This window comes from Clostridium sp. CM039 (assembly GCF_055081075.1).
Genome location: NZ_CM143649.1, coordinates 1557127 through 1614797, shown reverse-complemented (window position 1 = coordinate 1614797; position 57671 = coordinate 1557127). Strand labels below are relative to the sequence as shown.

56 protein-coding genes, 1 tRNA gene and 5 pseudogenes (1 of these 62 running past the window's edge) are annotated in these 57671 nt (G+C 31.4%); 44 read left to right on the top strand and 18 right to left on the bottom strand.

Annotated elements, in window-relative coordinates:
* Nucleotides 1-48: 48 nt before the first annotated feature.
* From ACWJJ2_RS07630 to ACWJJ2_RS07610, 5 genes and pseudogenes are all read left to right on the top strand, one after another.
* Nucleotides 49-294, top strand: a pseudogene (locus ACWJJ2_RS07630) (helix-turn-helix domain-containing protein); the annotation flags it as partial.
* A gap of 410 nt (nucleotides 295-704) precedes the next feature.
* Entirely contained in the window at nucleotides 705-905 is a 201-nt protein-coding gene (locus ACWJJ2_RS07625; RefSeq protein ID WP_462954133.1) for a GyrI-like domain-containing protein, read from the top strand.
* Nucleotides 906-1364, top strand: a complete 459-nt coding sequence (locus tag ACWJJ2_RS07620; RefSeq protein ID WP_462954132.1) for a GyrI-like domain-containing protein — start codon at nucleotides 906-908, stop codon at nucleotides 1362-1364.
* Nucleotide 1365: 1 nt separating this feature from the next.
* Nucleotides 1366-2322 carry an ABC transporter ATP-binding protein gene (locus ACWJJ2_RS07615; protein ID WP_220287617.1) on the top strand — a complete coding sequence of 319 codons (957 nt, stop codon included), beginning with the start codon at nucleotides 1366-1368 and terminating at the stop codon, nucleotides 2320-2322.
* Nucleotides 2313-3068, top strand: a complete 756-nt coding sequence (locus tag ACWJJ2_RS07610) for an ABC transporter permease (RefSeq protein ID WP_220287619.1) — start codon at nucleotides 2313-2315, stop codon at nucleotides 3066-3068. The genes ACWJJ2_RS07615 and ACWJJ2_RS07610 overlap by 10 nt, the downstream gene beginning before the upstream one ends.
* 433 nt (nucleotides 3069-3501) lie before the next feature.
* On the opposite strand, the gene ACWJJ2_RS07605 is transcribed toward ACWJJ2_RS07610, so the two are convergent.
* Nucleotides 3502-3705 carry a recombinase family protein gene (locus ACWJJ2_RS07605; RefSeq protein WP_216304650.1) on the bottom strand — a complete coding sequence of 68 codons (204 nt, stop codon included), beginning with the start codon at nucleotides 3703-3705 and terminating at the stop codon, nucleotides 3502-3504.
* A 463-nt stretch (nucleotides 3706-4168) separates the two neighbouring features.
* Here ACWJJ2_RS07605 and ACWJJ2_RS07600 point away from each other — a divergent pair.
* From ACWJJ2_RS07600 to ACWJJ2_RS07590, 3 genes and pseudogenes are all read left to right on the top strand, one after another.
* Nucleotides 4169-5599 (top strand): annotated as a pseudogene (locus ACWJJ2_RS07600) (aldehyde dehydrogenase family protein).
* A gap of 198 nt (nucleotides 5600-5797) precedes the next feature.
* A complete protein-coding gene (gene adc, locus ACWJJ2_RS07595) occupies nucleotides 5798-6541 on the top strand; it encodes an acetoacetate decarboxylase (protein WP_462954131.1) in 744 nt (247 codons plus the stop codon).
* Between the two features lie 876 nt (nucleotides 6542-7417).
* Nucleotides 7418-7798, top strand: a complete 381-nt coding sequence (locus ACWJJ2_RS07590) for a DUF2268 domain-containing putative Zn-dependent protease (RefSeq protein WP_216304449.1) — start codon at nucleotides 7418-7420, stop codon at nucleotides 7796-7798.
* A gap of 206 nt (nucleotides 7799-8004) precedes the next feature.
* Here ACWJJ2_RS07590 and ACWJJ2_RS07585 read toward each other — a convergent pair whose 3' ends face one another.
* From ACWJJ2_RS07585 to ACWJJ2_RS07575, 3 genes are all read right to left on the bottom strand, one after another.
* Nucleotides 8005-8163, bottom strand: a complete 159-nt coding sequence (locus ACWJJ2_RS07585; RefSeq protein WP_216304450.1) for a GNAT family N-acetyltransferase — start codon at nucleotides 8161-8163, stop codon at nucleotides 8005-8007.
* A gap of 98 nt (nucleotides 8164-8261) precedes the next feature.
* Nucleotides 8262-8957 carry an aspartate/glutamate racemase family protein gene (locus ACWJJ2_RS07580; protein ID WP_216304461.1) on the bottom strand — a complete coding sequence of 232 codons (696 nt, stop codon included), beginning with the start codon at nucleotides 8955-8957 and terminating at the stop codon, nucleotides 8262-8264.
* Nucleotides 8958-9232: 275 nt separating this feature from the next.
* A tRNA-Leu gene (locus tag ACWJJ2_RS07575) sits at nucleotides 9233-9314 on the bottom strand.
* Nucleotides 9315-9615: 301 nt separating this feature from the next.
* Between ACWJJ2_RS07575 and ACWJJ2_RS07570 the strand changes: the two genes are divergently transcribed.
* The 3 genes and pseudogenes from ACWJJ2_RS07570 to ACWJJ2_RS07560 all read left to right on the top strand — a co-directional run.
* Nucleotides 9616-10770, top strand: a complete 1155-nt coding sequence (locus ACWJJ2_RS07570) for a DnaD domain-containing protein (RefSeq protein WP_462954130.1) — start codon at nucleotides 9616-9618, stop codon at nucleotides 10768-10770.
* Between the two features lie 268 nt (nucleotides 10771-11038).
* On the top strand, nucleotides 11039-12121 hold the full coding sequence (locus ACWJJ2_RS07565) for an XdhC family protein (protein ID WP_462954129.1): 1083 nt from the start codon (nucleotides 11039-11041) through the stop codon (nucleotides 12119-12121).
* 218 nt (nucleotides 12122-12339) lie between these two features.
* Nucleotides 12340-12639, top strand: a pseudogene (locus ACWJJ2_RS07560) (transposase); the annotation flags it as partial.
* Here the strand turns inward: ACWJJ2_RS07560 and ACWJJ2_RS07555 are convergent.
* Complete coding sequence (locus ACWJJ2_RS07555; protein WP_442781456.1) at nucleotides 12629-13078, bottom strand: HNH endonuclease; 450 nt, start codon at nucleotides 13076-13078, stop codon at nucleotides 12629-12631. The pseudogene ACWJJ2_RS07560 and the gene ACWJJ2_RS07555 sit on opposite strands and share 11 nt — an antisense overlap.
* Nucleotides 13079-13142: 64 nt before the next feature.
* A complete protein-coding gene (locus tag ACWJJ2_RS07550; protein WP_462954128.1) occupies nucleotides 13143-13622 on the bottom strand; it encodes a hypothetical protein in 480 nt (159 codons plus the stop codon).
* Nucleotides 13623-14072: 450 nt separating this feature from the next.
* Between ACWJJ2_RS07550 and ACWJJ2_RS07545 the strand changes: the two genes are divergently transcribed.
* Nucleotides 14073-14582, top strand: coding sequence for an NUDIX hydrolase (locus ACWJJ2_RS07545; RefSeq protein ID WP_462954127.1), 510 nt, complete (start codon nucleotides 14073-14075; stop codon nucleotides 14580-14582).
* 309 nt (nucleotides 14583-14891) lie between these two features.
* Here ACWJJ2_RS07545 and ACWJJ2_RS07540 read toward each other — a convergent pair whose 3' ends face one another.
* The 4 genes from ACWJJ2_RS07540 to istA form a co-directional block, all read right to left on the bottom strand.
* Nucleotides 14892-15440 carry a DUF6144 family protein gene (locus tag ACWJJ2_RS07540; protein ID WP_216304458.1) on the bottom strand — a complete coding sequence of 183 codons (549 nt, stop codon included), beginning with the start codon at nucleotides 15438-15440 and terminating at the stop codon, nucleotides 14892-14894.
* A gap of 362 nt (nucleotides 15441-15802) precedes the next feature.
* Nucleotides 15803-16033: a hypothetical protein gene (locus ACWJJ2_RS07535; RefSeq protein ID WP_366510050.1), complete on the bottom strand. Its 231-nt coding sequence runs from the start codon at nucleotides 16031-16033 to the stop codon at nucleotides 15803-15805.
* Nucleotides 16034-16836: 803 nt separating this feature from the next.
* A complete protein-coding gene (gene istB / locus ACWJJ2_RS07530; RefSeq protein ID WP_258876041.1) occupies nucleotides 16837-17601 on the bottom strand; it encodes an IS21-like element helper ATPase IstB in 765 nt (254 codons plus the stop codon).
* A complete protein-coding gene (gene istA, locus ACWJJ2_RS07525) occupies nucleotides 17598-19193 on the bottom strand; it encodes an IS21 family transposase (RefSeq protein ID WP_462953320.1) in 1596 nt (531 codons plus the stop codon). The genes istB and istA overlap by 4 nt, the downstream gene beginning before the upstream one ends.
* 1085 nt (nucleotides 19194-20278) lie before the next feature.
* On the opposite strand from istA, the gene ACWJJ2_RS07520 reads away from it, so the two are divergent.
* The 10 genes from ACWJJ2_RS07520 (at nucleotide 20279) to ACWJJ2_RS07475 (ending at nucleotide 30264) form a co-directional block, all read left to right on the top strand.
* Entirely contained in the window at nucleotides 20279-20437 is a 159-nt protein-coding gene (locus ACWJJ2_RS07520) for a hypothetical protein (protein ID WP_462953509.1), read from the top strand.
* 203 nt (nucleotides 20438-20640) lie between these two features.
* The gene (gene ltrA, locus ACWJJ2_RS07515) at nucleotides 20641-22458 is read left to right on the top strand and encodes a group II intron reverse transcriptase/maturase (RefSeq protein ID WP_258876409.1); all 1818 of its coding nucleotides are present in this window, start codon (nucleotides 20641-20643) and stop codon (nucleotides 22456-22458) included.
* Between the two features lie 137 nt (nucleotides 22459-22595).
* Nucleotides 22596-23198, top strand: coding sequence for a reverse transcriptase domain-containing protein (locus ACWJJ2_RS07510; RefSeq protein WP_253198319.1), 603 nt, complete (start codon nucleotides 22596-22598; stop codon nucleotides 23196-23198).
* A 551-nt stretch (nucleotides 23199-23749) separates the two neighbouring features.
* Entirely contained in the window at nucleotides 23750-25525 is a 1776-nt protein-coding gene (ltrA, locus tag ACWJJ2_RS07505; protein ID WP_462953321.1) for a group II intron reverse transcriptase/maturase, read from the top strand.
* Nucleotides 25526-25659: 134 nt separating this feature from the next.
* Nucleotides 25660-25965 carry a hypothetical protein gene (locus tag ACWJJ2_RS07500; protein ID WP_462954126.1) on the top strand — a complete coding sequence of 102 codons (306 nt, stop codon included), beginning with the start codon at nucleotides 25660-25662 and terminating at the stop codon, nucleotides 25963-25965.
* A 207-nt stretch (nucleotides 25966-26172) separates the two neighbouring features.
* Nucleotides 26173-26940, top strand: a complete 768-nt coding sequence (locus ACWJJ2_RS07495) for an HNH endonuclease (RefSeq protein WP_366510054.1) — start codon at nucleotides 26173-26175, stop codon at nucleotides 26938-26940.
* Between the two features lie 680 nt (nucleotides 26941-27620).
* The gene (locus ACWJJ2_RS07490) at nucleotides 27621-28433 is read left to right on the top strand and encodes a transposase (protein WP_462954125.1); all 813 of its coding nucleotides are present in this window, start codon (nucleotides 27621-27623) and stop codon (nucleotides 28431-28433) included.
* Nucleotides 28434-28863: 430 nt separating this feature from the next.
* Nucleotides 28864-29394, top strand: a complete 531-nt coding sequence (locus ACWJJ2_RS07485) for a hypothetical protein (RefSeq protein WP_216304632.1) — start codon at nucleotides 28864-28866, stop codon at nucleotides 29392-29394.
* 230 nt (nucleotides 29395-29624) lie between these two features.
* On the top strand, nucleotides 29625-29846 hold the full coding sequence (locus ACWJJ2_RS07480) for a helix-turn-helix transcriptional regulator (RefSeq protein ID WP_216304634.1): 222 nt from the start codon (nucleotides 29625-29627) through the stop codon (nucleotides 29844-29846).
* Entirely contained in the window at nucleotides 29827-30264 is a 438-nt protein-coding gene (locus tag ACWJJ2_RS07475; protein ID WP_462954124.1) for a hypothetical protein, read from the top strand. The genes ACWJJ2_RS07480 and ACWJJ2_RS07475 overlap by 20 nt, the downstream gene beginning before the upstream one ends.
* A gap of 383 nt (nucleotides 30265-30647) precedes the next feature.
* On the opposite strand, the gene ACWJJ2_RS07470 is transcribed toward ACWJJ2_RS07475, so the two are convergent.
* Together ACWJJ2_RS07470 and ACWJJ2_RS07465 are read right to left on the bottom strand one after the other, a co-directional pair.
* Nucleotides 30648-32108 carry an IS1182 family transposase gene (locus ACWJJ2_RS07470; RefSeq protein ID WP_220287894.1) on the bottom strand — a complete coding sequence of 487 codons (1461 nt, stop codon included), beginning with the start codon at nucleotides 32106-32108 and terminating at the stop codon, nucleotides 30648-30650.
* 187 nt (nucleotides 32109-32295) lie between these two features.
* Nucleotides 32296-32430 carry a hypothetical protein gene (locus ACWJJ2_RS07465; RefSeq protein ID WP_258280728.1) on the bottom strand — a complete coding sequence of 45 codons (135 nt, stop codon included), beginning with the start codon at nucleotides 32428-32430 and terminating at the stop codon, nucleotides 32296-32298.
* A gap of 491 nt (nucleotides 32431-32921) precedes the next feature.
* Between ACWJJ2_RS07465 and ACWJJ2_RS07460 the strand changes: the two genes are divergently transcribed.
* Entirely contained in the window at nucleotides 32922-33497 is a 576-nt protein-coding gene (locus tag ACWJJ2_RS07460) for a recombinase family protein (RefSeq protein ID WP_216304602.1), read from the top strand.
* Nucleotides 33498-33815: 318 nt separating this feature from the next.
* Here the strand turns inward: ACWJJ2_RS07460 and ACWJJ2_RS07455 are convergent, their stop codons facing one another.
* From ACWJJ2_RS07455 to ACWJJ2_RS07445, 3 genes are all read right to left on the bottom strand, one after another.
* A complete protein-coding gene (locus ACWJJ2_RS07455) occupies nucleotides 33816-33998 on the bottom strand; it encodes a hypothetical protein (protein ID WP_216304601.1) in 183 nt (60 codons plus the stop codon).
* Between the two features lie 264 nt (nucleotides 33999-34262).
* A complete protein-coding gene (locus tag ACWJJ2_RS07450) occupies nucleotides 34263-34481 on the bottom strand; it encodes a VOC family protein (protein ID WP_216304600.1) in 219 nt (72 codons plus the stop codon).
* 37 nt (nucleotides 34482-34518) lie between these two features.
* Nucleotides 34519-34815, bottom strand: coding sequence for a TfoX/Sxy family protein (locus tag ACWJJ2_RS07445; protein ID WP_462954123.1), 297 nt, complete (start codon nucleotides 34813-34815; stop codon nucleotides 34519-34521).
* Between the two features lie 212 nt (nucleotides 34816-35027).
* Here ACWJJ2_RS07445 and ACWJJ2_RS07440 point away from each other — a divergent pair, with 212 nt between their 5' ends.
* The 20 genes and pseudogenes from ACWJJ2_RS07440 to ACWJJ2_RS07345 all read left to right on the top strand — a co-directional run bounded on the left by ACWJJ2_RS07440 (nucleotide 35028) and on the right by ACWJJ2_RS07345 (nucleotide 53315).
* Nucleotides 35028-35894 carry a phospholipase A2 family protein gene (locus ACWJJ2_RS07440; RefSeq protein ID WP_216304598.1) on the top strand — a complete coding sequence of 289 codons (867 nt, stop codon included), beginning with the start codon at nucleotides 35028-35030 and terminating at the stop codon, nucleotides 35892-35894.
* A gap of 153 nt (nucleotides 35895-36047) precedes the next feature.
* Complete coding sequence (locus ACWJJ2_RS07435; RefSeq protein ID WP_216304597.1) at nucleotides 36048-36359, top strand: hypothetical protein; 312 nt, start codon at nucleotides 36048-36050, stop codon at nucleotides 36357-36359.
* Between the two features lie 392 nt (nucleotides 36360-36751).
* Nucleotides 36752-38194: an IS4 family transposase gene (locus tag ACWJJ2_RS07430; RefSeq protein ID WP_462954122.1), complete on the top strand. Its 1443-nt coding sequence runs from the start codon at nucleotides 36752-36754 to the stop codon at nucleotides 38192-38194.
* Nucleotides 38195-38602: 408 nt separating this feature from the next.
* A complete protein-coding gene (locus ACWJJ2_RS07425) occupies nucleotides 38603-39130 on the top strand; it encodes a helix-turn-helix domain-containing protein (RefSeq protein WP_216304616.1) in 528 nt (175 codons plus the stop codon).
* Complete coding sequence (locus ACWJJ2_RS07420) at nucleotides 39127-39828, top strand: alpha/beta fold hydrolase (RefSeq protein ID WP_462954121.1); 702 nt, start codon at nucleotides 39127-39129, stop codon at nucleotides 39826-39828. Before ACWJJ2_RS07425 ends, ACWJJ2_RS07420 begins: the two co-directional genes overlap by 4 nt.
* A 210-nt stretch (nucleotides 39829-40038) precedes the next feature.
* On the top strand, nucleotides 40039-40344 hold the full coding sequence (locus ACWJJ2_RS07415) for a DUF4158 domain-containing protein (protein WP_220286602.1): 306 nt from the start codon (nucleotides 40039-40041) through the stop codon (nucleotides 40342-40344).
* A gap of 163 nt (nucleotides 40345-40507) precedes the next feature.
* A pseudogene (locus tag ACWJJ2_RS07410) lies at nucleotides 40508-40642 on the top strand (MerR family transcriptional regulator); the annotation flags it as partial.
* Nucleotides 40643-40861: 219 nt separating this feature from the next.
* Nucleotides 40862-41536 (top strand): response regulator transcription factor, encoded by a 675-nt coding sequence (locus tag ACWJJ2_RS07405; RefSeq protein WP_216303539.1) that lies wholly within the window; start codon nucleotides 40862-40864, stop codon nucleotides 41534-41536.
* The gene (locus ACWJJ2_RS07400; RefSeq protein ID WP_462954120.1) at nucleotides 41533-43269 is read left to right on the top strand and encodes a sensor histidine kinase; all 1737 of its coding nucleotides are present in this window, start codon (nucleotides 41533-41535) and stop codon (nucleotides 43267-43269) included. Before ACWJJ2_RS07405 ends, ACWJJ2_RS07400 begins: the two co-directional genes overlap by 4 nt.
* Before the next feature lie 222 nt (nucleotides 43270-43491).
* Nucleotides 43492-44097, top strand: coding sequence for a GDSL-type esterase/lipase family protein (locus tag ACWJJ2_RS07395; protein WP_216303537.1), 606 nt, complete (start codon nucleotides 43492-43494; stop codon nucleotides 44095-44097).
* Nucleotides 44098-44109: 12 nt separating this feature from the next.
* Entirely contained in the window at nucleotides 44110-45516 is a 1407-nt protein-coding gene (locus ACWJJ2_RS07390; RefSeq protein WP_462954119.1) for an MBOAT family O-acyltransferase, read from the top strand.
* Between the two features lie 14 nt (nucleotides 45517-45530).
* Nucleotides 45531-45818, top strand: a complete 288-nt coding sequence (locus tag ACWJJ2_RS07385) for a DHHW family protein (RefSeq protein ID WP_216303535.1) — start codon at nucleotides 45531-45533, stop codon at nucleotides 45816-45818.
* A gap of 149 nt (nucleotides 45819-45967) precedes the next feature.
* Nucleotides 45968-46672: an N-acetylmuramoyl-L-alanine amidase family protein gene (locus ACWJJ2_RS07380; protein ID WP_216303534.1), complete on the top strand. Its 705-nt coding sequence runs from the start codon at nucleotides 45968-45970 to the stop codon at nucleotides 46670-46672.
* A gap of 51 nt (nucleotides 46673-46723) precedes the next feature.
* Nucleotides 46724-47632, top strand: a complete 909-nt coding sequence (locus ACWJJ2_RS07375) for a polysaccharide deacetylase family protein (protein WP_462954118.1) — start codon at nucleotides 46724-46726, stop codon at nucleotides 47630-47632.
* A gap of 28 nt (nucleotides 47633-47660) precedes the next feature.
* A pseudogene (locus ACWJJ2_RS07370) lies at nucleotides 47661-47873 on the top strand (cell wall hydrolase); the annotation flags it as partial.
* Between the two features lie 605 nt (nucleotides 47874-48478).
* Entirely contained in the window at nucleotides 48479-49135 is a 657-nt protein-coding gene (locus ACWJJ2_RS07365; RefSeq protein ID WP_220286605.1) for a response regulator transcription factor, read from the top strand.
* 3 nt (nucleotides 49136-49138) lie between these two features.
* On the top strand, nucleotides 49139-50587 hold the full coding sequence (locus tag ACWJJ2_RS07360) for a HAMP domain-containing sensor histidine kinase (RefSeq protein ID WP_462954117.1): 1449 nt from the start codon (nucleotides 49139-49141) through the stop codon (nucleotides 50585-50587).
* Nucleotides 50577-51332 (top strand): hypothetical protein, encoded by a 756-nt coding sequence (locus tag ACWJJ2_RS07355; RefSeq protein ID WP_220286606.1) that lies wholly within the window; start codon nucleotides 50577-50579, stop codon nucleotides 51330-51332. Before ACWJJ2_RS07360 ends, ACWJJ2_RS07355 begins: the two co-directional genes overlap by 11 nt.
* 294 nt (nucleotides 51333-51626) lie before the next feature.
* Nucleotides 51627-52355, top strand: coding sequence for an N-acetylmuramoyl-L-alanine amidase family protein (locus ACWJJ2_RS07350; RefSeq protein ID WP_304518702.1), 729 nt, complete (start codon nucleotides 51627-51629; stop codon nucleotides 52353-52355).
* 51 nt (nucleotides 52356-52406) lie between these two features.
* The gene (locus tag ACWJJ2_RS07345) at nucleotides 52407-53315 is read left to right on the top strand and encodes a polysaccharide deacetylase family protein (RefSeq protein ID WP_462954116.1); all 909 of its coding nucleotides are present in this window, start codon (nucleotides 52407-52409) and stop codon (nucleotides 53313-53315) included.
* Nucleotides 53316-53626: 311 nt separating this feature from the next.
* Here the strand turns inward: ACWJJ2_RS07345 and ACWJJ2_RS07340 are convergent, their stop codons facing one another.
* From ACWJJ2_RS07340 to ACWJJ2_RS07330, 3 genes are all read right to left on the bottom strand, one after another.
* A complete protein-coding gene (locus ACWJJ2_RS07340; RefSeq protein ID WP_216303526.1) occupies nucleotides 53627-54301 on the bottom strand; it encodes a helix-turn-helix transcriptional regulator in 675 nt (224 codons plus the stop codon).
* A 135-nt stretch (nucleotides 54302-54436) separates the two neighbouring features.
* Nucleotides 54437-55693 carry a dicarboxylate/amino acid:cation symporter gene (locus ACWJJ2_RS07335; RefSeq protein ID WP_216303525.1) on the bottom strand — a complete coding sequence of 419 codons (1257 nt, stop codon included), beginning with the start codon at nucleotides 55691-55693 and terminating at the stop codon, nucleotides 54437-54439.
* Between the two features lie 22 nt (nucleotides 55694-55715).
* The gene (locus tag ACWJJ2_RS07330) at nucleotides 55716-56900 is read right to left on the bottom strand and encodes a MalY/PatB family protein (protein ID WP_220320249.1); all 1185 of its coding nucleotides are present in this window, start codon (nucleotides 56898-56900) and stop codon (nucleotides 55716-55718) included.
* 314 nt (nucleotides 56901-57214) lie between these two features.
* Here ACWJJ2_RS07330 and ACWJJ2_RS07325 point away from each other — a divergent pair, with 314 nt between their 5' ends.
* Nucleotides 57215-57671, top strand: the 5' portion of a protein-coding gene (locus ACWJJ2_RS07325) for a polysaccharide deacetylase family protein (RefSeq protein ID WP_216303523.1). 395 nt of this gene lie beyond the right edge of the window; the window shows 457 of its 852 coding nt (coding positions 1-457); the start codon lies at nucleotides 57215-57217; the stop codon falls past the right edge of the window.

The following is a 57671-nucleotide window of genomic DNA, read 5'->3' as shown; positions in this document are numbered from 1 at the left end:
TTGTGCTAAACTTTTATATAAGAAGAAGGGGTGGTAAAAGTGAAATGGATGAAACAATTAAGTGAAGTAATTGATTATATAGAAAGCAATTTAACTGGTGTTATTTCCTATGATGAAATTGCAAAAATGGCTTGCTGCTCCACTTATTATTTTCAAAGAATATTTTCTTACGTTGCAGACATTCCCTTGTCCGAGTATATACGCCGTAGACGTATGACGGCAGCAGCGCTTGAATTACAAACAAGTGATAGGAAAGTGATGGATATCGGTTTAAAATACGGATATGAATCCCCAACATCCTTTAATCGAGCATTTCAAAGTGTTCATGGTGTCGCTCCAACTGTTGCACGTACAAAGGGAACATTATTAACCGCTTATTCACCTATAAGTTTTTCAATTTCAGTTATAGGAGGTGAGAATATGAACTATAGAATTGAAACAAAAGAAACAATTAGAATTGTTGGGGTTAGGACAGCATTACAAGAGGATATGGACCAAAACCAAAAAAATGTTCCCGTATTTTGGAATAGGATGCTTGAAAGTACGTTATTTTCTGAAATTTGTGGACTTATAGACAAAGATCCACATGGTATTTTTGGTGTCACAGCCTATACAAATCCACAAAATATCTATTACTATATTGCTACTCCTACGGATAAACCTGTACCTGATGTTTTGAGTTTGAGATACCAGCTGCCACATGGGTGGTCTTTGAATGTAACGGTCATTTTAAGGAATCCGTTCAAACTATATTTAAACGATTTCTTACAGAATGGCTTCCAGTTTCAGGATATGAATACGCTGAACTTCCTGATATAGAAGTTTATCCTGTTAGCGATAAAGGCTCAAAAGGCGGTCATGCAGAAGTCTGGATTGCAATTAAGAAAGAGAGAAGTGAAGAATAAATGGATTATCAAATTGAAATTAGAGATATCGAAACTATTAGAGTGGCTTTTATGAAGTATAAGGGAGTTGTCACTGAAGCAAGTAAAGTATTTCCCAATGTGTTTAAGTCTATTCAGGGCAAATCAAATGGTGCACCATTTTTCTGCTACTATGTGGTGGATCGGAAATCAAAAATGGGTGAAATGGAATTATGTGTTCCTACTGTTGAAACACCAAACGGGAATGGTATTACAGTAAAAGAACTTCCGCGGATAAAAGCTGTTTGTGCTACTCATATCGGTTCTTATGAAACTATGAATTACGAATATGAAGCAATTGACCGTTATGCACGGGAAAATAACCTAACATTACAGCCTCCGTTTAGGGAAGTCTATATCAAGGGTCCGGGAATGTTTTTGAAAGGCAATCCCCAAAAGTATATTACAGAAATACTATTCCCGATTAAAGAGGAGGAATAGTATGTCTGCAATTGTAATTGATAAATTGGTTAAACAGTATAAGAACGGCGTCAAGGGCTTAGACGATTTAAGTTTGGAAGTAAACTGCGGAGAAATTTTTTCTTTGCTTGGACCAAATGGTGCAGGAAAGTCTTCGCTTATCAACATACTAACAACACTTTACAAGCCTACATCTGGAACTGTAACCATGTTATGTAAAGATTTATGCAAGGAACCCGCTTGGATTCGTACACAGATTGCCTGTGTTTCACAGCGCGTTTCTATTGATGATCACCTATCTCTTATGGAAAATATGATATTTCAAAGCAGGCTCTACAAGGTGGACAATGTTACAGCAAAAAAAAGGATAAACATCCTTATTGACAGTTTCGGACTGTCGAAGTATTTGAAATACCCGGTTGCTTCCTATTCCGGCGGAGTAAAGCGTCGATTGGATATTGCAATGAATATGGTATCAATGCCTAAAATACTTTTTTTAGACGAACCAACGGTTGGTATGGATGTCGCTTCCAGAAAGGCCATGTGGGAAATCGTTCAAAAAATCCGGGATGATTTTAAAACAACGATTTTTTTGACCACCCATTATCTTGATGAAGCTGATCAACTTAGCGATACAATTTGTATTATGAAAGAAGGCCACGGATTGATACAGGAAACTCCTGGAAATCTGAAGCAATATATAAGACAAAATATACTCCGCATTGGTTTTTATGAGAAGAAAAAAGCGGAAGAATGTGCGGAGATACTTGCTAAAGCACATATACTTCCGTCAATAAACATCCGTAAATACTCGATTTTTGCGGATGCTGGAGATGATCGAAAAACTTTTGAAGATATTAACAAGTGGCTTCTGGAAAAGAGGGTCTCTTTTGAGGCGATAGAAATAGTACAGCCCAGCCTTGAAGATGTGTTCTTGAAGTTAACTGGGTATGGCGAAGAGGTGAGTAAATGGAGATAATAAATATATTATGGCGCAATATAAAGTGGCGATTTCAGAACCCTATTTCAATACTACTTACAATTATACAGCCTCTTATTTGGTTAGTATTATATAGTTCAATCGCGGAACAGTCCATGAAGAATATATCAGGCGGCAACTATACTTCGTTTATGCTACCTGGTATCATGGTGCTTGTTACACTCGCATGCTGTAGTAGCGGCGGTTATATCAATTTTATTATGAAATCCAATGGTAGCTTCTACAGGATATTGATAGCGCCTGTAAAACGAAGCTCCATTGTTCTGGGACAAATACTGGAAGCAGTTTTAGTTTCATTTATTGAAATAGCCATCATGCTTGTTCTATCTATATTTTTGTCAGTACGTATTGCATCTGGATTTATTGGATTGTTTCTGATGATACCTCTTATTTTTCTTACGGCATTTTTTATGTCGGGGTTATCTTATGCTATTAGTATGTGTTTGCCCAATGAAACAATTTATGAAACCATCATGAATCTGATTGTACTTTCCATCTTCTTTACAAGCACAGCATTATTTCCCATGGAAAGTATATCTGGAGGCTTAAAAATTGCGGTAATGATAAATCCTTTCACTCATATTATAAACTGCCTGCGGAGTTTGATTTTGGGAACTTCTATTGATTGGCAAAACTTATTACTTGTGACAGTGATATTTATCTGTCTTTGCTCAATCAGCTTTGTATTGGCATTTTGGAAACTGAAAAAAGAAACTGTTAATTAATTAAAGTGATTTACGTTAGAGTTAATCACTTGTTTTACAAATTTCATATATTTCGTCGCAAGTAATCCTATATCTAATGCTATGGGATTACTTGGCTTTAAGTGTATAGTGATATTCTAAAAGTAACACAATACCAATTGAGTTAATTTCACATTGAGGCTATAGAGTAGATATGAGCATAGGTGTAGCATCAACATTTTCGAATTCATTGGCTGTACCCTAATTAGCAATAACATCTCTTATTCCATAATTATTCAGTATGATTCTTCTTATAAATTTTGTTGTTCTGTTATAGCTTAAATCTTACATTACATATTGAAAGATATATCAATATGTAATTAATTTATCACTTTATTTTAGTTCTATTGAGTTGACAATTTTAAATTAGGTCTACCCAACTTAATTCCCTTCTCATTAGCATTCTTTAGTACCTCTATAACTCTACCATGTATTTTTTTCCTTTCCTTGTTAATACTTTATACTGTTTTCTTTCAAAGTCCTTACCACTTGCTCTATCCTCGAATGTAACTTTATATTCAATGTTATTAGATACAGCATATTGTTCTAGGGCTTCATGTTGCCTGTCTGTGTTTTGTTCCTTGGTGCTAACTCTTATATAAGTATATATATTTTTCATCCTTTACAACTCCCACGAATTATTTACCATGATTTTATTGTAATGGGTACCATAAAACATATCAAACCACATTTGTTTAAATCATTAAAAATCTAGTTGCCTAAAAACTATGAATTTTTAGGAAGAATCATTCTTTACAGATCATATGATAAAAATATCTCACCTTAGTGTAGTTTGGTATCGTTTAAAATGCCTGTCATTACATTTATTGCATTTATATACTATTTTTGGCTTAATTAGTGGTAATATCCTATTTGTACAGAAATAAAACATCTTATTCACTAAAACATGTTTGTTATAAAATGAATAGCACTACGCCAATTTTTTATTGAATATCGATGGTTAGAAATAATTCTATACTATTATTATAATTTCCAGTTATCTTTATCATTTTGTAGTTAGTTGAAATACTGGAAATTCATTAAAAACTAAATACAAAATTAATTATTCGAGGAGGAAAACTATGATGAAAGATGTATTAGTATCACCACAAACAAAAGATTTAAATGTAATAACAAATGTTGAAGGTACCAAATTTAAGCAAGCTAACAATGAGGGTTTATATTTAGGAGTGTTCGAAGACGTTAAAATTGCTATTGCCAAAGCAATATATGCACAAAAGGCGTTGACTATTTCTTATAATAAAGAAGATAGAGAACGACTTATAAGAAGTATAAGAAAGGCTACATTGGAAAATAAAGAGATACTCTCAAGAATGATTTTAGAAGAAACAAAAATGGGACGATATGAAGATAAAATATTAAAACATGAATTGGCAGCTAAATATACTCCGGGTACAGAAGATCTAACTACTACAGCTTGGTCTGGAGACCACGGGCTTACCGTAGTAGAGATGTCTCCATATGGGGTCATAGGTGCGATTACACCCTCCACAAATCCAACGGAAACTGTTATTTGCAATAGTATAGGTATGATAGCTGCCGGAAATTCTGTCGTGTTTAATGGACATCCAGGGGCAAAAAAATGTGTTGCATTTGCTGTAGATATGATAAATAGAGCCATCATCTCTTCTGGTGGTCCAGAAAATTTAGTAACTACTGTAGAAAATCCAACTATGGAATCCTTAGGTGTAATTATGAAACACCCATATATAAAACTTTTATGTGGGACTGGAGGACCAGGATTAATAAAAACACTTTTAAATTCAGGTAAAAAAGCTATAGGTGCAGGTTCCGGAAATCCTCCTGTTATAGTAGATGATACTGCCGATATAAAGAAGGCCGCAAAAAGCATCATAGAAGGTTGTTCTTTTGATAACAATTTACCTTGTATTGCAGAAAAAGAAGTGTTTGTTTTTGAAAATGTAGCAAATGATTTAATAAATAATATGATTCAAAACAATTCTGTACTTCTAAATAAAGAGCAAGTATCAAGGTTATTAGATTTAATACTAATAAAGAAAGATGAGAAAAGTTATAATTGCAACAAAAAACTAGAATATGATATAAATAAAAAATGGGTAGGAAAAGATGCAAAATTATTTTTAGATCAAATAGATGTAGAAGTACCTACTAACGTTAAATGTATAATATGAGAGGTAGATACAAATCATCCTTTTGTAATGACAGAGCTTATGATGCCAATACTTCCAATTGTAAGAGTTAAAGATATTGATGAAGCTATAGAGTGTGCAAAAATAGCGGAACAAAACAAACGACATAGTGCATATATATATTCAAAAAATATTGATAATTTAAATAGATTTGAAAAAGAAATAGATACAACTATTTTTGTAAAGAATGCTAAATCCTTTGCTGGAGTAGGTTTTGGTGCAGAAGGATTTACAACATTCACTATTGCTGGACCTACTGGTGAAGGAATAACCTCTGCAAGAAATTTTACAAAACAAAGGAGATGTGTGCTTGCAAACTAACTTTTTAATGAAGCCGGTGCATTTACAAACCATGGCAGGGAGATACAACCATTGATGAAATTAATTCTGTGACAGAAGCAAATTTAATTATTCCAGATGATATAAAGATTATGGATGTATAAAAATTTATATTTCAAAATATAGTACTTGTAAAAAAATTGTTGATAATAATAAATAAGAAAAGAGAGTGATTATTTTATGTTAGAAAGTGAAATAACTAACCACATTACAACACCACTTACTGCTCCATCATTTCCTAGAGGACCCTATAGATTTCATAACCGTGAATATCTTAATATAGTATACCGTACAAGTGCTGATGCCTTACTAAAAGTTGTACCGGAACCTTTATCTTTAGATTTAGATGAACCTTTAGTTAGAGTTGAAATGATGTATATGCCGGATGTAAGTGGATTAGGTGCTTATACAGAATGTGGCCAGGTTATTCCTGTAAGTTTTAATGGTATAAAAGGTGACTATTTGCATATGATGTATTTAGATAATTATCCAGCTATTGCCGTTGGTAGAGAACTTAGTGCCTACCCTAAAAAACTTGGTTATCCAAAACTATTTGTTGATTCAGATACATTAGTTGGTACATTAGATTACGGAAAATTAAGAGTATTAACTGCTACGATGGGATATAAACACCAATCTTTAGATATAAATGAGGCACGCAATGAAATTTGCCGTCCTAATTTTATGCTAAAAATTATACCTAATTATGATGGAACTCAAAGAGTTTGCGAGCTCATATCTTCACAAATTACGAAGGTTACTATACATGAGGCATGGACTGGTCCTGCAAGATTACAATTATTCGATCATGCTATGGCACCATTTAATGACCTACCTGTAAAAGAAATAGTATCCTGTTCTCATATTCTTACGAACTTGACCCTTCCTACTCCTAAAGTTGTATATGATTATCTAAAAAAATAGTTATAATATATCACTGCATAAAAAGATATCACCAACTGACAGGTGGTATTTTTTTTGCATTTTTAAATAATAGATTATCAAAAGTATTAATTGTTGTTAATGCACAGTATTTGCAATAATGTTATTAACATTTGTTCTATAAATCAATCTTTGGGATATGTGTAGTAATGGAACGAAAATCCCTGTCGTTTCAATTAAATAATTGTTTAGTTCATAAAACGTTTACAGTTAATTTACAGTTAAGCTAACTGTTATTAAACAGTAGATCACGTAGTACTGATCTTGTTAGTATACCTGTTGATTGCTCATAATTCAATCTTTTTAGTTCAGGAGCGGCTTCAAGTTTTTTTCTCCAACTAGTTTTAGCTCGTGCCATTTTGACTAAAATTTTAATATTAGCTTGAGTTCCATTCTTAATTTTATAAGTTATTAATATCTAAACCACCTCGCTCCTCTTTTTTATATTCCTATAGGAAATATTAGTATCATTTATTTGTGGGTTGAATTTAAAAGAGCACCTTATAGAGCCTTTATCTAACTTTTATAATAAAATCATATCATAAAACCTGCAATTTTTTTGTAATATTATGTTTTGATTAATGATAACTATTTTGCAAATTTCGCTAATATTATAAATGTAGACTCTTATAAATTGGTACATATGTCAAGGATATTCTAAAAAAAAGGTACTAACAAGCCAAGAGCTAGACACTCCTGATAATTCACATAAGCATCTGGTTATATTTTTAAAGCTATATTTTTCAATAACTTCTTTAATAGTTTTAAAAGCATCACTAGATTTAATTTTGTTATTGACTCTAACGTAACGTAATAGTTTATTGTATAACTATACTAAAAAGAAAAGAGGTGAAAAAAGTGAAAGTTACAGCAATTAGATCCGATGAAATCTATAAAAAAATGATTTCCTCAAAGCTTGAGCAGCGAGATGACATCTATCGATATGAACTGATGAAACCATTTGAATTTAAGTGGTCATGTATTGGTATTCCAATTAAAGCGGATCAGTCAGGTGGTTACGATGTTGTTATGGCAAGCAGTATGGGTGGTGGATTTTCACCAAGCCAAATTAACAGGGAACGTTTGAACAATAATGACTTCAATAAACTTTCAGCATTTCTCTATGGCGATGAAATTATGGCCATGCGTGGTGTAAAGCCAGTTGGTATGCCTTATTGCGCAGGATATGCTTGTGGCTATTATCTAATCAAGCATTATCTTAAAAAGACTGTGTTGTAACCGGCAATCACAAAGGGGAAGATTTCGGCAAACTAAAAGGGTGAATTTCTTCCAGTTCAAAAACTAAGGTTGGTGTAGCGAACTATAGAATAATGGATATATACGTTTATAAAATTTGTTTCGGGGATGTATGTCTTAATGTGTATTTTATAGGAAAGATTGGCTGGTCCCCTAAAAGATATAAAAATATCGAGAACCATCTGTACCTAAATTAATTTTAGTAGCATTAAATAGTCATCTTTTTTTTTAGCTATAATTTTAAATCCTACAGCCTTATACATTCTCACTGCATAATTGTCTTTGGATACACTCAATGATGTTTGGCTGTATCCTTTTTCCTTCAAGTATTCTAATATCTTTTTCATCAAAGATGTTACTATCCCTTGATTGTATATCGACCTAAAATACTCAACAAAATGCTTTTAATCTTTAACTTGTTCTTTATGTTCATGTGCCATAATTATTATTTACCTAAGGCAAATTCAAATGCAGAAATGGCATGTATTGTTGTTGTGTCAAAAACGGGTATATTAACATCTTCTTGTTTTATTAATAAAGGTATTTCAGTACATCCTAATATTATTCCCTCCGCACCTCTTAATGCTAAATTACTTATTATTTTTTTATATTTCTCCTTTGAACCCTCATTTATTATACCTTTGCATAATTCATTATAAATAACCTCATGAACAATTTCTCTCTCATTTTCATCTGGAATAACTACATCAATATTAAATTTTTCTTCTAAGATTTTTTTATAAAAATCTTGCTCCATAGTAAATTTAGTTCCAAGTAATCCAACCTTTTTCATTCCTTTTTGAATTATTTTTTCACCAGTTACTTCGGCTATATGTAAAACTTTTATTCCTACCTTATTTTCTATATCACTTGCCATTTTATGCATTGTATTTGTACATATTACAATAAAATCAGCACCGCTATTTTTAAGTTTTTCAGCAGTATTGACCATAATATTAGTTAATTCTTGCCATTTGTTTTGATGTTGTAATAATTCTATTTCTTGAAAATCCACTGAATACATTACACATTGTGCAGAATGAAGTCCTCCTAATTTTAATTTAGCAGTTTCGTTTATAATTCTGTAATATTCAAGTGATGATTCCCAACTCATTCCACCTATTAAACCAATTGTTTTCAAATTAATCCCTCCTTTATATATAAAATATGCTATTAACTTTAAGGGGTCTGGACAGTACAGTTCCGCAGGTATCATGGCTGTATTATCATCCGCAGTGCTGTTAAATAAAGCTGATGTCCCTTTTACACCATTACCACTCTCTGGCTTCATGATGAAATTTTCTGCGTAAATAAACCTACAAAACTACCCCCTAAGCCTATTTTAACTCGCCTTAAATTACGATTTGTTAATTTAATTAAAAAATAAAAAGCATTCATAAAATGAGTGTTTTTTTGTGCAGATGACCGGAATCGAACCTGCATGCCGTAAAGCGCTAGACCCTGATTCTAGTGCGTCTGCCAATTCCACCACATCTGCATGAATGGTGAGCCTTATGGCAATCAAATTTCTACAATGTTTTGTTTTGCTTAAACTAAATAAAGAAAACCCAAAGTTGAATTAGTATAATAAGTATATTATACACGTTTTGTCTAATCCAGGATTATTATATAACATAATCTGGACGTAAATTTAAAAAGATTTATAAAAAACTTAAAAATATTTAATATTAGGGGGTTCGGATTTGCGATTCTCGTGGCTATTATATATAGGGCTTAATTAAAAGGTGTTAATAGTGTAGATTTGCAGGGACACTAGATATATTAAGGAGGATTAACTAATGGCTAAATACAGACAGATTTATACAGAATTTTGGAGTGATAGCTTTGTGTTTGAACTTACACCAGAGGAAAAATACTTTTATTTATATCTTATTTCAAATACCAAAACAACGCAGTGTGGTATTTATGAAATATCAAAGAAATTTATAGCTACAGAAACTGGGTACAACAGAGATACTGTAGATAAGCTAATTAAAAGATTCTGTGAGTATAACAAAATCTTATACTGTGATGATACGAAAGAGATTATGCTGTTAAATTGGATGAAATACAACGTACCTAACAATATAAACGCTATTAAATGTGTTCATCACGAGTTATCCAGGGTTAAAAATAAAGAATTTCTTAAAATTTTATTTAAAAAATGTGATGTAGCTCAATTAGATGTAGCGAAAATTTTCGAGAACCTCATTATAGAGGAATCTTTTGATATTAATTTTACTGATGATAGAACTTCTGTAAATTGCTACTTAGAAAAAGTGGACAATCATCCCATAAATCTTACTTTAGAAAGAAGCTCTGATGTAATTCCCATGGAAAATATAGAAGACCAAGATAATAATGATTTTCTGAAAAAGGAAGAAATTCAGGAGCCACGTGAATTCATAATTAACAAGGATATTAGTAGGGGCTTACAAGGCCCTTATAAGGGGCTACCAAGTAATAGAATAAGAAGTAATAAAGAAGAATTAATAAATAAAGAACAAGAATTAAGGAATAAAGAAGAAGAAGCATTAACTAAAAAAGAAGCAATAGTCATAAAATATAGAAATAATTCTGCTGCTGCTGATGGTGAGGGCTTAAAAAGTGTACTTAAGGTATTTGAAGAAAACGTACATGCTATCACGCCTTTGGTGTATGAAAAAATATTAGATTTTGCAAAGCAGGTAAGTAGCAAAGTTATCATTATGGCTATTGATGAGGCTGTAGAATATAATGCTAAAACTATAAAGTACATCACTAAAGTACTCAATAGCTGGATAAGTAAAGGCATAAAAACTTCTGAGCAGGTAAAATTCTATCAAAAACAGTGGTCGAGTAAAAAGAGTGGCAGCTCAAGCCATAATGTGAAAAATGGTGGCTTCTGCGACTATGATCAAAGAACATATGATTTCGATCTTCTAGAAAAACAGCTATTAGGACAAGTATACTGATTAGTTATCTTCGGATATTCCCTTAATAACGAATTTTATATTCCAGAGATATGGGTTCAAAGAAATAGTATTAATTATATGGTGAAAGGTTTATTGGAAATGAATTTTCAGTTTTTGTTGTTAACAATATATCCAGCAATGTTATTGAAATTTTAGGATATATTGTTATAATAAAGTAATAGTTTGCTGGTTAATTCACTTGTTTATAGACATAAATAACTTATCAAAGGTGAATTTCAAATGATAATAAACTTGGAGGAATGAAATCATGAATGTAGATACCTATAAAAATTTACTGGATGAAGTGGGCTCAGGAAATAATGCAGTTATTATTACAATGTTGGATAACAAAAATTGTGGAAATAAACCATATCAGAACAAAACACTTTTTACAAAGGAAAGTCTGAATTCCCATAATCGAATATCTGATTTAGATGAATTACTTTACCAAAAGGCAAACTATGCAATAGAAACTGGAATTCTTCAGCTTGTTAAAATTAGTGAAAGTGAAGTTTATTTAATTGAACCATATTTTCCAGAACCACGCTTGATAGTTTTAGGTGGTGGACATATAGCTAAGCCCTTAGCTGAATTTGGTTCAAAAGCAGGTTTTTCAGTTACAGTTATCGATGACAGACCATCATTTGCTAATAGTGAACGATTTCCTACTGCTAAAAAAGTGATTTGTGAGAGTTTCGAGAACTGTTTCGACTTAATTAGTTTAAACAATTCGGCCTATGTTGTTATTGTAACTAGAGGTCATAGGCATGATATGGATTGTCTCAGACAAGTTTTAAAACATGATACTGCATATGTTGGAATGATTGGTTCAAAACGGCGAGTTAAAAGCGTCATGGAGCAAATGGTAAATGAAGGATATACTCAAGAGAAGTTAAACAAAGTCAATGCCCCTATAGGTCTTGAGATAGGAGCAGTAACACCAGAAGAGATAGCGTTTTCTATTATATCTCAGGTCATCAGTTATAGACGACTCGGTGATATAACCAATAGTATTAATAGGCATACGAAAAGTAATTGGCCGGAATTTGACAATGAAGTGTTGATGGAATTGTGCAAAGAAGAAAATTCTCCAAAGGCAATCATTACAATTATTTCTACGAAAGGTTCAGTTCCAAGAAATGCAGGAGCTAAAATGCTTGTATGGCCTTATGGTAAGATTTTAGGGAGTATCGGCGGAGGGTGTAGCGAAGGCACGATAATTAATGACGCCCGTAACTTACTCGGAAATGGTGGGTATCAAATTCAAAACATAGATATGACAGGCGCCATCGCTGAAGATGAAGGGATGGTATGTGGAGGAATCATGGAGGTAATAATAGAATCTTTTTAAACATCACGATAACGATTGCATTTATTTTTAGTTAAACAAAATATACTTGTCCATATCTAAAGTTTACAATTAAAATAATTACAAAAGCTATAAGTCTTAATCTTATTCTTGGTTTATTAGGCCTGTAAATAATTTTGTGTAAACAGAATAAAAAGCACTCTTTCTTGGCAATAATTGAGATAAGCTAATTATCAAAGATTGCAAGGAGGAGTATTTTTATGTCAAACATTTCGAAAGATATTTTAAGGGATTATATCAACGAGCAAAAGTTTACAAGTCCAAATGAGGTTTTAACTGCTATGAAAAGTATGTTTAGAGACGTTCTTCAGGAGACATTAGAAGCAGAAATGGATTCGCAACTTGGATATGATAAATATGATATATCCGAAAAGCGAACTCCAAACAGTAGAAATGGCTATTCTAAAAAAACTGTAAAATCTGAGTTGGGAGCAGTAGATCTTAATATACCTCGTGATAGAAATGGTGAATTTGACCCTAAAATATTGCCTAAGTATCAAATAATGAATCATGCCCTGTGCATAATAACATACCATTATTAACATCTAATCGTTCTATGTTATTACTCTCCTTCCAAGGTTTACAATGACTTGCTATAAATAATTCTTTTATTGTAAGATTACATATCGCACATACACATGAATTTTTTAATAACTTATTTTTAAATAGTCCTTGTCCAACTCTTATCTTAATTATTGCTTCTCTTTCTGTTTCATCCTTAAATTTATTAAGTAAATTATTAATACTGTCTATGTTATCTTTTTGCTCTTGTGATAAACCTTTATTGGTATTAATGTTATGCCTTTTATAATCTGTGGGGTATTCCGGATCATAAATTTTATCTATTTCGTCTAAAATAAGATTTATCTCATCATTAGTTTTAAAAACTAAATTTTTTCTGTTACAGAATTCTTCGTATAACTGATAGTTATTTTTCATATCACATAAATTTGAATAAGCTTTGCACCTTTTGTTATATCTCATCGCGACCTTTAAAAAGTCCTTATCGGTTAGACTCCCATTTCTGTCTTTTATATGTTTTATATAGAAGAACATACCAGATTCCTTTAATGAGTCTGCAGTTACATGTACTCCCAATGTCTGTTTTGCTGTAAGTCTTAATGTAGATGAAATTGTTTTTTTTTTTTTCTCTATAATCTGCTTTTAGGGACTCTTTTACATTATCGAAGACCCTTTCATAAGAAAGACTATCAGTAACCCTATAACCTTTAATTTTTGCCCACTTTATATATCTATCATAAGTACTCATGCCTTGATCACACGATGATTTTGATACAGTTTTAAATAGTTTAAGTAATGTTTCTTTTAATTGGTCATCTGTAAAATTGAAAAACTCATTTTTATTTTTAGGTTGTCTTTCGTACATAATAAGCTCATTTAAAAAATGTTTAGATTGAATTCTACTTGCTTCTTTATTAGAAGCATATTCTTCTTTAATAAAAGCTTGTTTATAAGCTATCACTATTTTTATCCCCCTAAATTAAATCTTTATTGTAATTATATACTTTAAAATGTAATTAATTCATATTAGGGTGATTAAGTACTATCAAACTGCTTGGAAATTTATGAAAGGTAAGTTAAAATAATAATACTAAATATTTATTATTGTATTATAAAGATATAAACCATGCATAAAAGTAGTGTATATTCTCAATTAGACACCTTTTATGCAGTTAAATAGAGCCTTATTGCATATGGAAAAAGTATGAATGAGGGTATATGCTAGATATAGGTACATAACAAATGACGTGAAATTATCCTTTCACTACATTGTGTTTTTTTGATACCTAATATATAACGTAATTTTTAATTTTTATTTATATATATAATTAGGTAAAAATAGTATAATTAGCTAAACATCTATGTCATAATCGTAAAATACTACGAACTAAATATTTTGGAGGAATACATTATGGATGGAATGGATTTAACTTTTAAGACAGAGCAAGGAAAATTTAATTATCGAGTAGGTGCAATTATTCTACATGATAACAAATTATTGATGGTCAAGAATAATAAAGCACCTTATTTTTACAGTGTTGGAGGAAGGGTTAAGCTACATGAATCAGCTGAAGAAGCCGTTGTACGAGAAGTGTATGAAGAAACTGGAATTTATATGAAAATAGAAAGGCTTGGATTTATACATGAGAACTTTTTCACTGAAGATGTTACAAAAGAAAGATTCCATGAACTGTCCTTTTTCTTTTATATGAAAGACATGGATTCCTTGAATACAATTTGCATGAGCTTTACAGAAGATGGAGCAAAAGAAGAATTACAATGGATTCCATTGGATAAAATTTCAGATGTATATCTTTATCCTGAGTTTTTCAAAGAAAAACTGCTTAATCCTGAGTTTTTCAAAGAAAAACTGCTTAATCCATTAGCAACAGTAGAACATATTTTAACTAAAGAGTGGTAATTATTTGAGCACAATGTGAAGTTGAATTGTACTACCATTTTCGAATATGTCGTCTTAAATGATGTCAATATTAAAACAGTTAATTGCATACATAAGAATAACAATGGGGCTATAAGGAAAGCAAATGACGTGAAAGTCATCTTTCACGTCATTTCTCTAAAGAACAAAAGGATGCTTTTCGTAAAATGGATATCACAAATCCTATAGTTGAGGATGGATATATTGGCATTGATACTCAAAAGGACAACATATTAATTTACTACTCCATTCAGATTTGATTGAAGTATTACCTTTATGTAGGGCATTCGCCTATTTCCAAATAGAATCACGAGGAATGATTTTCATAAGACATACATTGTCACCCATTTTTATACTTTTTAATAATTCTACAACGACTTCACATCCAAAAGCTTTTTCGAAAAGAACTTTACTATACCCTGCAGTGCATTGACACCATGTATCCGTATCTAATTTATTCACATCAGCAAGCATGGGACAAGGACAAAACGGAAATTGTAGATAGAGTTCCCCATCTGTGTAAGATAGTCCAGCTGCCTTTGCTTTATCTTGGTTTGCAAATTCTTCTAAATTAGACGATGATGCAACCAGTTCTTGCACTAACGCTAATTTTTCATCCATCCCATATCCACATTGACAGTTCATTCTAATCTGCTTAACGGTAGACCTATCAAAGTTGCTTTCTAGTCTGTTCATGGTGGATTTCACCCATGTCGCATTATCTTCTGATGAAGATAGCTCGTGTTCTCCATATACAATTTTTGTTGCCATTTTATCGTCATGCGCATTTTTTACGGCACCAAAAATTACTTGCTCTTGGATTTTTCTAATATCAAACATATTAAAACCTCATTTTCTCAATTTTTTTGTGAGTTGTCTTTTTACCATACTGCTTACATTATTAAATTGTAGGTGGTGGGGATAGGTACTGTATATCAAAGGTTAACTTTTGCATGAAAAACTCTCCTCCATATTAACAATTAATAGGAAGGATAACGGGTGGATTGTCACAAAATTTTTCCATCATAACTCCTCCTAATCTAGTGTTTTTTCTACTTGAATTGTACCATCCGAGCATTCAAAACTAAACCTTAAAGACAGTTAATAAAAAAAATGAGCCAATACAGTAATAAAACTGCATTGGCTCATTTTGAAAATTAAATACTATTTTTTTTGTTCCCTAATTATCCTTTGTATGCTTTTCAAGGATAAAAAATATTTTTTAGATAAATGTTGTGAATTATGACTCGCCAAATAGTCTTCATAAATATGAGTATTTCGTTATATAATTCTTGTCGGGTAGAGGTTTTGGCTCCCCATTCTTTTTTATTGCTTGGTTTTCTTGGAATATAGATAAACTCACCATCTACATATTCCTGAACCTTTTCGATCAAATTATTAGGGAGTATATACATTGCTTTGTTATAGCTCATCTTTGCCCTCCTAAAGGTTTTGTTTCTATTAGGAATAGCAAAGGCTATGTGTCTTAACTGCTCGTTGCAATAGCCTTTGCTATGCAACAATAACGATTGGATTAAACATACACTTTCAAACCTCCTTTTACAGGATCTTATAAATTATAATATCATACTTATATTACCACATCTGCCATCACTAGCTATTTACTAAAAAAAAAAATCTGCACCATTTATGGTACGGTTCAACTTAACTAATTCTAAATATAACTGAAATATATAGTTATATCACAATCTTTGAATATTACGTCTCAGATAATCTCATATCTAACGATGTGGGGTTTAATATATTTAGATTATATTAATATTCTGAAAGTAACTCAAATGTAATTGAGTTACTTTCACATTGATGCTATTGCCTAATCCTTTAAAATTTCAATTTGAATATAACATAACGTGTTGACTCTTTACTTTGAATGTATTACAAATCAGTCTTAATATAATAATAAGACTCCGCAGTCAAAGGCTGGTCACATCCGATTTTCTCCTTCATTCTTCATACGAAAACCTGATGTGGCACAAGTTCTTTCACTGCTCTAGGTCCCAAAGGAAGCTTTGGACAATGTGCGAGACGTTAATTAGTGAAAAGCTAATTAACCTAACTTTCATGGTTAGGGATAACTGATAATTGAGAAGTAGAATGAAGGGTGTATTTGTCAAGTGAAAACTCCCCCATATTCTAACCCAAAACTCCTCCACCAAAAATTGTAAAAAAAAATAATATTCCCTCCAAATTAATTATATAGTGAAGGGAAATTTTATTATTGTTTTGCGAGCCATTCTTTAGTTTCCTTTAATCTGTAGGAGTTACCATTCATATTTACTATATATGCCTTATGCGTAAGTCTATCGATCATTGCAGCGGTCATAATAGGGTCTTTAAATATCTCATTCCACCTTTCAAAGGATAAATTTGTGGTTACTATAGTTGATTTTCTACCTGCTCTTAATGATAAGTGACTAAATAAAAGTTCTGAACCTTCTTTATCATAAGAAATATATCCCAATTCATCAGCAATAATTAAATCATATTTATCAAATTTATTTTCAAATGCTCTTAATACTTTCTGAGAACGACTTTCTTTTAATTGGGTGATAAGCGATGATACCGTAATAAAAAGAACTTTATAGCCAGCTAAACAAGCTTTTATTCCAAGGCCAATACTCATGTGGGTCTTGCCTGTCCCAGGATTTCCAGCTAAAATTACATTTTGTCCTGTACTAATAAATTCAAGTGAACTTAACGTCTTTAATTTCTTTTTAGCATCAACTGGTAAATCTTCAACTACAAGATCTTCGATATATTTTTTATAAGGAAACTTTGCTATTCTAATTCTATTTTGTTTACTACTTTCACTTCTTAAAACAGATTCTTTTTCCAATAATTTGTAAAGAAATTCTTCATAGCTTATGTCATTAATGCAAGCATCTTTCGCACCCACCTCAAAGTTGTTTTTTATACCTGCAAGTTTAAGATCTATTGCTAATTCTTCAATATCTTTATATAATTTCTTCTTATTTATCATATTATAGCCACCTCATTATTAAAATCTTCCGTTGATATTGGTATTAAAGATTTATACACATCTAGTAAACCGTTAGGTTCAAATTCAACAGTTGAATTTAGTTGGATAACATTATTTTCGATAAAATTAGTATAATCTCTATTACAAATAGACTTTATTTTTTCGGTTGTTATATCCGTAGGATTTATTTTATTTAATAAATTTATTGCATTTAGGACCTTAGAGATATTACTTTTACCTATAAATAAAAGTAATTCTATAAAATCTTTCTCTTTTTTGTTATAATAGGTATCATAGATGTTTTGAATCCTAGGGTCTGCTTGTAGCATTGCAGTGCTTGAAGCTAATGATCCTGGCTTTCTTTTAAAGGTATTAAGATAATGTTCAAGCTTAATAGACCATTCATAAAATCCTAACTTCCTTTCATGGGAAGCTATTTTTTTACCCTCACTAAAGCAAACAATGTCATTGGAATATATTTTTATGAATATTCTTTTTCCAACATATATATCAGGTACAGAATACCGACAGGTATTCACTGAGAATGTCGAATATTTATCCACTCTAGGTTCTTCTATCCTAGCAGTGTCAAGTTTTGCAATATAAGGCCCCATATGTTGTCTTTCCTCATTAAGAATTTCTTTTGCAGTCTTCATATTTTTTATTTTATGTGGTTGGCTATTCAATTTATCGCATGTTTCCATCAGATATTTATTAGCTTCTTCTAATGATTTAAAACTATCATTTTTACAAAAAGACTTACGTCGTACTACCTCTACACTTCGCTCGACATGACCTTTTTCATTTCCAGCTCGAGTATTGCAAAACCTAAAATCAAAGCCATAATACATGGACATTTTAAGCAATGCATCCGTAGGTTCTTTCTCAGTAGGTCCTACAAATTTTTTAACTGCAACTCTCATGTTATCATAAACGATTGTTCTATATACTTGTCCTATATGTTCAAAAAACAAAGCATGAGCTTCTTGAAAACACTCTGAATTTTGTTTAGCAAATAACTGTGCATATCTATAATTCCCTTTTGCAGATGTAAATACAGCCATTTGAAATGTTCTATCCACAGCATTAATAGTTAACTTTACTTCCCCCCAATCAAATTCACAAATATCCCCAAGCTCATATTCTGATTTTATAAATGCCTCGGCTCCATTCTCAAGTAATTTATTTATATAGTTACTCACAGTTGGATAACTTATATCGTAATCGTCTTCTTTTAACGCTTCATATATATCAATTTTCTTTTTTTGCTGCTTATGCCTCCCGGCATGCCGTTTTTGCTGGTTTTCTTCAATATACCCCTTTATCTTATTTATAATTTCATCGGTTAATTTTTTCTTTTTTCTATTTATGCAATTGTATTTAGGTTTCTCAACAATACTGTCCTGAAGTTCTCTTATATCATCAATTCCTCCATTAAAATTCAAAATTTCTTGTCTTGCCACTTCGTATTCTTTAACATATTTACTAATGGTTTTTCTATCAATTCCAGTCTCTCTAGCTATGGACCTTTGAGACTTTCCGTTTAGATGTGCCGATATTATGATGTGTTGTTTTTCACTCAATTTAATCATCTCCATTTCCCCCTCTTATGATGCCTCTCATAAGAAAGTTTACTGTAAGGTGGGGGATATTTCAATTAGAATTGTGGGGTAGTTTTAGATTAACATATACAAAGGGGTAACATCCTGAAATGCTTCCTTTGATACTCCGAATAGCTTTAGATTGATTAAGCAATCTATGGTTATAAGCTCGGTAAAGTCGGCTGAGATTATACCCTAACATTAAGTTGAGGAAAAGCGAACTAGAGGTAGTCGAGTATAAGATAGGTCGGAAGTCCAAAAAAATTACCTATGGTGAGAATGTAAGAAATTACTGACGAAATTCCGAAAGTAAGGGTCTAAACAAGGAATAACTAGAAATGGTTATGACAACTAAGTTTGTCATATGAGGAGATTAGTAAACATGTTGTCTATGAAAATCTCTATACTGTTACAGGCAGTATCAATCATATAGGCTCAGAGGAAACACTTAAGGGTAAAATGCGTATAAAATTATCGGAACGTCGTAAGCCAGTAATATTGAGGTATTAATGCAAATGAGATAGTAGTAAGGAAATTCATAAGATATAACTTACTTTAATACTGGTGAAAGTAGAGCCACAGTATTGATGAAGCTATGATAATAAGTAGTGGAGAGATAGGCTCAAGTCAAGATGTTATTAGAAATGTTAATAGAATTAGAATGTTGTAAGGTTCGAGTAAGACTAAGGTGCGACTTGTTGCTAGACAAAAGTAAGCGTGGGTTTACTACAAAACTAGCCTAATCAGCCAATTAAAACTTGGAAATTAGAACTGTTATTACGATAGGTAGAATGATAGGGTAACGCCTTGAAATGCCTTCACAAAGGTATACGAATAGCGTTTAGCTAAATAAATAGTAAAATGTTATAAGCTCGTTAAAATGCTTGAGAGCTACCGTAAGTAGAAGAAAAATAATCCCTACACGAAATGCGAACCAGAGGTGGTCGAGTAGTGATAGAGCCAGTGTCTATAAAATATCTATGGTTAGGATGTTCCATAAGGAACTGACGAAATCGGGAAGGTAAGGGTCTTAACTTACGATACTTAGAAATGAGTATAACACATAAGTGTAGTAAGTGTGGATAAGTAAAACTTTTAGTTATGAAAGTCCATATAATGTTATAGGCATTATCAAGCTTACAGGCTCATACCGATTACCTAAGGATATATGTAAAGATAGTAATAATGGAACAAGGGAAACTTGGAATACGGAGGTTTTACTACCAATGAAGTAGTGATAAGGAAAACGTAAGTATAACTTATCTTAATCCAAGCGAAAGTGGTGGCATAAAGCAAAGATGAATATTGTAATGATGTTCTAGCAATAGCCACTAGACAAAATGTTGATTAAAAATTAAATACTGAATAATTTCAAGGTTCGAGTAAGAAGAAGAGATATGAAACCGAAATTGTGCAAACAAAGGAGGAAGTAATAGACTTGAAGGAAAGCTTAAAATTAGAGAAAAAGCAAAAACTAAGAAATAATGAATATTACGCAATGCAACCAATACTTGACGAATTGTATAAGAAAGCTTGTAGTAAAAATAAATTTACAAACTTGATGCAGTATATAACGTCTAAAGAAAATATTTTACTAGCATATAGAAATATTAAGAAAAATAAAGGTTCAGCAACAGTTGGAACGGATAAACTTAATATAGATTTCTTTAAGGAAATGGATAATGATGAATTTGTGAAATATATACAAAATAAATTCAAAAATTATTTTCCCAAAAGTGTTCGCAGAGTAGATATTCCAAAACCAAATGGTAAAACTAGACCTCTAGGAATACCATGTATAGATGATAGAATAATGCAACAATGTATTAAACAAATAATTGAACCAATATGTGAAGCTAAATTTCACAAACATAGTTATGGTTTTAGACCGAATAGGTCAACAGAACATGCTATTGCAAGATGTATGAGTTTAATGAATCAAGCTAAATTACACTACGTTGTAGATGTAGATGTAAAAGGCTTCTTTGATAACGTAAACCATAGTAAACTAAAAAAGCAACTATGGAATATGGGAATACAAGATAAAAACCTCATAAGCATCATTGGTAAAATTCTTAAATCAGAAATACAAGGAATTGGAATACCGACAAAAGGAACGCCTCAAGGGGGCATAATTAGTCCATTATTAGCCAATGTGGTATTAAATGAACTTGATTGGTGGATAAGTTCTCAATGGGAAACATTTGTGACAAAACATAAATACTCTAAACCTGAACACAGATATAATGCCCAAAAGAAAACTAATTTAAAAGAAATTTGGTTCGTAAGATATGCAGATGATTTTAAAATATTTTGCAGAGATGCTAAAACTGCTCAAAAAATCTATAATGCTACAAGAAAATGGTTAGAAGAAAGATTAGGGTTAGAAATTAGTCCTGATAAATCTAAGATAACTAATCTAAGAAAGAATTATACAGAGTTTTTAGGTTTTAAACTAATGGTTAAACCTAAAAAGAATAAGTATGTATGTCAAAGTAGAATGTGTGATAAATCTGTTCAAAAGACTATTAATAAGTTAAAAGAACAAATTAAAATAGCACAAAAAAAATGTATTGCAAAAGAAATATCAAAGTTAAACTCCATAATATTAGGAAGTCACAACTACTACAGGTGTGCTACCAATGTTGTAAAGAATTTTGGTTACATTAACTTCTTAGTTACAAAAACCTTAGAAATACGATTAAGGAATTATATATCGGATAAACCGAAACTTTCGGAAACCTATAAACGGTTATACGGTCAATATAAAGGTAAAATAAGAACGATACAAGGAATGACTATATTTCCAATCTATGGTTGTAGAACTAAAGTCGCATTATGTTTTAATCAAGTGAAATGCAATTATACTGAAAAAGGAAGAAAGGCAATCCATGTACAACTTAAAGGTAGTAGCATTAAACTAATAAAATACTATTTGAGCACTGTACACGAAAGTCAGACAACTGAATTGAGTGATAATAGTATTTCACTTATAGCAGGACAACAAGGCATGTGTTACGTTACTGGTGAGCCACTAGAAATTGGAAATATGGAATGTCACCACAAGATGCCTAAACAATTAGGCGGAATGGATGAATATAAAAATCTTGTATGGTTAAAAATGAGTGCACATAAATTAATACATTGCACACTACCCACAACTATTGAAAAATATCTAGGTTTATTGTCCCTTGATGAAAAAGGGTTAAAGCGAATTAATTCTCTAAGAAAGCAAGTAGGAAATTCAGTTATTTAATTAAATAAAAACAAATTGTTGGAACGCCGTATGAGCTGGAAACTCTCACGTACGGTGTGAGGTGGGGGAAAAGTTGGAGATAACTTCAAAGATTTACCTATCACTATAGAAATACGAAATCGTAAGGAGAAGTAGTATTGACTTACACGACACAGGATAAGAAAATTAAGAAGAAACAAAAACTAAGAAACAATGAGTATTATAACACTCAAAAAATGCAAGACAAACTTTATGAAGAAAGTTGCAAAGGAAGAACATTCAAGAGATTAATGCCTTTAATTTGTGCAGAAGAAAATATACTTCTTGCATATAGGAATATTAAACAAAATACTGGAAGCAATACAGAAGGCACAGATGGTATGACTATTAGAAATATAGAAAATTTACCGTCTCAACTTGTAGTGAATACAGTTAAAGCGATGCTTAGTGATTTTAACCCTGGTACAGTTAGAAGAGTTTTTATTCCTAAGTCCAATGGAAATTTACGACCACTAGGAATACCTACTATGTGGGACAGACTGCTACAACAGTCAATAAAGCAAGTACTTGAACCCATTTGTGAAGCAAAATTTCATAAGCATAGTTATGGATTTAGACCAAACAGAAGTACCAAACATGCTATAGCTAAATCCATGTTATTTATCCACTTCAACAAACTACACTATGTGGTTGATATAGACATTAAAGGATTTTTTGGTGCGACAAGAAGTGACTTCTTCCGCAATTGTCAGTGGATATAGTTAATCCTATATCCTATCCTAGTTGAAAGGATATCCCTATCTGAAACTGCAAGGGAAGTAATTCCTTTGTGGGTTGCATGAGGAAATACCTAATCAATGTCTAGTATCCGAGACAAAGTTGGTTAAGGGAAGAATGGTATGGTTAATGCAAATGAATTCTGTATAAAGTGTCGAAACCTTTGACAATAGTTGGGATATATTTGCTATTGATGTAGATAGGAAAATATGTATCGAAGTGCATATAGGCATCAACCCATATATCTACCGGCATATAAGGAAGACCTAACCCATTCGTGTCTGACAGAAGTCAAACTTGGTAAGCCCAATGTGGTCCATAAAAATGGTAAGCCTTCCGCAAGGAAAGCCTAATTTCCACAGTGGGTAAAGGATGTTGAAATAAGCAAATGCCCTTAAGTCGAAAGACAACAGGAAAGGAAATAACTGGAGGGATAGTGATTTTTTTTTCACACTCGAAAGAGAGCTGAATTTCTAAACAGGTATGCAACATGATATAAAGCGTAAAGTAATGTCCAAAAGGGAGGTAACAGTCGATGAATGCTTCTAAACAGAAGTCCGCATTATCTAACACTAATAATCAATGGCAACAGTTTGACTGGAAATCCATTGAAAAATATGTAGGGAAATTACAACAACGAATATATCATGCCGAAAAACTTGGACAAAAAAGAAAAGTAAGAGACTTACAAAGGTTACTTATTCACAGTCAAGGTGCTTTGTTACTATCAATTAAACGAGTTACTCAATCTAATAAAGGAAAAAAAACAGCTGGTGTGGATGGATTTGTAGCATTGAATTCAAAAGCAAGATATAACCTCTATGTAAAAATGCAAAAAATGAGTATATATTTACACAAACCTAAACCAGCATATCGAGTTTACATAAAGAAAAAAAATGGCAAGTTACGACCTTTAGGTATTCCCACAATCATTGATAGAGTATATCAAAATATTGTTAAAATATCATTAGAACCTCAATGGGAAGTTCGTTTTGAACCCACTATGTATGGATTTAGACCTCAAAGAAGTTGTCAAGACGCCATCCTGAGAATTTATCTTTCCTTGGCGAGGAAAAAGAGACAATGGATATTTGAGGGTGATTTTAAGAACTGTTTTGGAACGTTAAATCATGACTACATCATGGAACAAATAGGAACATTTCCAGCTAATGAAATCATTTATAACTGGCTGAAAGCAGGCTATGTTGATAACAATATTTTCAATGAAACAGATAATGGAACACCTCAAGGCTCGATTGCGTCACCGTTACTTGCTAATATTGCACTTAATGGAATGGGAAAGGCTCTTGGCGTCAAGTACAAAACAACACAGACTGCTACCGGCGTTATTAAGTATGAAAATAGAGGGAAATATACACTATCTGTTTATGCTGATGATTTTGTAATTATGTGCTATACAAAAGAAGATGCAGAAAATGTATATAATTCATTATCCGGTTACTTAAATGCAAGAGGTTTAGAACTTGCAGAAGAAAAAACGAAAATAACAAATGTGGCAGAGGGATTTGACTTTTTAGGCTTTAATATTAGAACATATAAAAACGGAAATAAAACCAAACTCCTAATTAAACCATCCCAAAAGAGTATTAAAACTCTAAAAAGTAAAATATCAGATAAATTTAAAGAGTGTACTGGAAATAATGTAGGAGATTTAATTAGAAAGCTTAATCCTGTTGTTATAGGAACAGCCAATTATTGGAATACACAAGTAGCTAAAGAAATCTTTGGCGATATAGATAATTATCTATGGATAAAAACCAGACGATTCCTTAATAGGTTGCATCCAAAGAAAAGTAATAAATGGAAAAAGAGTCAATATTTCAAACCGGATATAGCAGGACAAAGTAAGGATAAATGGATACTTACAGACCCGATTACAGGCAGACAGTTAACTAAAATGAAGTGGACGCCGATTGTCAGACATGTACTTATAAAGCATGACTTTACTCCTTTTGATGAAAGACTTAATGATTATTTTCAAAAGAGAAAGACTAAAGAATTCGATAAAAATAATATTAAATCGAGACAAAAATTAGCTAAAAAACAGAAATACTTATGCCCTTTATGTAAAAAAGATATTACAAATGGAAAAGAAATCCTGGTAACTCACTATAAAATACCTAAAATATTTGGTGGTACTAATGAATATAAAAATATACAACTGGTACACAAAAGCTGTGATGAAGAGTATAGTAATTACTTTTCTAGCACATTAACAGAACCAAATAAAAAGCAAATATTTGACTGCCACAAAAGTATACTGAATAAGAAACTTGCAGGAATAATTTGAACAGAAGTCTCGGATGAAAGCATGCTCGAGCCGTATATATGGAAACATATAAGTACGGTTCCAAGGGGAGTAGGGAGCAGTAATGCTCCACTCTTACCCGACACAATGTTAATCATGGTAAGTTGCTGAAGCAAATGTGGTACCTAGGAATACGGGACAAACAGCTGATCAGTGTAATTTCAAAAATGTTAAAAGGGCAAATTGAAGGTGAAGAACCCCCAACCAAGGGAACACCTCAAGGGGGCATCTTGTCCCCACTTTTATCTAATATTGTACTAAACGAGTTAGATTGGTGGGTTAGTAGTCAGTGGGAAAATATGAAAACTACCTCCGAATATAAATCATACAAAATTAGAGAAGGCAAAAAGGTATATGACCAAACAAATAAAATTGTAGCATTAAAGAAAATCGCTCTTAAAGAATGTTACATTGTGAGGTAGGCTGATGACTTTAAAGTCTTCTGTAGAGATTATAAATCAGCCCAAAGGGTTTTTATTGCTGTAAAGCAGTGGCTAAAAGAAAGATTAGGTCTTGATATAAGTCCTGAAAAATCTAAAGTTACCAATCTCAGAAAGAATTACACTGAATTTCTAGGAATTAAACTAAAAGCAACACCTAAAAAGAATAAGTGTGTCTGCAAATCTCATATGACTAATAAAGCAATAAATGAAACTATCAAAAATTTTAAAGATAGTATCACGAGAATTCAACAAAATTCTAGCATTGAGCAGGTTAATAAATTTAACAGCCAAATATTAGGAAAGCATATTTATTATAATATGGCAACTCATATAAGTGAAGATTTTAGTAAAATTAGTTTCTTAGTCACAAAAATCCTATACAACAGATTGCACAAACTAAGTAAATTTGAAGGTGTAAAAGGCAAAACCTATATGAGATATTATGGGAATTATAACCTTAAAACATATTTTATTAGGGGCAGACCTATCTTCCCTATTGCAGGTATCAAAACAAATCCTACTATGAGTTTTAACCAAGATACCTGTAACTATACTGAACAAGGAAGATTAAAAATACACAAAAATCAAAAATGTGTTAATGCAGAAATATTGAGATATCTTATGATAAATCCAGTAAGAGGACAATCGGTAGAATACAATGACAACAGACAAAGTTTATACACTGCCCAGAAAGGTTGCTGTGGAGTTACAGGGAAACCTTTAAAAATTCATAGTATGGAATGTCATCATAAAATACCTAAAGAAAAGGGAGGAACAGATGACTATAGCAACCTAATATTGCTGAATCATCACGTACATAAACTTGTTCATGTAGTTGTAGAAAACACAATTAATAAATATATAGTAAATCTCAATCTTGATGAAAAGGCTCTTAATAAGATTAATTCACTTAGACAGAAAGTCGGAAATTCTAAAGTTCTACTAACTAAGTAAAATAAATTAAAATTCTTGATGGAACGCCGTATGAAGTGAAAGTTTCACGTACGGTGTGGACTGGGGAAAAGGTAGCGATAATTTCAAAGCCTTACCTATCAGTATCTTACTCACTGCCCAGAAGTAAATTAATCTATTAAAGTACCTAATCATTAATTTTTCTATTTAGTCTTAGTAGCAGTCAGTAAACTAGTCCAAAGCAAATGAAATATTCCCCCTTCCCCCAAGGGTAACAAGCCCTACTGCAATGCAGCAGGACTTGTTTTTGTCTTCAAAATACTAATATTTAAAAAAATCTACATGTTTTAAAGGTAAAACCTCGCGACCCTCGGGTGAAAAATGGACAGGTTTTTCACCTCAGATTAACATATCAGTAACTTTTGTTTCATGAATTTAGAGTTTCAATAAAACAAATTTATAATAGAGGTCAAAAAACTCGTCCATTTTTCACGGCAAATAGACAGGCCTACCCGCCACTTCGTCCCTCAGTAGCTAGGCTCGTCCATTTGCCAGCATCCTACAAGTTTTAAAAAAGTAATTAGTTATCATGTTTTCCTTCTTGGATATCGAAATATTATTATAGTAAATAGATTTTATAAAACTTTATTATAATAATTATTATATTTTATATCTACTATAGTTACTAGTAGTATAGAGATTTCGGAAGGATAAGTTATTTTTTGGACATAGAAGATAGAGAAGCGTTTTACATATCAAGACTCAAACCTAATATAGCAGTATATATAGAAAATAAGGATATAGAGTACTATAAGAATGGCGCTCCTAAAAAATCAAGCCTTTTAAAAAGAATCTATATTTCTGACATAATGAAACAGATGGCCGAGGGGGACCGTTATGAAATTAAGGATGTCTATGTAGGCAAGGAAAAGACGCTAAAAACAAGGCTTATTTTATATAAACTAACAAATGATCAATTGAAAAAAAGAACAGAAAAATCTGTGAAGAATGCTAAAAAAAAGGGTATAGAAAAAAGTAATAATACGATTGAATTATTAGGTATATCTATTTATATAACGAATATTAAGGAAGAAGTTTTAAGTTCAAAGCAGGTTCATGAGTTTTACAGTTTAAGATGGCAGATCGAAATAATATTTAAAACGTGGAAATCCATATTTAGTATACAGGTTGTAAAGTTAGTTAAAATAGAACGGTTTCAATGTCAGCTTTATGGAAAACTTATTTTGCTACTAATAAGCTCTGCTGTAATGTTTAAAATGAGGACTTTAGCTTTAGAAAATAAAGGCCTTGAAGCCAGTGAAATTAAAACTTGTGAAATAGTTCATGAATATATTGATAGTCTATATTTTGAGCTTATCAAATTCCCTAATAAAGTTCTCGATACCTTAAAATTAATATTTGAAAATGTAGTTAGGAATGGTCTGAAATCTCATAAAAAGGATAAGAAAACTGTTTTTGATATTCTTGGAGTTTGTTATAAATTAACATCATCGCAGGCTAAAGTTGCAGCATAAAACAACTTGATAAAATTGTAAAAGCCCCACTATATACGTGGCTTTTTTTGGTGTACCCTAAAATTGTTTGAATACTATTGTACACTTAAAATTTACCATTAAAATTTATCAAAATAAATTTCGATGGTAAAATATAGTATTTAATAATGACTTACTAATATTCAATATGGCTTAGCTTGATGGCTATGGTGCCATACCCCTATATGAGACTATTATAAGCAATTTAAGAAAAAACAGTTACCTATTTCAATTAAATTGAATTTATGGTAACTGTTTTTCTTTAATGGGACTTTTGCACAAATCGCGAGCACTACCCCTACAGGGTCACGAAAACCACATTTTTATATTGAATTATACGGTTTAATGGTATATTATATTAAATAAGGAATAATTTTTATATTTAATATAATAAAAAGGAGTGAATATTAATATGCATAAAAAACTAATTTCATTATGTTTGATTTGTAGCTTACTTGGGAGTAGCGCTACTGTTTTTGCAGCGACAAATAGTAATTATACAGTGAATGTATCTTCAATAAATGCCACTACTGTAACTAAATCTACTACTGCAACACAAAATGAGGCAATTAAAACTCAAATGAAAATTAATGAGACAATTGCTAATAAGGCACTTGCTAATAAAGGAAATGCTAAAGATATAATTGATAATGGCTCTGTCAGGAATACAAGGAGTGTCCCATCAGCAGCTGCTAAAAAGGCTGTTAAAGCAGCTGCAAAATGGATGAAAGCTAATAAGGCTAAAGTTATTAAAGCTATCCCTGCTCCATTAAAAAAGTATGTTACTTTTGATGCATTAACTAAAGCTATTGATGCTTATACCAATTATTCCGATTCAATTCATAATTTCTTAACGAGTGTTGTTGACAAGATGTTACCTGAATGGGCAGAAATTTCAATACCTGGAATTGTAGCTTTACTCGAGTTACTTTTACCATTTTAATAAAATCACACTAGAATCTCATATTTGGACAAGCTTAATAGTGTCGAGTTTTTAATATGATATGAACTGCTTGTAGTTCATATCATATTAAAAAAATATAAAAGAGTAAAACTTATTGATTTAGGTTTTGCTCTTTTATATTTTTTGTGTTGACAATACAATATGTTTATATTATCATGAAGCTAACTTCACGTCAAGTAAGCTTCATATTGTGGAAAGAAGGTGGATTGTTGAAAAATAAAATTAAAGAATTACGAATAAAAAAAAATATGACACAGCAACAATTGGCTGACTTGGTTTTCGTTTCAAATAGAACTATTATATCTCTTGAAAAAGAGCAGTATAATCCATCTATTATGTTGGCATATAAAATTGCACTTGTTTTTAATACTACCATAGAAAAATTATATGATTTGGAGGGGAATTTAAAAAATGAAAAAAAAGATATATAATAAAAAAGGTTTTTGGAGTGGTGTTTCTTTTATTTTATTAGCAGTTGGCTATATTATAATCTTGATAAATAATTGGGATAATATGAATTCAATAAGAAATGGTAAAAGTATTTTATTCACTATTATTTGTGCGTTAATTGGTATTGTGCGAATATATAGAGGAATAGATAGTAAGTGTGCAAAAGATGATCATCAGGACGATGATGAAAGAAAAAAACTGGTTATACTCAAAACTGAAAGTAGCACTTATAAAATTACATTTAATATTAGTATTGTCTTAACTTTATTATTAGCAGTTGCCATAGGAGTTACTAAAAATAATGATTTATCAGGTGTTTTTGTAGGAGTAGCAATTATGCCAACTATTATGATTATTTCTTATATGTTTGCTAATTATTATCATAATAAACGCAATTAAATCATAATAAATATACCAATGAAAATACAACTAATTTATTAGTTGTCAGGGTTTGGCACATTCAGTTATACGATAGCATTTTAAATTATGAATAACTTAATTTTGAATGTTACTTAATACTAATATTTGATATTGTTATGTAATATATTACTTTTAAGTACACCTAGATGCCGTTACTGCCTCATACTAACATACCGTTTCCGGAGGATAGGCAAAAACTCCCAAGATGTTATATTGAACCAAAAAAGCCACAGTAAAAATAGAGGCCGCTGAAAAAAGCACTCTTTATTTAGTAGAGTTTTCAAGCTTGAATAGAAAAAGCATGAGATATCCATATTTGGGATATCTCATGCTTTTTATTTTATAATTAAGTTTTAAAAGCCCTATTTCATGCTTTTCAACTTAATTATTCTCTTTAGATTCACAGTGAAGATTGATAATGCACCTTGCATTTGCATGCTAATTAAGCCTGACGATATTGCTACATCATAGCTATGTTGGTGCTTAAGTTCACTGTTTTTAGCCTCTATCATATAACGTTCCCTAGCTCGTTTTTTAAAATATTCACTTTTTTCGAACTCTATTTGATCTTTGTGAGTATTTGACTTTATTGAAACTGAATAAGTTTTAGATTTAGCGCCTTCTTTATAACACCCATCTTTATGAACACAATTTTTACACTTTTCTACATTAAAATAGTAGGTTAGCACTTGATTTTTACCAACATTCTTCTTTCCCTGTTTTGCTTTTTTAATAGCCATATGACCTGCCGGACATACAAATAAACCAGCATCTTTATTAAACTCAAATTCATCTTCTTTTTTTCGCATTCCTTGTGAAATTACAGGATTTAGTCTTGAAATTAATGCAATTTTATTTTCTTTTGTATATTCTAGGTTTTTCTTTTCAGAATAAGCTGTATCTCCAATTACTTCATTTACATCTATACCAGCCTCACGGCTTTTTTCTATTAAGGTTATGAGCTCCTTTCCATCACTTTTTTCGCCAGTTGTAATAACAGCTGCTGTAATTAAACGTTCTTCACTCATAGCAAGGTGTGATTTATATCCAAAAAAAGAACTATCCTCAGTTTTATGCCCCACTTTTGCATCCTCATCTTTTGATATTTTTAGATTTTCTAAGTCATCATTAATAGCTTCCATTAAGTAGTTTAATTTAGTTTTCACAGCTGGATTTGCTGCAGTTTCTGGCTTCTCGTTTATGGTATCAATTAATAATTTGCAGTACTCAAGAATATCTTCAAGTACTCCAGTTGTAACTTTATTAGGTAACTCTTCTTTAATACCAGGATGTACTCCGTACAATGTTTTTCTTAAGTTTTTTGCACGTTTCAATAATTCCTCGCTTGCTGACTTTTGGTTATAACGTGACTTGGTATGCGTAGCATCAACTATTATTGCTTTACTTTTTAAAACTCCCTCTTTTATAGCAAGTTCTACAGTCTTGTTTATTAATAAATCCAATAAATTCATGTCTTTAAGGCGAAGCTTTCTAAATTTAGTTAGTGTACTTGAGTTTATTAAATTTGTTTCTTCTGGGGCTAAATTTAGAAAATATTTAAAGGACATGTCATAAAGAGTTCTTTCAACAACATCTTCATCAGACAATTCATATATTACTTTCAAAAGTAAATATTTAAATAGCATTATGGGGTTAATAGCACCTCTACCCATAGATGAACTATAGTTAATCATCAATTCGTCATAAACAAATGAAAAGTCAACAAGGTCATTAATTTGCTTTAAAATGTTATCTTTCGGAATAATTAACGAATATAAGCTATGGTATGTATTTATTTTTATTTCCAATTGTCCTTTTAGCATAATAGTTTAGCCCCTTTTATTTTATTCTACTATACTAATTCGACATATCTTTTAAAATTCCTTTTTGTTTTTTAGTCTTTTATATAAAAAAATCGCCATCTTTAATTAGATGACGATTTTTCATATAGTTTTTCAGTGGCCTCTAAAAATACTGTGGCTTTTTTGGTAATCTGCAATGAATGTATTATTATACTGGTCTACGTTCTAATACTTTTATTTTGATTTCATGTTTCCCAGTAACTTCTTCAAGTACCTCAACAATTTCTTTAACCTGTTTTACATCACTCGAAACATTTTTTATCGCTGTTTCTGATATATCCATTTTCTCCAATATGGGGTAGTGCTCGCAAAACGCGGATTTTATACGTTAAGACAGTTATTACCAAAAAAACTTTTATCAAAACATTCTGAGTTAGAATTAATACCTAATAGTTCTAACTCGAAAAAATATATAACATCAGTGTAGATTATTGATATATCTAGGGTTTAATCACTAAATGATAAGCTCTTATTTTTTTTACTCAAAACAAGTTAGTTAAAGTTCAGTTATAGTATTGATAATGCTAACTAAAACAGTAAGAAAAACATTAAATTAACACGAGTATATTTAATATTCTCTCTGAATTTATCGCCATTTTGGTAATATGTGTCTTAACGTGGTAAATTTACGCTTAGCGATATAAGAAAATGTATAAAATCTTAATGTCATAACTTAACAGTATTGACACCTATAAAACGCTTACGTATAATCAAAGGATTGGACGGTGTCAAAACTTACAGTCAAAACGATATGATATAAAGGAGTTATGAATTGTGATACTAGGTTATGTAAGGGTAAGTACAAAAAAACAATTAAAAGAAGGTCATTCCATAGAGGTCCAGACGAGGGATATACTAGATAGATATAATGGTGCGGAAATAAGAGTAGAACAGTACACAGGTACTACAACTGATAGACCTATATTCAATAAATTGATAGAGGATTTAAAACAGGGGGATACCTTAGTAGTTACTAAACTAGACAGATTGGCTAGAAATACTGTAGAAGGCATTAGCATAGTTCAAGATCTATTTAATAAAGGAATATCTGTCCATGTAATTAATATTGGACTGCTAGAGAATACAAGTATGGGTAAATTTTTTTTAACTACACTATTAGCAGTTGCCGAGATGGAGCGTTACACAATTATTGAACGTACCCAAACAGGCAAAGCAATTGCAAAAACTAAAGAAGGTTTTAAAGAAGGTAGACCTAAGATATATACATCAAAACAAATAAATAATGCGATTGAGATGCTAAAAAACAATTCATATACAGAAGTTGCAGCGATAACTAGAATAAGTAAGTCAACACTAATTCGAGAAGTTAGGAAAAGAAAGGTTAAATAAGTACATTGTGTAATATTGGAGATTTTAAATTCGAAAAATATGGATATCATTATTTTCGGTTCTTATACCGGTTTTCTGTTCCGTTACTACACAACCCCCGAGTATACAAAGGTCAAGGCAAAATCATATTATACCTTAAATTGGATATAAACAAAATTAAAAACACTCAACATAATAAGTAAACAACAAATGCCGTGAAATAATAAAATTTCACGGCATTTGTTGTTTATGCACATCTAGCCTATAGGCTCAATGTGAAAGTAACACAATTACATTTGTGTTACTTTCGCTAATCCAATCCATTTTACAAATTTGATTTTATCTTATTACAAATTTAAAAATTGAAACCCCAAAAGCAAGTATCGCAGCAAATAAACTAACTTTAGCAACCTCTTTATTTTTCTTCCAATTCTGAATGACTTGAATTAACATTGACACACCCACCAATGGCACAAATACATCTGTTTGTGTTTTACTCCAACTACCTCTCACTTTTCCCATTGTACCTCCAATACGATTAATTATTATTTTATTATCTAAAACGCAATAATCTACAAGTTCATCATAAAATATATATTTAACTATAACATAATTACCATAAATTAAATATATTTACAATTTAAAAAATCAGTAGTAAGCCTCAATGTGAAAGTAACTCAATTGGTATTGTGTTACTTTCAGAATATCAATATACACTTAATAAATTAACCCCATATCATTAGATATGGGGTTAGTTGAGACGAAATATTTGAAAAATATGTATTACTAAAACTCCAACATATCATTTTTATCAAATGTAAAATTAGGTCCCCATGCAACTTCCCAATGGTATCCGTCAGGATCAGAAAAATAGGCATGATATCCTCCCCAAAATACATCCTGTGGCTCTTTTTCGATTTTCGCTCCTGACCTTCTTGCCAGTTCAATGACCTCACATACTTCTTCCTTGCTTTTAGCAGTATATGCAACTGCATTCAGTACCACAACAACTAAAACTACTCATTTCTGGAATTCTCATCTTTTATTTTTTTATCTTTTTCTTTTTTGGTTTTGGTTCGGGTAATTCCTCATACATAGTTACTACCATTTGTTTTAATATCTCACTATTATCGGCAATATCTACATGCAACATTGGCTTTGCTCCATCGTATGGACTTTCTGAAATGCTATCAGGCATATAATGTTTAATTGCTTTAGTAATTTTTTCCATAAAGCCTGTTCCGTAGATTCCACCAAATATTCTACCTTTATAATAAAACAAGTAACCACCCATCATAGGTATAGATTTTATATCTTCCAATCCTTCTAATTGATCCATTAGGGGGTAGTGCTCGCAATTTGTGCAAAAGTCCCATTAAGGAAAAACAGTTACCATAAATTCAAGTTAATGTAAAACTCAATGCTAAATAAGGCTTTTTAATATGTTCGAAGATATATTTCACATAAAAACATTAAGTTGTATTAATTGTAAAATACTGATAGTATATACTTGTAATGTCAACAAAAATATTTTTGAAAGGATGGATTTATATGTGTTCAAAAAAATTAAAAATATTTCTTACCTCGTTAGTTTTATCGGGAGGATTAATAGTAAATAATTTAAGCACAACAGTATTAGCACTGGATTTAAATAACCCTAGTTGTAATTCTTATGAAAATGGGAATGATAAAAAAACTTCTTCTTATGAAGAAATGATGTTAGAAGTTGCAAATTCAAAACAAATAGATTTAAACTCTCTTAGTACTCTAACACAAACTGAATTAACCGAATTAAAAAATAAAGCTGATAATGATACTGTGTTTAAAACATTAATTGATGAATTGTATAATAATGGAACAATAAAATCTAAGGACTATATTGTTAATAAATCTAGTAAAATATCCGGCGAAGATTATCAAATATCCATTATTAGTTTTTCGATAGATAAAGATTCTATTATATTTATTAGTACAGATGATGGCTATTCTTCATATGCTATGATACAAGAAAAGATAGAAAATAATGGAGTTTTTAAATTATACGATTTACAAGATAATAAGTTAAACTTAATTGATCATATTAAATATGATCAAAATTCACAAAAATTATCAAACGTTATTAGTATACCCACATCTAAAAAAGGACTAAGTACTCTTATGTCTCTTAAGTTCCCATTTTATGGTAAATGGTGTGGCCCGGGATATAGTGGACCAGGTACCCCCATTGATAATATAGATAATTGCTGTAAAACACATGATAATTGTTACGGTGGAGGTGGAAATAAAAAAAACTGTGACATGCAACTAGTATCCTGTTTAACAAATGTAGGTAAATATCCCAAACTAACAGCCAAGCAAAGAGCAGCTATAATTGCAATGGAAACATACTTTATGTCGCTATATTCACATGATAATTAAGTAAAATGGTAGTTAGATAGATTTTTTTATATAAAAATCATTTTAGTTATATTATTACCTGAGTGAGAACATATTCTAAAAATTAAAGATGCTGAGTTTTTTGAAACATTCAAAAGTAATTGAGTAAATATTTGTGATAAAGGAGACAATTTAATGAAAAATAAACACTATATGAAAGGTATTAGTAAAGTATTTGCTATAACTTCTATAAGTATATCATTAACTATGATTATGCTTATGTTAAACGGACTTTTTCAAATAATACCGTGTCAAAATTCAGGGGGATTAATAGTGTTCATGACACCTATTATAAGTATAATAGGTGGTGTTTTAGCTTCTATATCACTAAAAATACACCCTAACATATTGGCAAAATTAGGCATAATTACGAATATTGTATCGTTAATATTGGTAATGTTAATTATGGGTAGTCTTGGCACCACTGCATCATTGCTATTTTGTTAAATCATAATAATGCAAAAGTTTCATTGGCAATTCAAGGTTTGATTGTTACCGAAGCAGAAACGAAACTCCTAGAAGATTATCTTAAAGGGATAGTGCTCGCAATTTGTGCAAAAGTCCCATTAAGGAAAAACAGTTACCATAAATTCAAGTTAATTGAAATAGGTGACTGTCTTTTATTAGATTGATTTTAATGGTCTCATATTATTTACTAAATCATAATCACAATTATCATCAAAATTATACTGTCCAATAAAATTTATATGTTCCCATCCTAGGGGTACGGCAACATAGCCATCAAGCTAAGGGAAGTCTATGAAAATAAAGCCCCCCCATTTGTAAAAATGTTATCATTTAAAAGATAACAAAAACACATCAATGGGGGTAATTTACAAATGATAGAAGAAAACTTAAAATTGGATAAAGATATAAAACATTTTGCAGCTGAAATTAAAAGATGTTTTTCAAAAGAGGAGATTGAAGAAATAGCTAGAGTAACAGGCTTTGTGAAAAGAAAAGGTAAAATTAAAGCATGGGAATTCGTTTGCTTATGCTGCTTTATGGATGCAGAGGTCGCGAATAATACACTTGTTACCTTATGTACAAAACTTAGTGCAAAAATAGGAATAGTTATTTCTAATCAAGCATTAGATCAACGTTTAAATGAAAGATGTGTGGAATTTTTAAAGAAGATTTTTGAGAACCTGTTGCGCCAAACAATAACAAATAATACTTGCATACCAAGTGTATGGGATGAACATTTCAAACGAATAAGAATACTTGATTCTACTGCTTTTCAAGTAACAGAAAGCTATAAAGATATTTATCCTGGATCTGGTGGCTGCTCTCAAGCTTCAGGTGTAAAAATACAACTAGAATATGAATTGAAATCTGGAAATCTTCTTAATATACAAGTAGGAGCTGGCTCAGGAAGCGACAATACTTTTGGGAGCAAAATAAGAGATACTATCAAATCTGGGGATCTTATTTTAAGAGATCTTGGGTATTTCAACTTTGAAGATTTTTTGGACATAGAAGATAGAGAAGAGTTTTACATATCAAGACTCAAACCTAATATAGCAGTATATATAGAAAATAAGGATATAGAGTACTATAAGAATGGCGCTCCTAAAAAATCAAGCCTTTTTAAAAGAATCTATATTTCTGACATAATGAAACAGATGGGCGAGGGGGACCGTTATGAAATTAAGGATGTCTATGTAGGCAAGGAAAAGACGCTAAAAACAAGGCTTATTTTATATAAACTAACAAATGATCAATTGAAAAAAAGAACAGAAAAATCTGTGAAGAATGCTAAAAAAAAGGGTATAGAAAAAAGTAATAATACGATTGAATTATTAGGTATATCTATTTATATAACGAATATTAAGGAAGAAGTTTTAAGTTCAAAGCAGGTTCATGAGTTTTACAGTTTAAGATGGCAGATCGAAATAATATTTAAAACGTGGAAATCCATATTTAGTATACAGGTTGTAAAGTTAGTTAAAATAGAACGGTTTCAATGTCAGCTTTATGGAAAACTTATTTTGCTACTAATAAGCTCTGCTGTAATGTTTAAAATGAGGACTTTAGCTTTAGAAAATAAAGGCCTTGAAGCCAGTGAAATTAAAACTTGTGAAATAGTTCATGAATATATTGATAGTCTGTATTTTGAGCTTATCAAATTCCCTAATAAAGTTCTCAATACCTTAAAATTAATATTTGAAAATGTAGTTAGGAATGGTCTGAAATCTCATAAAAAGGACAAGAAAACTGTTTTTGATATTCTTAGAGTTTGTTATAAATTAACATCATCGCAGGCTAAAGTTGCAGTATAAAACAACTTGATAAAATTGTAAAAGCCCCACTATATACGTGGCTTTTTTTGGTGTACCCTAAAATTGTTTGAATACTATTGTACACTTAAAATTTACCATTAAAATTTATCAAAATAAATTTTAATGGTAAAATATAGTATTTAATACTGGCTTACTAATATTCAATATGGCTTAGCTTGATGGCTATGGGGTAGCGCCAACATTTCCGACAAAACCCACGTTAAGACATAAAATGGATAAATGTTTTACAATTCACTCACGTTAAGAAATAGTACTGTAAGATATAGGTATTAATAAAGCTTGTTGCCTTTTTACAACAAGCTTTATTTTTGTGAATTAAAAATACATATTGACTAATCCCAAAAGCGGTATTATAATCACATTTGAAACCAATTTGGAGGTGCTTCTATGAAAGATATAAACAAAATCCTTATGAATCCTGTTCGCATGAGAATATTACAGTATTTTTCTACACATAAAGTAGCAACAGCAGGAGAATTAGTAGATTTTATAACTGATGTGCCAAGAACAACATTATACCGCCATATTAACATTCTTGCAGAAAACAATCTTATTAATGTAGTGGATGAAAATAGAATAAGAGGAGCTGTTGAACGAACTTATGCACTTAATATAGCTACTATATCAAACGAGAACACATTGGAAAATGCTACCCGAAATGCATACGGATTTTTGATGAATCTTTACTCAAAGTTCGAACAGTATTTTAACAGCACCAAAGCCGATCCTCTTCGTGATAAGCTATTTTTGAACACGGCGGTACTTTTAATGAGTGATGAGGAATTTGATACGTTTTTAGGTGAAATCAATGCTTTAATGAGTCAACATTTAAACAATAAGACTTCTGAGAAACGAAAATCGAGAAATATTTCGATAATATCATCTCCTGATATAGACTCAGAGGTTATTTTATGAAAATAAAATGTAAAAAGAGAGGAAAAAAGATTATGATGATTTTTGGTATTATATTGGGAGTAATAGTGAGTATAAACATCGTCGGATTTATTGTAAACACAATCTTTTTCAAGGACGAGCTTAAAAGTATTGAGCCTTACGGTCAAATGGTTGAAGTAGATGGCAAGAAAATGCACGTCTTTTCTATGGGCAGTAGTAAAAGTACTATTGTACTTTTACCTGGATGGGGCACTGCCCTTCCAAGTGCTGATTTTGCTCCTCTGATGAGGAAGCTAAGCAAGGATTATACCGTTGTATGTATTGAATATTTCGGTGTTGGTTTCAGTGATCAGACAGATGCTCCAAGAACAAACGAGAATTATACAAAAGAAATTCGTACTGCATTGTCAGGGGCAGGCTTTCACGCACCGTATATTTTGATGCCTCATTCTGTTTCGGGTATTTATTCTGAATATTATGCTGCAAAATATCCTGATGAAGTATCAGCAATCGTTATGCTTGACACGACCTCAACTGCCGCAATCCCTGAAGGGAATGCGCCAAGTATTATATACTCTATCTCAAAGCTTAGCCAGTCGTGCGGGTTGACACGAATTACCATGCCACTGGTTCCTGAAACCAAGCTTATTAAAAATGGTTACATTGAAAAAGAGATTACTGACTACAAAAAATTCGGTTACCACTTAATAGGGGTATAAAGAACATAGCTGTCCTGTACTGAAAACTCGATTCCTAAATATGGTAATAACTAACCTAAGCATTAATTAAAAGTTCCGAATCTTATTTTGGAACTTGAACTTAGGTGTATTTAAAGCATTTTATTGAGTATTTTAGATTCATATGGTAAGCTACTCTTAAAATAAGTTCCTACTCTTGTACTTATAGGAACTTTTAAAGGTAGGGCACATATGATAAAAGATTTTAATTTAAACCTAAGAGAGCTCCAATTAGTTTATAATAAATCAAATGAGGCAAAAATAGGATTTGCAGTGCTGTATAAATATTTACAAAATTACGGTAAATTTCCTGAGAGTAAAGAAGCAGTGTCAGAAAAAAGTATTGAGTTCATTGCAAAACAACTTAAAATTGATGGAAAAACTTATTTAAATTACGATTTTAATAGCAGAAATGCTTTTTTTCATAAGAAGCAAATTCGAGAAGAACTTTGCTTTCGTGAATATAGTAAAAATGATATGGAATCAATTAAAGAATAGCTTATACAAATAGTTTTACCTGTTAATGATGATATTGAGTATTTAAAGCAACAACTATATAAAAGGTTTTACGAAATAAAAATTGAGTCTACTACTGAAGAAACTTTAGAGCGTATAGTTTCTTCAGCTATAAATACATTTAGATATAGGTATAAACAATGTTTTTTTATCCAACATGGCTGATATTTATTTATCAAGTGCCAATAAAGATATGAATGTTGTAGATAAGAAATATGGTAATGGCGCAGTTAAATTTATTGGAGAATCTCTAAAATTTTATTCTGAAAATAATAAGTAATGAATTAAAATGGGATATTACGCAGATGATAATAGACTAAATACTCAATATTGCATATGCGGATTCACTATAGCTTAACGGGGGCGAATTATTAAAAAACCATACATTTTATTCCTTAGCGTGGGTTTTGTCGGAAATGTTGGCTGCACCCCAGTATAATAAGACTAAATGTGTAAATGCAAAAGATTTTACTTGTAATGACACAAATGGAGGTATGGGATGAATAAAATATTGGTTGTTGAAGATGAAGATATTTTACGTGAAGTGATAATTGACTATCTAATTGAGTATGGATATCAGGTATTAGAGGCCGAAGATGGGGAAAAAGCTTTAGAGCTATTTCAATTAAATTCTGTTGATTTAGTTATACTAGATATTGTTCTGCCGAAGATTGACGGCTGGTCAGTATGCCGTAGAATACGGAAAAATTCCAGTATCCCTATAATCATTTTGACTGCACGTTCAGATGAGGATGATTCTCTTCTGGGATATGAGTTGGGAGCGGATGATTATCTGATCAAACCATATAGTCCTCTGGTTCTAATGGCAAAAGTGAAACGATTTCTTGAAAAATACCCAGGTACTATGGATGGAATGTTGACGTCAGCCGGCGGTATTGTTATAAATATGGGGTCAAGACTTGTTTCTATTGATTGTAATACTATTAATTTGACTCATACAGAATTTGAGATTCTAGCTTACTTAATGCAAAATAGAGGGATTGTAATTACCAGAGAACAATTAATAGCTAAAATATGGGGTTATGATTTTTATGGTGATGAAAAGACAATGAACAGCCATATCAGAAACCTGCGTGCTAAGCTTGGAAGTAAAGGCTGCTACATTGTTACGGTTATCCGCTCGGGATATAAATTCGAAGAGGGGCAGCTATGAAAAAAAGTATTGTTTTTAAATGGTTTGTGCTAACAGTTCTATTATTCTCTACTATGTTTTTATTCATTGGAATAACGCAAAATTACTTTTTTAAGAAATATTATATTAATGAGAAATTGGATACCCTCAAAATGTATATGAAGGAGTACCCAGATATAGTAGCGAAAAAAGGAGCGGAAGCAGCATCTGGTGAAATATATAAGAATAACCAAATCTGGATTACAAAATTGGACAAAAATGGTCGTATCGGCGATGTGGAAAATTACTATCTCGAAGTGAAATTGAAAAATGAATCTCAGGGTACTTTGCGGATACCAATGTACTCCTTTGAAGGAGAATATTCTTCTGATGTACTCGCTTCATTTAAGGTCGGCGATGAGGTGATTATTGATACAGTTAATATAGCAGATGAAAAGATACCTTATATGATAAATACTAATTCAACGGGCGTCGTAAATTTAAATATTGCAAACAAGCTGAATGGTCCTAATGCTGATAAAGCGTATAGTCACCTTGTAACTGACGTATTGAGGGGAAAGATAACGAAGACTGCATTTCCCGAACGAGGGTTGGATATTTCGTTTCCCTACCATGAACTTTATTTTTTGAAACAGATAAAAGAATTTCAAGCCGGTTTGCTAGCTAATAATGCGAAACCTCTTCAGGGTACAGAAGAATTTAGTGCAACAGAAAATCTTGTGGAATATAAGATAATTATTAAACCGGTTGTTGAAAATGGGGTAACGGGATATATTTTTGCTATGACATCTCTTCAGCCGGTAGATGAAGCAATATCGGTTATACAGCAATTCTATCCTTACTTTTTTGGATTTACATTTCTGTGTGTTATATTCTTGGCATTTATTTTTTCTAAGTGGCTGGCGAAACCTCTGATATCCATCAACCAGGTCACAGAGAAAATAGCAAACATGGATTTTACGGAAAAACTGCCGGTGCGTTCCGCCGATGAAATTGGTCAGTTATCCCAAAATATTAATTATCTGTCGAACCAGATGGAAGTATATATTGGTCAGCTTAAACAGGATCTTGATAAAGAGAGAAAATTAGAAACTATACGAAAGGAATTTATTGCAGGTGTATCTCATGAGCTGAAAACGCCTCTTGCGGTTATGAAAAGTTGTCTGTCTATTTTTAAAGACGGAATTGCAGCTGAAAAAAGGGAACATTACTTACAGGCGATGGAAGATGAAATACAACGGATGGACTTGCTGGTTGTAAACATGTTGGATCTAGCTAAATTTGAATCTGGTACCTATAAGCCTGAATTAGCTCCTTTTGAAATGGATAAAGCAATTACCGAAGTATGCAAGTCCCTGGCTGAGCAAATACAGGAGAAAAATATCTCTCTTATATTAAGACTTTGCCCTAAAATTGTAGTGGGGCATAAATGGCTAATCAGTCGCGTTATTACTAATTTTCTCAGTAATGCAATCCGGAATACGGAGAATGGATATGCAATCGTAATTGCTATAAGCTGCAATGGAGAGACAGCAGAAATCAGCATAGAAAATCAGGGGAAGCCAATATTAGAGGAAGACAGGAAAAAGATATGGGACCAATTCTACCGTGTGGAGGCACGGACATCCAAAGCAGGTACGGGTCTTGGACTTTCCATATCCAAGGGGATATTGGAGCTTCATCATGCAATTTATGGTGTGGAAAATACGAAAGATGGCGTCCGTTTTTTCTTTTCTCTACCGGTCCAACCATAAATCATTGATTATATCTTCAGAGAAAGATATATGCCTTCTTTAAGATACTTTTATTCAAAAAAATTAATATTTTACTGACGAAAAAGCTATGAAGGGTACTTCATGGCTTTTGTTCTGCAAAAAATTAGAAAGAAATAATATCCGAACTCTATCTTATCTGCACCTGTTCTGCATTTTACTATTGTAATATAAGTTTATCAAATAAAGAAAAGAGGTATTTTTATGAAAAAATTAATTATTAGTTTCCTTATGGGTATTCTTTTGATAGGTATGACTGCCTGCGGGAATACAAATGCTGCAAAGGATGTTACAGCTAAGTCTAAGAACAATGTGTTTATCGGAGATTCCATTACCGAAGGTTTTGTCATCAATGAAATTCTTCCTAAAGAAAGTGTAATAGCTGCGGCAGGAGCCACAGCCGGGTTTACGTATGATAAAATTGATGGCTTGACTAAAAAGAAACCGGACAACGTCTTTATCATGTTGGGATCGGATGACCTGTTCATGCCTGTGAAGGATCCTAAAGAATTATTCAGAAATGATTTAACAAAACTGATTAACAAGATAAAGGAAGAACAGCCCAATTGTAAGATATATCTCCAGTCCATAACACCTGTAACACAGGAGGCATTAAAACTAGAACCCCGCTATAAAAATGTAGATGAATACAATGAGCTTTTAAAGGAGTTGGCGGGCAAGTTATCAGTTAATTATATAGACATAGGAGCATTGGCAAAGGAAAACCCTGATTTATTTGCGGAAGATGGTGTTCACTTCAAGAAAGAATTTTATCAGCTGTGGTTGAAGAAACTTTCTAAATTATTATAGTGGAGGGACCATATGATATTCAGTAGTCTGTTTTTTACATTTGCTTTTTTGCCTATCACAGTAATTCTATATTATTCCTTAGGAAAGCACTTTAGGAATATTGTCCTGCTGACTGCAAGCCTGTTTTTTTATGCATGGGGAGAACCTATCTATGTGTTATTGATGTGCGGTTCCATAACGGTTAATTACTGTCTAGGCACTCTCTTAGGTAGATCTGATACCAGTAGCCGAAAAAGGAAGCTTTTTTTAATAATAAGCCTGGTGCTCAATGTAGGCTGTCTCGCTTATTTTAAATACATCGGCATGATCATAAGTACAATAGCATCAATTGGCAGTTGGAATTTGAATGCTGGAACACCAACGCTTCCCATAGGAATTTCGTTTTATACCTTTCAGACACTATCTTATGTGATTGATGTATATAGGGGAAAAATAAAGCAGCAGAAAAGCCTGATTCTATTTGCCCTTTATATTACTATGTTCCCGCAGTTGGTGGCAGGGCCTATTGTGAACTATGCAGACATTGAATCACAGTTAGCTTACAGGAGCATGAACTTCAAAAAATTCAACTCCGGGATGCAGCGCTTTCTGTGTGGTCTTGCGAAAAAGATGCTTCTTGCAAATAATATAGGACTACTATGGTCTGAAGTAAAAGCCATGCCAGGTACAGAAGTTTCAATGCTCATGGCATGGGCCGGGATTATTGCCTTTACATTACAGATTTATTTCGATTTTAGCGGGTATTCAGATATGGCTATCGGATTGGGAAAAATGTTTGGATTTCGTTTCAAGGAAAACTTCCAGTATCCATATATTTCGCAAAGTATTTCGGAATTTTGGCGCAGGTGGCATATCTCCCTAGGATCATGGTTTAAGGAATATGTATATATTTCTCTTGGTGGAAACCGTGTCGGTAAGTGGAAACTGATACGGAACATGTTCATTGTATGGTTTCTCACCGGGCTCTGGCATGGTGCAAGTTGGAATTTTGTTTTATGGGGGCTTTATTTTGGAGCTTTAATATTAATAGAAAAATTGTTTTTGCAGAAAAGCATGACAAGATGGCCAAAGGTTGTCCGTCATATATACTTATTGCTGTTTGTTGTTATAGGCTGGGTACTTTTTGAATTTACCAACCTGACGGATATGCTCGGTTTTCTGCGGATCATGTCTGGAGTAGGAGGTAATGCGCTTATTAATAACCAAGCAATTGTGAAGCTAAAAGCTTATGCCATCTTATATATTGTTTGTATCATTGCGGCTTCACCTTGGCCTAAGGAACTGGCGTTAGTATTTGAAAAAAGTCATTACAATATTTATAAATTAGCAGTAACCGTGTATTATTGTGTACTAATGTTTTTTTCAACGGCATACATGGTTAGTTCAACCTACAACCCATTTATATATTTCCGATTTTGACCAGGAGGATTGATATGAGAATAAGTAACAAAAAAAAACTTGCCGTTATACAGAATATCGTGTGTATGTTGCCGCTTTTATTTATACTTGCTATGTTTATATTGAATCTTGCTCTACCGGCTAAAACCTATTCAAGAGAGGAGAGGCGTTACTTAGCACAATGGCCTGTTTTTCGTATTGAAAAAGTATTAGATGGCAGTTATGAGACTAAGGTTGAATCATATTTTTCTGATCAGTTCCCTTCTCGAAATTTTTGGGTTCATATTCAGAAAGGCTCCAATCAAATTTTATTTAAAAGGTAATTTTTATTACATTGCTGTGGATAGTAACATTAGCAACGATTGATCAATATGAGAGAAAAATGCTACAACTACAAGATCCTTCTGATACATATCAAATATGTCAGATAAACGATGAAGTTCAAGACAATGTAGAAAGAGGGTAAAAATCCATGAAAAAAAAGTTGTTGAAAATAAATATAAAAGCACTCTTTGTATTCTTATTAATCCTGGGATTGCTATTTATTAGTAATATGGTGAAAAAAGGAGAGAATGCTAATTCACAGAGTATTACTTCTAATTTTACAGTATGTATTGATGCAGGCCATGGCGGATATGATGTTGGTGCTACAAACTCATCGAATATTTTTGAAAAGGATGTAACATTAGCAATTGCTCTTAAAGTAGGCGATCTCTTAGAAAAAGATGGTATTAAGGTGTTATATACAAGGACTACTGATAAAGTGTCCTGGCCCTCTGATAATAAGCTAGATCTTAGAGCAAGAGTTAAAGTATCAAATGAGGCTAAAGCAGATGCATTTGTATCTATACATTGCAATGCTGCTACTGACTCTAGTTATCATGGAGTAGAAACCTGGTGTAGGTTTCGTAATACTGATGGTGAAAAACTTGCTAAAAGCATCCAAAAGGAACTTGGTAATAGTAAGTACTCCGCCGATAGAGGTTTAAAATATGAATCTAATGGACACTCATTGGCTGTATTACGGCTTAATAATTCTGTTTCCGCATTAATTGAAATAGGTTTTTTAAGTAATTCTTCAGATGCTAATTTTGTAACATCTGAAAGTGGACAAGATGTATGTGCTAATAGTATAGCAAAAGGAATTTTAAAATATAAGTCATCAGTTAAAAAGTAATTAGTTTTTAACTAAAATTAATGTTTAGATATAACAAAGGAGAAAAAAATTATGAGAATAAAAAGCAATAAATTTAAGACAATAAGAAACACTGTAATTATAGTATTTTCTATTATATTATGTGCTTTATTTTATACAGGGTATACATGGGTTTCAGAAGTGAATGTTCAAGCCAAGGGAAATCAGGTATTACAGGCTAAGGCACAGGAAATAAAGGAAAAAGACGAAGCGGATAAGAAAGCTAAAGATTTAAATACTAAAGCCGCCAATGCTGCAGCTGATTATGATATACAAAAAGTATCAGATATATCTAGCGGTAGAGGCGTGAAAGATGGTAAGAAAATCGCGTTTCTTACTTTTGATGATGGCCCATCTACTACTGTAACACCACAAGTACTAGATGTATTAAAAGATAATAAAATAAAAGCAACCTTCTTTACTGTTGGAAACCTTATAGAATCTAATAATTCAAGTAAAGAGATTATAAAAAGAATTTCCAAAGAAGGACATTCTATAGGAAATCATAGCTATAGTCATTCAATGAAAACATTATATCCTCATAACAGACTTGATGTAAGTATTTATATGGCTGAACTTGAGAAAACTAACAATATCTTAAAAGATATTTTAGGACAAGATTTTAATGCACGAGCAATGAGAATGCCAGGTGGTTATATGTCTAGAGTGTACTATAAGGATCCTAATTTGAGTGAATTGAATGCCAAGTTAAAGGAAAAAGATATGTATAGTATAGATTGGAATGCATATATTTTCGATGCTGAGGGTAAAAACAAAACTGCACCCGAATTAGTAGAGGCATTTAAAGAATCTGTAGGTACACAAGAAAAAATAGTAGTATTAATGCACGATACCTATGGTAAGGAAGAAACTGCAAAAGCATTACCTGGAATTATAGACTATCTAAAAACAAATGGATATGAATTTAAGATTATAAAATAACTTTCGGAGGGCACTGTAAAGTAATTTTGGAGGAGGTGAAAATGGGATGAAAGCTGTTGCTTCTGTGGTCATGAACGGAATTAATGAAGCTTATGACGAATATCTTAGGATAGGTCAAGGTGATTTAAGAAAAGTTATATTCCAGACAGGACAATTTGATCGTGTAGCCTCCGAACTTGGTGGCATTGCTAACCCTAAAACCATTTGGGCAAGTCCACTAGAACAAATACATTATGGGGTAATAATCGCAAAACGCGGATTTTATACGTTAAGACATATATTACTAAAACACCGATATATTCAAAAAATTTGTTGAATATATCGGTGTTTTGCTTCCTTTTTTCAGTTTATCATTTGCCATTTTTATCTCTCGCTTAGTTAGTATTATCAATACTATAATTGTATTTTAACTAACTTGTTTTGATCAAAAAAATAAGAGCTTTATCATTTAGTGATTAAACCCTAGATATATCAGTGCTTTACACTGATGGTATATACTTTTTCGAGTTAGAACTATTACATATAATTGAAGAGAGATTTTCTGATTCACTATCATCTTTACTAATTATCATAGCTGTAAAAAACGTCAAAACGGCAATTAATTTTAACGATGATAAATATTATTAAAACTTTTAAGATTTACCTATACAAGGAAAAAAGTTAAAGTAGATATCAGACAATAGGATTAAAATATAATAATTTATTAGATAAGTATCTAAAACTTTACAACAACTTTACATATAGGATAATCTTCTCATATATAAATAGTTTATAATTTTACTTGCTAATTATTTATATTAATAAATTTGAATAAATAAAACAATAATATTATTGGAGGTGATTTGTTTGAAACAAAAGATTCTAATAGTAGAAGATGATTTAGCAATATCAAACTTAATCAGATTAAATTTAAATATAGCAAATTATGAAACTAAAGAAGTTTATGATGGCTTAGAAGCAATTAATATAATTGAAAATGAACCTTTTGATTTAATACTACTGGATGTTATGCTTCCAAATGCTGATGGTTTTACAATAATGGATAAAATAAGATATTTAGATATTCCTGTTATATTTCTTACTGCTAAAAACTCAGTTATTGATAAAGTAACTGGATTAAAATTAGGAGCAGAAGATTATATTGTAAAGCCCTTTGAGGCTCTAGAACTGTTAGCAAGAATTGAAACTGTTCTTAGAAGATATGGAAAAGCTAATGATGCTTTGGAATTTAAAGATATTAAAATATATTTAAAAGAAAGAATAGTAAAAAAAAGTGGCAAAATAGTAGATTTAACTCTTAAGGAATTTGAATTATTATGTATATTGGTGCAAAATAAAAATATAGCATTAACTAGAGATATACTATTAGAAAGAGTATGGAAATATGATTATTTTGGAGGAACTAGAACTGTTGATATGCATATAGGTTCAATTAGAAAAAAATTAGACCTAAATGATAATATTAAGACGGTTTATAAAATTGGCTACAGGTTGGAGGACTAATAGATGAAATTTTGGCAAAGAATATACATTTTATTTTTGACTTTATTTATTTTAACCTTTAGCTTTGCAGGAATTTTAATAATAGAAAAGATTCATAATGAAACATTAAAAAGAGAAGTAGATAGATGTTTAAGTGAACATTTGAGTATTTATTCAGGAGTGAATTTAAGTATTCCGGTGTATGACACTTTAAGAAGGTATTCCCGTAATACCAGCTCGGATGATGAAATTTTATCTAATGCCATCAATGATTATTACAAAAAATACAATGATAAAAATGTTTATGTAGAGATTTTAGATACAAATAATAAAAGTGTGTTTAGTAATATGAATTTTAAAATTCCTGATAAAAGAGAAGAAATCAATTCACTTCAACCAGATAAAAGACAATATATAATTAAGGATATAGGTAATAAATCATATATATTTATATCAAACTTGATAAATATAAACAATAAATCCTATAAATTTACTTATGCGCGAAATATTTCAGGAATTTATAAAGAAAGAGGAAATCAGTATGTTTTCTTTTTTAAACTAGACGTAGTAGTATCTTTAGTTTTCATGGCGTTTATGTATTTTGCAAGTAAATATATAACAAAACCAATCCAGAATCTTATAGGGGCTACTAAAAGAATAGTTAAAGGAAACTTTTCAGAAAAGGTAGAAATAAAATCTAAAGATGAATTTGGCGTGCTGGCAGAAAATTTCAATACAATGGCTGAGGTTGTTGAAGAAAAAATAAATGAATTAGAAAGAAATAATAATGAAAAACAGAGGTTCATCGATAACTTGGCCCATGAATTAAAAACACCATTAACTTCTATAATAGGGTATGCAAATTTACTTCGTACCACCAAATATAATGAGGAAATTTTTATAGACGGTCTTGGCTATATATATGGAGAAGGAAAGCGGTTAGAGGAATTATCTTTTAGGCTAATGGACTTAATACTATTAAGAAAAGAAGAGTTTAAGCTGCAAAATGAAAGCATAAAAAACATTGTTCTTGAAGTAAAAGGGTCATTGCTTCCAAAACTTATTGAAAAAAACATAAGCTTAGTAATAGAGGATAATGATTTTGAAATGATGATGCAACGTGATTTAATGAAGGTACTACTAACTAATCTTATAGACAATGCTATAAAAGCTTCTAAGGTTAAATCAGAAATTCACATTGGTATTAACAAATATAAATATGAAGTTGAAATAAAAGATCATGGCATAGGGATTGCTAAGGAACATATAGATAAGATCTTTGAACCCTTCTATATGGTTGATAAAGCAAGAACTAGGGCAAGTAATGGTGCCGGATTAGGTTTATCAATATGTAAAAAGATATTGGATATTCATAGTGGATGCTTTGTAGTTGAAAGTGAAATAGATAAGGGAACTTCAATTAAATTAATATTTAATACTTGTAAAGGTGGTGACTCCTTTCATGAAACATAAAATAATACTTCTCGTATTATTGATTTCTAGTATTTTTTTAACTTCCTGTAGTGATTTTAGTAACATAAAAAAAAATCAACTGGTAGTTATAAAGCTTGATAAAAATACTATATCTACTTCAGATATAGTGAATGGAAAAAAAATCTTAACAGAGGAAGGAGCAAAATTAAAAGCTCTAGAAATTTTAGAAAAATATTTTAATGTGAAACTTTACCTGACAGAGGTTGGAAGTAATGTTCAGTTCTTTAGTTCATCAATGTTAAAAAAAGATTTAGAGCTGATAAAGCCAAGTAATTATTCAAAAACGCAATTGGAATATAGTAAATCTGTGTTAGAAAACGGTTTATATAATGTAGAATTTTTTACAAGAGTAGAAAAGAAAACACAAAATACAAATTACACAGGCTATGTTATGAAAATAGATTCAAAAACAGGAGAATGTATATATTTTAACAGTTATGATAGTGAGATTATACCTTCTTCAAACAGTAGTATTGATATAACCGAAGCAAAAAAAATAGCAAAAGAATTTATACTAAAAAATAATATTGCTAATATTAAAAATATAAAGTTAGTTAATCAAAATCCGAAAAGCGTAAAGGAGCCAGTTGGATGCAGTTTAGTATACGAGGATGCTGACGTAGCTAGTAATAAGGTAATAATTTCTATTGATGAGAGCACTAAAAAAATATACAGTTTCTCAATAGGAGTAATGGCGATAATTCAATCTAATACTAGTTGGTAAGAAAATAAACAAATGGAATAAAATCATAAAACTTACTACTTTAGTGTAAGTGACATAAATAAGAAAAGGCATCCCATATTCGGAATGCTTTTTCTTATATATGTCTCTTTACAAAATACTCACTTTTAACAAAATCTTATTTTGTTAAAAGTGAGTATTTTTTTAGAACTAGATAATTCTTTTCTTTACATATGCTTTACAACTATTAAAAACTTCTGATATATTCTCCTATTATAATTAAATATATCAGATAAACGATAAAAAGCAAAAACAATGTAGAAAGAAGGGAAATCTATGAAAAAAAAGTTGTCGAAAATAAGTATAAAAGCACTCTTTGCATTCTTATTAATCTTGGGATTGCTATTTATTAGTAATCCAGTAAAAAAAGGAGCGAATGCTAATCCACAGATTATTAATAACCACGAGCAAAAGAGTAATACTTCTAATTTTACAGTATGTATTGATGCAGGCCATGGCGGATATGATGTTGGTGCTACAAACTCATCGAATATTTTTGAAAAGGATGTAACATTAGCAATTGCTCTTAAAGTAGGCGATCTCTTAGAAAAAGATGGTATTAAGGTGTTATATACAAGGACTACTGATAAAGTGTCCTGGCCCTCTGATAATAAGCTAGATCTTAGAGCAAGAGTTAAAGTATCAAATGAGGCTAAAGCAGATGCATTTGTATCTATACATTGCAATGCTGCTACTGACTCTAGTTATCATGGAGTAGAAACCTGGTGTAGGTTTCCTAATACTGATGGTGAAAAACTTGCTAAAAGCATCCAAAAGGAACTTGGTAATAGTAAGTACTCCGCCGATAGAGGTTTAAAATATGAATCTAATGGATACTCATTGGCTGTATTAAAGCTTAATAATTCTGTTTCCGCATTAATTGAAATAGGTTTTTTAAGTAATTCTTCAGATGCTAATTTTATAACATCTGAAAGTGGACAAGAAGTATGTGCTAATAGTATAGCAAAAGGAATTTTAAATTATAAGTCATCAGTTAAAAAGTAATTAGTTTTACACTAAAATTAATGTTTAGATATAACAAAGGAGAAAAAAATTATGAGAATAAAAAGCAATAAATTTAAGACAATAAGAAACACTGTAATTATAGTATTTTCTATTATATTATGTGCTTTATTTTATACAGGGTATACATGGGTTTCAGAAGTGAATGTTCAAGCCAAGGGAAATCAGGTATTACAGGCTAAGGCACAGGAAATAAAGGAAAAAGACGAAGCGGATAAGAAAGCTAAAGATTTAAATACTAAAGCCGCCAATGCTGCAGCTGATTATGATATACAAAAAGTATCAGATATATCTAGCGGTAGAGGCGTGAAAGATGGTAAGAAAATCGCGTTTCTTACTTTTGATGATGGCCCATCTACTACTGTAACACCACAAGTACTAGATGTATTAAAAGATAATAAAATAAAAGCAACCTTCTTTACTGTTGGAAACCTTATAGAATCTAATAATTCAAGTAAAGAGATTATAAAAAGAATTTCCAAAGAAGGACATTCTATAGGAAATCATAGCTATAGTCATTCAATGAAAACATTATATCCTCATAACAGACTTGATGTAAGTATTTATATGGCTGAACTTGAGAAAACTAACAATATCTTAAAAGATATTTTAGGACAAGATTTTAATGCACGAGCAATGAGAATGCCAGGTGGATATATGTCTAGAGCGTACTACGATGATCCTAATTTGACTGAATTGAATGCCAAGTTAAAGGAAAAAGATATGTATAGTATAGATTGGAATGCATATATTTTCGATGCTGAGGGTAAAAACAAAACTGCACCCGAATTAGTAGAGGCCTTTAAAAAGGATGTAGGTACACAAGAAAAAATAGTAGTATTAATGCATGATACCTATGGTAAGGAAGAAACTGCAAAGGCATTACCTGAAATTATAGACTATCTAAAAATAAATGGATATGAATTTAAGATTATAAAATAACTTAAGGCAGTATTTGTAATATAATGGTATAAAACAACTTATAAGTGTTGCCTAATTAGTGTAGCGAAGGCGCGATAATTAATGATGCCCGTAACTTACTCGGAAATGGTGGGTATTAAATTCAAAGCGTAGATATGACAGGCGCCATCGCTGAAGATGAAGGGATGGTATGTGGAGGAATCATGGAGGTAATAATAGAGTCTTTTTAAACATCACGAGTACGGTTGCATTTATTTTTAGTTAAATAAAATATACTTGTCCATATCTAAAGGTTACAATTAAAATAATTACAAAAGCTATAAGTCTTAATCTTATTCTTGGTTTTTTATTTTCTGAACATATCTATAAATGGTGGCTTCTGATGAGCCTAATGTTTTAGCAAGTTGTTTAACGGCACCTTTTAATAGAAAGATTCCTTTTTGATGAAGTTCCTCGACTATATGAATCTTATCTTCTTGTTTTAAATATTCAATAGTAATACCTTTAGAAGAGGTTATTTTATTAATTGAACATTGAGCTAATTCTTCAATGATTGAAGAGAGATTTTCTGATTCACTATCATCTTTACGTTCTAATTCAGGTTCTTTTTTATAAAGAGAATATACCTTTGAAACAGTTTCCATCAAAGTATTAAGTGCTGTTTCATCAGTGTTCACAGATATAAGACCAATTAAATTCATATCATCATCTCTTATAAAAAAAGTTGATGAACGTAGGGAGTTATTTATTTTATTATCTCCGTTATAATTAGTAATAAAATCATTTTTTTCATTTGAATTTTCTTTTAGTATTTTTAAAATTAAATCTGTTGCAGGAGCACCAACTTCTCTTTTGGAAATATAGTTATTTTTTATACTAATAATAGAATGGTCTAAATCTGTTAAGTCGTGTAAAGCCACTTCACTATTTTTACCCAAAATCGCAGCAATAAAATCTACCAACGGAATATATTTATTTAATTTATTCTGTATAAGTTTAGATGACATTTTTTCACCTCATAAATATCTTTATATTTAGCCTTGTGCATATTGCAAAGTGTTGTCTTTATAGAATTTTAACTGAAGAGATATAATTCCAGTAAGTGTTATATTTTCACTGGAATTATAGTACTATCTCCTAACTTACATAAATGATTCTGTTTCTATATGAGATATTTTATTAGTGGCAATTTTTTTATCAGCCCAGTTTTTACCTTCAATAATGCGAGAAATAATCATTGCAACCCCAGTATCACCAGTAGCGTTAATTGCTGTTGCTGGTGCGTCTGTTATTGTTCCAATTAAAACCATAATTGGAATTGAAACAGCCGGAAATCCAAAAGCAGCTACAATAAATATTTCTCCAACATAGCCACCTGCCGGTATTGCACCCATTACTGATGAGGCTACTACAGATACTACAATAGCAGTCAATAAGTTTTTAGGATCCAGAAAGTTAATGTTAAAAATAGAACACATAAATGCAATTTTTAAAATTGAAATTAAACACGCTCCATCTTTATGAAGATTACAACCCATAGGAATAGTAATATTCTTAATATCTTCTGGAATGCCAATGTTTTTTGAGGCAATAAGATTACTCGGAATACTTGCAGCACTAGAGCACGTACCTAAAGATGTTAAAGCTGGCGGAACAATGTGTTTCCAAAAATTTCTAATTCCTCTATTCCCATCACCAATGAAAGCGAAAATAGTATTTGCTAAAAAGAAATATATTAGAGCCGCTATAAAATATATTATTAATGCTCTTGATAGTGGTCCTGCAATTTCATCACCATACTGCCCAATCAAAGTAGCGAAGAATGCACCTAGTCCTATTGGGGCTAAAAGCATGACATATCCAACCATTTTCATAATAACACTAGATAGTGAGTCAAATAATTGCATTACAGGTTTTCCTTTTTCTCCTATAGCAACAGTAGATACTCCAAAAAACATAGAAAAAACAATTAAAGCCATCAAATTTTTTCTTGACCATAACAGTGAAAAGTCATTTACTGTAAACATCGATAAAAAATTACTACTGCTCGTCATATCCTTTACTGTTTCATTCATAACGATATTTGCTCCATGAGCTGGATCAAACACTCCACAGATGACAGCCATATAAACGCTGGCTATGATTTCTGTTACAATAAACAATACCATCATGATAGATAACACTTTACCAAGTTTGTGCAAATTCTCCATATTAGCAATGGAAGATACTAAAGATACGAAAATCATAGGGACTACACAACAATATAATAAATTTAGAAAAACATCTGCTATAGGAGTAAGAAGTACAGCTTTTGGTCCAAGTATCCATCCTACAATGGACCCTACTAACATTCCCCCAAGGAGGATAAAAGAAAATTTATAATTCTTTAAAAACTTCATTAGTGTTCCTCGCCTTCTATTTTTACAAAGAATTGATATTCTTTATGATGTTGTCTACAGCCATTTCAACATATTTGGGATCAGTAGCCATATTGAGTCTAACAAAACCTTTGCAATCTTTACTAAACAATTCACCTAAATCAACAGCAAGTCTACATTTGTCCTGTATAAAGGTTTTTGTGTCCTTAGGATCTATATATTCTCGTAAATCTAACCAAGCAAGATAGGTTCCTTCTAATGGCGTAATAATTATTTTTGGTGCTTTTTCATTTAGTCTGGTTTTAACATAGTTATAATTATATCGTATTACATCTAGCAAAGAATCTAACCACTCTTTTCCATGACTATAAGCAGCTTCTGCTGCAGTGAGTCCCATGATATTTACTTCTGTTTGATTAACAGTTTTTGCATAAGCGTCATATTTAGCTCTTATTTCTTCATTGGATATGATTATATGGGAATTTAATAACCCAGCTAGATTGAAAGTTTTTGACGGTGCTGTAACTGTTATTAGATTATCTGCATACTTTCCGCAACTTACAATCGCTGCTGGAATTTGAACATTTTTTCCAACTATAATATCCTGATGAATCTCATCTGAAACAACAAGTACATTGTGTTTTTTACATATAGACAAAACTTTATCCAATTCTTCTTCTGTCCAAACTCTACCAACTGGATTATGAGGAGAGCATTGGATAAATAATTTGACGTCGTTTTCAACAATATTCTTTTCAAAATTCTCGAAATCAATAGTATATACTCCGTTAGTATTAATTAATTCCGATGTAATCAATTTTCTTCCATTATCGTTTACCGCATTGTGGAAGGGATAATAAACTGGAGTAATAATCATTACTGAGTCATTGGGTTTTGTAAAAGCATTAACAAACCAGTATAAGGCAAGAACAACACCAGTTGAAAAACGCATCCATTCTTTATTTATCTCATAATTATGTTCATTCTTTTCCCACTTAATGAAGGCATCATAATAGGATTCAGGTACATAAGAATATCCAAATATTCCGTGTTCAATTCTTTTCTTCAGTGCATCAACTACAACTTCAGGAGTTTTAAATTCCATGTCTGCAACCCACATAGCAATTAAATCTTTATCACCATAACGCTTATCTAGTGCATCCCATTTTAAGGAGTTTGTCCCTAACCTATCTATTGAATACTTTTCACAAAATTCTTTGATATTCATTATGAAAGCTCCTTTTTTTTTATAAATTAGCTATTGCGTAAACTTCGACTAATACTTTTTATACGTTTACAATATTATATAAACTAAATAGCCATTAATTTATTATAACAATATATTATCATAGCTGTAAAAAAACGTCAACATAATAAATTATCTTAATCTTGATAAATTTTTATTAAAATTAAGATAATTTATTTTAGAATAATTTATGGATTCGAAGCATATGGTTATGTGAAAGATGAAATATTGGCTGAAGATTATTTAGTTTTTGTACTAGAATTAATGGTTAGATATAACAGGGGGAGAAAAGAATTATGAGAAGAAAAAGTAATGATTTTAATACAACAAGTAGCACTGTAAATATAGTGTTTTTTATTGTATTATGCAGTTTATTTTATACAAGCTATACATGGTTTTCTAAAGGGGCGAAAGCCGCTAATGCCGCTAATGCCACTAATGCCACTAATGCTGCAAATGTTGCAGCTGATTATGATATACAAAAAATATCGGCCATAGCTAGCTGCAAAGGGGAGAAGGATGGCAAAAAAATGGCATTTCTTACTTTTGATGATGGGCCGTCTACTACGGTAACACCTCAAGTACTAGATGTATTAAAAAATAATAACATAAAAGCGACCTTCTTTACAGTTGGAAAATTTATAGAATCTAATAATTCGAGTAAAGAGATTATAAAAAGAATTTTCAAAGAGGGACATGCTATAGGAAATCATAGTTATAGTCACTCATTGAAAACCTTATATCCCCATAACA

Bases quoted from the DNA above. Each gene is read 5' to 3' on its own strand.
- ACWJJ2_RS07415 (WP_220286602.1), top strand. From the start codon at position 40,039: ATGATAAAAGATTTTAATTTAAACCTAAGAGAGCTCCAATTAGTTTAT.
- ACWJJ2_RS07545 (WP_462954127.1), top strand. From the start codon at position 14,073: ATGGATGGAATGGATTTAACTTTTAAGACAGAGCAAGGAAAATTTAAT.
- istB (WP_258876041.1), bottom strand. From the start codon at position 17,601: ATGATAAATAAGAAGAAATTATATAAAGATATTGAAGAATTAGCAATA.
- ACWJJ2_RS07335 (WP_216303525.1), bottom strand. From the start codon at position 55,693: ATGAAGTTTTTAAAGAATTATAAATTTTCTTTTATCCTCCTTGGGGGA.
- ACWJJ2_RS07350 (WP_304518702.1), top strand. From the start codon at position 51,627: ATGAAAAAAAAGTTGTCGAAAATAAGTATAAAAGCACTCTTTGCATTC.
- ACWJJ2_RS07565 (WP_462954129.1), top strand. From the start codon at position 11,039: ATGAATGTAGATACCTATAAAAATTTACTGGATGAAGTGGGCTCAGGA.
- ACWJJ2_RS07445 (WP_462954123.1), bottom strand. From the start codon at position 34,815: ATGGATCAATTAGAAGGATTGGAAGATATAAAATCTATACCTATGATG.
- ACWJJ2_RS07485 (WP_216304632.1), top strand. From the start codon at position 28,864: ATGCATAAAAAACTAATTTCATTATGTTTGATTTGTAGCTTACTTGGG.
- ACWJJ2_RS07385 (WP_216303535.1), top strand. From the start codon at position 45,531: ATGAGAATAAGTAACAAAAAAAAACTTGCCGTTATACAGAATATCGTG.
- ACWJJ2_RS07430 (WP_462954122.1), top strand. From the start codon at position 36,752: ATGATAGAAGAAAACTTAAAATTGGATAAAGATATAAAACATTTTGCA.
- ACWJJ2_RS07400 (WP_462954120.1), top strand. From the start codon at position 41,533: ATGAAAAAAAGTATTGTTTTTAAATGGTTTGTGCTAACAGTTCTATTA.
- ACWJJ2_RS07330 (WP_220320249.1), bottom strand. From the start codon at position 56,900: ATGAATATCAAAGAATTTTGTGAAAAGTATTCAATAGATAGGTTAGGG.
- ACWJJ2_RS07620 (WP_462954132.1), top strand. From the start codon at position 906: ATGGATTATCAAATTGAAATTAGAGATATCGAAACTATTAGAGTGGCT.
- ACWJJ2_RS07375 (WP_462954118.1), top strand. From the start codon at position 46,724: ATGAGAATAAAAAGCAATAAATTTAAGACAATAAGAAACACTGTAATT.
- ACWJJ2_RS07475 (WP_462954124.1), top strand. From the start codon at position 29,827: ATGAAAAAAAAGATATATAATAAAAAAGGTTTTTGGAGTGGTGTTTCT.
- ACWJJ2_RS07435 (WP_216304597.1), top strand. From the start codon at position 36,048: ATGAAAAATAAACACTATATGAAAGGTATTAGTAAAGTATTTGCTATA.
- ltrA (WP_462953321.1), top strand. From the start codon at position 23,750: ATGAATGCTTCTAAACAGAAGTCCGCATTATCTAACACTAATAATCAA.
- ACWJJ2_RS07420 (WP_462954121.1), top strand. From the start codon at position 39,127: ATGAAAATAAAATGTAAAAAGAGAGGAAAAAAGATTATGATGATTTTT.
- adc (WP_462954131.1), top strand. From the start codon at position 5,798: ATGTTAGAAAGTGAAATAACTAACCACATTACAACACCACTTACTGCT.
- ACWJJ2_RS07465 (WP_258280728.1), bottom strand. From the start codon at position 32,430: ATGGATATATCAGAAACAGCGATAAAAAATGTTTCGAGTGATGTAAAA.
- ACWJJ2_RS07345 (WP_462954116.1), top strand. From the start codon at position 52,407: ATGAGAATAAAAAGCAATAAATTTAAGACAATAAGAAACACTGTAATT.
- ACWJJ2_RS07605 (WP_216304650.1), bottom strand. From the start codon at position 3,705: ATGAAAAATATATATACTTATATAAGAGTTAGCACCAAGGAACAAAAC.
- ACWJJ2_RS07540 (WP_216304458.1), bottom strand. From the start codon at position 15,440: ATGTTTGATATTAGAAAAATCCAAGAGCAAGTAATTTTTGGTGCCGTA.
- ACWJJ2_RS07535 (WP_366510050.1), bottom strand. From the start codon at position 16,033: ATGAGCTATAACAAAGCAATGTATATACTCCCTAATAATTTGATCGAA.
- ACWJJ2_RS07425 (WP_216304616.1), top strand. From the start codon at position 38,603: ATGAAAGATATAAACAAAATCCTTATGAATCCTGTTCGCATGAGAATA.
- ACWJJ2_RS07555 (WP_442781456.1), bottom strand. From the start codon at position 13,078: ATGAAAAATAACTATCAGTTATACGAAGAATTCTGTAACAGAAAAAAT.
- ACWJJ2_RS07615 (WP_220287617.1), top strand. From the start codon at position 1,366: ATGTCTGCAATTGTAATTGATAAATTGGTTAAACAGTATAAGAACGGC.
- ACWJJ2_RS07470 (WP_220287894.1), bottom strand. From the start codon at position 32,108: ATGCTAAAAGGACAATTGGAAATAAAAATAAATACATACCATAGCTTA.
- ACWJJ2_RS07455 (WP_216304601.1), bottom strand. From the start codon at position 33,998: ATGGGAAAAGTGAGAGGTAGTTGGAGTAAAACACAAACAGATGTATTT.
- ACWJJ2_RS07440 (WP_216304598.1), top strand. From the start codon at position 35,028: ATGTGTTCAAAAAAATTAAAAATATTTCTTACCTCGTTAGTTTTATCG.
- ACWJJ2_RS07405 (WP_216303539.1), top strand. From the start codon at position 40,862: ATGAATAAAATATTGGTTGTTGAAGATGAAGATATTTTACGTGAAGTG.
- ACWJJ2_RS07395 (WP_216303537.1), top strand. From the start codon at position 43,492: ATGAAAAAATTAATTATTAGTTTCCTTATGGGTATTCTTTTGATAGGT.
- ACWJJ2_RS07355 (WP_220286606.1), top strand. From the start codon at position 50,577: ATGAAACATAAAATAATACTTCTCGTATTATTGATTTCTAGTATTTTT.
- ACWJJ2_RS07390 (WP_462954119.1), top strand. From the start codon at position 44,110: ATGATATTCAGTAGTCTGTTTTTTACATTTGCTTTTTTGCCTATCACA.
- ACWJJ2_RS07380 (WP_216303534.1), top strand. From the start codon at position 45,968: ATGAAAAAAAAGTTGTTGAAAATAAATATAAAAGCACTCTTTGTATTC.
- ACWJJ2_RS07585 (WP_216304450.1), bottom strand. From the start codon at position 8,163: ATGAAAAAGATATTAGAATACTTGAAGGAAAAAGGATACAGCCAAACA.
- ACWJJ2_RS07500 (WP_462954126.1), top strand. From the start codon at position 25,660: ATGTGGTACCTAGGAATACGGGACAAACAGCTGATCAGTGTAATTTCA.
- ACWJJ2_RS07610 (WP_220287619.1), top strand. From the start codon at position 2,313: ATGGAGATAATAAATATATTATGGCGCAATATAAAGTGGCGATTTCAG.
- ACWJJ2_RS07495 (WP_366510054.1), top strand. From the start codon at position 26,173: ATGACTAATAAAGCAATAAATGAAACTATCAAAAATTTTAAAGATAGT.
- istA (WP_462953320.1), bottom strand. From the start codon at position 19,193: ATGATTAAATTGAGTGAAAAACAACACATCATAATATCGGCACATCTA.
- ACWJJ2_RS07570 (WP_462954130.1), top strand. From the start codon at position 9,616: ATGGCTAAATACAGACAGATTTATACAGAATTTTGGAGTGATAGCTTT.
- ACWJJ2_RS07360 (WP_462954117.1), top strand. From the start codon at position 49,139: ATGAAATTTTGGCAAAGAATATACATTTTATTTTTGACTTTATTTATT.
- ACWJJ2_RS07340 (WP_216303526.1), bottom strand. From the start codon at position 54,301: ATGTCATCTAAACTTATACAGAATAAATTAAATAAATATATTCCGTTG.